The organism is Porphyromonadaceae bacterium W3.11, from assembly GCA_030434245.1.
Classification (GTDB): domain Bacteria; phylum Bacteroidota; class Bacteroidia; order Bacteroidales; family Porphyromonadaceae; genus Porphyromonas_A.
Genome location: JAUISX010000005.1, coordinates 1 through 57,671, shown reverse-complemented (window position 1 = coordinate 57,671; position 57,671 = coordinate 1). Strand labels below are relative to the sequence as shown.

General features: G+C 42.2%; 47 protein-coding genes, 4 tRNA genes, 1 other RNA gene and 1 pseudogene (1 of these 53 running past the window's edge). 13 read left to right on the top strand and 40 right to left on the bottom strand.

Annotated features, from left to right (window positions below; all coding sequences use genetic code 11):
- The 5 genes and pseudogenes from secA to QYZ87_08650 form a co-directional block, all read left to right on the top strand.
- Positions 1–1,783: the 3' portion of a preprotein translocase subunit SecA gene (secA, locus tag QYZ87_08670; GenBank protein MDN4754589.1), read on the top strand. The gene continues 1,547 nt to the left of window position 1, outside the view; only the last 1,783 of its 3,330 coding nucleotides appear in the window; its start codon lies beyond the left edge, outside the window; the stop codon is at positions 1,781–1,783.
- Positions 1,784–1,789: 6 nt separating this feature from the next.
- Positions 1,790–2,674, top strand: a complete 885-nt coding sequence (locus tag QYZ87_08665; GenBank protein ID MDN4754588.1) for a YicC/YloC family endoribonuclease — start codon at positions 1,790–1,792, stop codon at positions 2,672–2,674.
- Positions 2,675–2,701: 27 nt separating this feature from the next.
- Positions 2,702–3,262 (top strand): annotated as a pseudogene (gmk, locus tag QYZ87_08660) (guanylate kinase).
- Positions 3,245–3,874, top strand: coding sequence for a nicotinate (nicotinamide) nucleotide adenylyltransferase (nadD, locus tag QYZ87_08655; GenBank protein ID MDN4754587.1), 630 nt, complete (start codon positions 3,245–3,247; stop codon positions 3,872–3,874). Before gmk ends, nadD begins: the two are co-directional and overlap by 18 nt.
- Before the next feature lie 190 nt (positions 3,875–4,064).
- Entirely contained in the window at positions 4,065–5,207 is a 1,143-nt protein-coding gene (locus tag QYZ87_08650; protein ID MDN4754586.1) for an IS256 family transposase, read from the top strand.
- A 276-nt stretch (positions 5,208–5,483) separates the two neighbouring features.
- Here QYZ87_08650 and rpmF read toward each other — a convergent pair whose 3' ends face one another.
- From rpmF to mscL, 15 genes are all read right to left on the bottom strand, one after another.
- On the bottom strand, positions 5,484–5,663 hold the full coding sequence (rpmF, locus tag QYZ87_08645) for a 50S ribosomal protein L32 (protein ID MDN4754585.1): 180 nt from the start codon (positions 5,661–5,663) through the stop codon (positions 5,484–5,486).
- Positions 5,664–5,684: 21 nt separating this feature from the next.
- A complete protein-coding gene (locus tag QYZ87_08640; protein ID MDN4754584.1) occupies positions 5,685–6,224 on the bottom strand; it encodes a DUF177 domain-containing protein in 540 nt (179 codons plus the stop codon).
- Between the two features lie 102 nt (positions 6,225–6,326).
- Entirely contained in the window at positions 6,327–6,983 is a 657-nt protein-coding gene (locus tag QYZ87_08635; GenBank protein MDN4754583.1) for a DsbA family protein, read from the bottom strand.
- A complete protein-coding gene (locus tag QYZ87_08630) occupies positions 6,983–7,642 on the bottom strand; it encodes a DedA family protein (GenBank protein MDN4754582.1) in 660 nt (219 codons plus the stop codon). The genes QYZ87_08635 and QYZ87_08630 overlap by 1 nt, the downstream gene beginning before the upstream one ends.
- Before the next feature lie 247 nt (positions 7,643–7,889).
- On the bottom strand, positions 7,890–9,761 hold the full coding sequence (locus QYZ87_08625) for a nucleoside-diphosphate sugar epimerase/dehydratase (GenBank protein MDN4754581.1): 1,872 nt from the start codon (positions 9,759–9,761) through the stop codon (positions 7,890–7,892).
- A gap of 452 nt (positions 9,762–10,213) precedes the next feature.
- Positions 10,214–11,002 carry an ABC transporter permease gene (locus QYZ87_08620; GenBank protein MDN4754580.1) on the bottom strand — a complete coding sequence of 263 codons (789 nt, stop codon included), beginning with the start codon at positions 11,000–11,002 and terminating at the stop codon, positions 10,214–10,216.
- Between the two features lie 9 nt (positions 11,003–11,011).
- A complete protein-coding gene (locus QYZ87_08615; GenBank protein MDN4754579.1) occupies positions 11,012–11,650 on the bottom strand; it encodes an ABC transporter ATP-binding protein in 639 nt (212 codons plus the stop codon).
- Positions 11,651–11,664: 14 nt separating this feature from the next.
- Positions 11,665–13,254 (bottom strand): YifB family Mg chelatase-like AAA ATPase, encoded by a 1,590-nt coding sequence (locus tag QYZ87_08610; GenBank protein ID MDN4754578.1) that lies wholly within the window; start codon positions 13,252–13,254, stop codon positions 11,665–11,667.
- 35 nt (positions 13,255–13,289) lie between these two features.
- Positions 13,290–14,333 (bottom strand): hypothetical protein, encoded by a 1,044-nt coding sequence (locus QYZ87_08605; GenBank protein MDN4754577.1) that lies wholly within the window; start codon positions 14,331–14,333, stop codon positions 13,290–13,292.
- Complete coding sequence (locus QYZ87_08600; GenBank protein MDN4754576.1) at positions 14,320–16,482, bottom strand: tetratricopeptide repeat protein; 2,163 nt, start codon at positions 16,480–16,482, stop codon at positions 14,320–14,322. Before QYZ87_08600 ends, QYZ87_08605 begins: the two co-directional genes overlap by 14 nt.
- Before the next feature lie 25 nt (positions 16,483–16,507).
- A complete protein-coding gene (locus QYZ87_08595; GenBank protein ID MDN4754575.1) occupies positions 16,508–16,750 on the bottom strand; it encodes an Imm17 family immunity protein in 243 nt (80 codons plus the stop codon).
- Positions 16,751–16,753: 3 nt separating this feature from the next.
- The gene (gene tsaE / locus QYZ87_08590; protein MDN4754574.1) at positions 16,754–17,212 is read right to left on the bottom strand and encodes a tRNA (adenosine(37)-N6)-threonylcarbamoyltransferase complex ATPase subunit type 1 TsaE; all 459 of its coding nucleotides are present in this window, start codon (positions 17,210–17,212) and stop codon (positions 16,754–16,756) included.
- A gap of 266 nt (positions 17,213–17,478) precedes the next feature.
- Positions 17,479–18,147: an OmpA family protein gene (locus QYZ87_08585; protein MDN4754573.1), complete on the bottom strand. Its 669-nt coding sequence runs from the start codon at positions 18,145–18,147 to the stop codon at positions 17,479–17,481.
- A gap of 37 nt (positions 18,148–18,184) precedes the next feature.
- Positions 18,185–18,511 carry a hypothetical protein gene (locus QYZ87_08580; GenBank protein MDN4754572.1) on the bottom strand — a complete coding sequence of 109 codons (327 nt, stop codon included), beginning with the start codon at positions 18,509–18,511 and terminating at the stop codon, positions 18,185–18,187.
- A gap of 175 nt (positions 18,512–18,686) precedes the next feature.
- The gene (gene mscL / locus QYZ87_08575; protein ID MDN4754571.1) at positions 18,687–19,109 is read right to left on the bottom strand and encodes a large-conductance mechanosensitive channel protein MscL; all 423 of its coding nucleotides are present in this window, start codon (positions 19,107–19,109) and stop codon (positions 18,687–18,689) included.
- A 707-nt stretch (positions 19,110–19,816) separates the two neighbouring features.
- Here mscL and rpsO point away from each other — a divergent pair.
- The 7 genes from rpsO (at position 19,817) to QYZ87_08540 (ending at position 26,243) form a co-directional block, all read left to right on the top strand.
- Entirely contained in the window at positions 19,817–20,086 is a 270-nt protein-coding gene (gene rpsO / locus QYZ87_08570; GenBank protein MDN4754570.1) for a 30S ribosomal protein S15, read from the top strand.
- Positions 20,087–20,187: 101 nt separating this feature from the next.
- A tRNA-Glu gene (locus QYZ87_08565) sits at positions 20,188–20,259 on the top strand.
- 43 nt (positions 20,260–20,302) lie between these two features.
- On the top strand, positions 20,303–20,566 hold the full coding sequence (rpsT, locus tag QYZ87_08560) for a 30S ribosomal protein S20 (GenBank protein ID MDN4754569.1): 264 nt from the start codon (positions 20,303–20,305) through the stop codon (positions 20,564–20,566).
- Between the two features lie 47 nt (positions 20,567–20,613).
- Positions 20,614–20,685: transfer RNA gene (locus QYZ87_08555), tRNA-Glu, on the top strand.
- Positions 20,686–21,744: 1,059 nt separating this feature from the next.
- Positions 21,745–23,982: a RelA/SpoT family protein gene (locus tag QYZ87_08550; protein ID MDN4754568.1), complete on the top strand. Its 2,238-nt coding sequence runs from the start codon at positions 21,745–21,747 to the stop codon at positions 23,980–23,982.
- 37 nt (positions 23,983–24,019) lie between these two features.
- The gene (gene rpe / locus QYZ87_08545; protein ID MDN4754567.1) at positions 24,020–24,673 is read left to right on the top strand and encodes a ribulose-phosphate 3-epimerase; all 654 of its coding nucleotides are present in this window, start codon (positions 24,020–24,022) and stop codon (positions 24,671–24,673) included.
- 16 nt (positions 24,674–24,689) lie between these two features.
- Entirely contained in the window at positions 24,690–26,243 is a 1,554-nt protein-coding gene (locus QYZ87_08540; GenBank protein MDN4754566.1) for a ComEC/Rec2 family competence protein, read from the top strand.
- Here QYZ87_08540 and QYZ87_08535 read toward each other — a convergent pair.
- The 22 genes from QYZ87_08535 to QYZ87_08430 form a co-directional block, all read right to left on the bottom strand.
- Positions 26,240–27,661 carry a YihY/virulence factor BrkB family protein gene (locus QYZ87_08535; GenBank protein ID MDN4754565.1) on the bottom strand — a complete coding sequence of 474 codons (1,422 nt, stop codon included), beginning with the start codon at positions 27,659–27,661 and terminating at the stop codon, positions 26,240–26,242. The genes QYZ87_08540 and QYZ87_08535 overlap by 4 nt on opposite strands.
- Positions 27,662–27,696: 35 nt before the next feature.
- Positions 27,697–28,066: RNase P RNA component class A (gene rnpB, locus QYZ87_08530), an RNA gene on the bottom strand.
- A 332-nt stretch (positions 28,067–28,398) separates the two neighbouring features.
- Positions 28,399–29,481: a tyrosine-protein phosphatase gene (locus QYZ87_08525; GenBank protein MDN4754564.1), complete on the bottom strand. Its 1,083-nt coding sequence runs from the start codon at positions 29,479–29,481 to the stop codon at positions 28,399–28,401.
- A gap of 313 nt (positions 29,482–29,794) precedes the next feature.
- Positions 29,795–30,850: a hypothetical protein gene (locus QYZ87_08520; protein ID MDN4754563.1), complete on the bottom strand. Its 1,056-nt coding sequence runs from the start codon at positions 30,848–30,850 to the stop codon at positions 29,795–29,797.
- 44 nt (positions 30,851–30,894) lie between these two features.
- A complete protein-coding gene (locus QYZ87_08515) occupies positions 30,895–32,475 on the bottom strand; it encodes a peptide chain release factor 3 (GenBank protein ID MDN4754562.1) in 1,581 nt (526 codons plus the stop codon).
- Entirely contained in the window at positions 32,465–33,391 is a 927-nt protein-coding gene (gene rfbD / locus QYZ87_08510; GenBank protein ID MDN4754561.1) for a dTDP-4-dehydrorhamnose reductase, read from the bottom strand. Before rfbD ends, QYZ87_08515 begins: the two co-directional genes overlap by 11 nt.
- Positions 33,378–33,950 (bottom strand): DUF4924 family protein, encoded by a 573-nt coding sequence (locus QYZ87_08505; GenBank protein MDN4754560.1) that lies wholly within the window; start codon positions 33,948–33,950, stop codon positions 33,378–33,380. The genes rfbD and QYZ87_08505 overlap by 14 nt, the downstream gene beginning before the upstream one ends.
- A gap of 9 nt (positions 33,951–33,959) precedes the next feature.
- Entirely contained in the window at positions 33,960–36,401 is a 2,442-nt protein-coding gene (locus QYZ87_08500) for a Smr/MutS family protein (protein MDN4754559.1), read from the bottom strand.
- Positions 36,401–37,717, bottom strand: a complete 1,317-nt coding sequence (gene rseP / locus QYZ87_08495) for an RIP metalloprotease RseP (protein MDN4754558.1) — start codon at positions 37,715–37,717, stop codon at positions 36,401–36,403. Before rseP ends, QYZ87_08500 begins: the two co-directional genes overlap by 1 nt.
- Positions 37,718–37,746: 29 nt before the next feature.
- A complete protein-coding gene (locus tag QYZ87_08490; GenBank protein ID MDN4754557.1) occupies positions 37,747–38,901 on the bottom strand; it encodes a 1-deoxy-D-xylulose-5-phosphate reductoisomerase in 1,155 nt (384 codons plus the stop codon).
- A 31-nt stretch (positions 38,902–38,932) separates the two neighbouring features.
- Entirely contained in the window at positions 38,933–39,610 is a 678-nt protein-coding gene (locus QYZ87_08485; GenBank protein ID MDN4754556.1) for a YggS family pyridoxal phosphate-dependent enzyme, read from the bottom strand.
- A gap of 1 nt (position 39,611) precedes the next feature.
- Entirely contained in the window at positions 39,612–40,049 is a 438-nt protein-coding gene (locus tag QYZ87_08480; protein ID MDN4754555.1) for a DUF4494 domain-containing protein, read from the bottom strand.
- Positions 40,050–40,064: 15 nt separating this feature from the next.
- Entirely contained in the window at positions 40,065–40,613 is a 549-nt protein-coding gene (locus tag QYZ87_08475; protein MDN4754554.1) for an isochorismatase family protein, read from the bottom strand.
- Entirely contained in the window at positions 40,610–41,800 is a 1,191-nt protein-coding gene (locus tag QYZ87_08470) for a 1-acyl-sn-glycerol-3-phosphate acyltransferase (GenBank protein ID MDN4754553.1), read from the bottom strand. Before QYZ87_08470 ends, QYZ87_08475 begins: the two co-directional genes overlap by 4 nt.
- A 25-nt stretch (positions 41,801–41,825) precedes the next feature.
- Positions 41,826–42,812, bottom strand: a complete 987-nt coding sequence (locus QYZ87_08465; GenBank protein MDN4754552.1) for a D-alanine--D-alanine ligase — start codon at positions 42,810–42,812, stop codon at positions 41,826–41,828.
- Positions 42,813–42,822: 10 nt separating this feature from the next.
- Entirely contained in the window at positions 42,823–43,923 is a 1,101-nt protein-coding gene (locus tag QYZ87_08460; protein MDN4754551.1) for an RluA family pseudouridine synthase, read from the bottom strand.
- Between the two features lie 14 nt (positions 43,924–43,937).
- Positions 43,938–44,645, bottom strand: coding sequence for a PASTA domain-containing protein (locus QYZ87_08455; GenBank protein ID MDN4754550.1), 708 nt, complete (start codon positions 44,643–44,645; stop codon positions 43,938–43,940).
- 898 nt (positions 44,646–45,543) lie between these two features.
- On the bottom strand, positions 45,544–48,600 hold the full coding sequence (gene secDF, locus QYZ87_08450) for a protein translocase subunit SecDF (GenBank protein ID MDN4754549.1): 3,057 nt from the start codon (positions 48,598–48,600) through the stop codon (positions 45,544–45,546).
- A 302-nt stretch (positions 48,601–48,902) separates the two neighbouring features.
- Positions 48,903–48,976, bottom strand: a tRNA-Arg gene (locus tag QYZ87_08445).
- 43 nt (positions 48,977–49,019) lie between these two features.
- Positions 49,020–49,095: transfer RNA gene (locus QYZ87_08440), tRNA-Pro, on the bottom strand.
- A 469-nt stretch (positions 49,096–49,564) separates the two neighbouring features.
- Complete coding sequence (locus tag QYZ87_08435) at positions 49,565–49,819, bottom strand: hypothetical protein (GenBank protein ID MDN4754548.1); 255 nt, start codon at positions 49,817–49,819, stop codon at positions 49,565–49,567.
- Positions 49,816–50,421: a KilA-N domain-containing protein gene (locus tag QYZ87_08430; GenBank protein MDN4754547.1), complete on the bottom strand. Its 606-nt coding sequence runs from the start codon at positions 50,419–50,421 to the stop codon at positions 49,816–49,818. The genes QYZ87_08435 and QYZ87_08430 overlap by 4 nt, the downstream gene beginning before the upstream one ends.
- A 339-nt stretch (positions 50,422–50,760) precedes the next feature.
- Here QYZ87_08430 and QYZ87_08425 point away from each other — a divergent pair, with 339 nt between their 5' ends.
- A complete protein-coding gene (locus tag QYZ87_08425) occupies positions 50,761–51,333 on the top strand; it encodes a hypothetical protein (protein ID MDN4754546.1) in 573 nt (190 codons plus the stop codon).
- 66 nt (positions 51,334–51,399) lie between these two features.
- Here the strand turns inward: QYZ87_08425 and QYZ87_08420 are convergent, their stop codons facing one another.
- The 3 genes from QYZ87_08420 to QYZ87_08410 all read right to left on the bottom strand — a co-directional run.
- Positions 51,400–56,445, bottom strand: a complete 5,046-nt coding sequence (locus tag QYZ87_08420; GenBank protein ID MDN4754545.1) for a hypothetical protein — start codon at positions 56,443–56,445, stop codon at positions 51,400–51,402.
- Entirely contained in the window at positions 56,442–57,188 is a 747-nt protein-coding gene (locus QYZ87_08415; protein ID MDN4754544.1) for a hypothetical protein, read from the bottom strand. Before QYZ87_08415 ends, QYZ87_08420 begins: the two co-directional genes overlap by 4 nt.
- A 4-nt stretch (positions 57,189–57,192) precedes the next feature.
- The coding region (locus tag QYZ87_08410) for a hypothetical protein (protein MDN4754543.1) at positions 57,193–57,671 on the bottom strand (479 nt) is incomplete at its 5' end.

The window sequence follows — 57,671 nt, the reverse complement described above, 5'->3', positions numbered from 1 at the left end:
GATCGTAGATGAGCAAACTGGACGTATCATGGATGGCCGTAGATACTCTGATGGTCTGCATCAAGCTATTGAAGCGAAGGAGAGGGTAAAGGTAGAAGCTGCCTCTCAGACTAAAGCTACTATTACGCTTCAGAACTACTTTAGGATGTACCACAAGTTATCAGGGATGACAGGTACAGCCGAAACTGAAGCAAAAGAATTTTGGGACATTTATGAGCTGGATGTGGTCGTTATTCCGACCAACAAACCGATTGCTCGTATTGATGAGAATGACCGTATCTATAAAACAGCAAAAGGGAAATATGCTGCCATCATCAATGAGATTGAGGAGATGGTAAATAAAGGTCGACCTGTGCTAGTGGGTACCACCTCAGTAGAGATCTCGGAACTGCTCAGCAAGATGCTAGACCTACGAAAAATCCCTCACAACGTGCTGAATGCTAAGTTACACCAGAAAGAAGCTGAAATTGTAGCAGAAGCAGGTAAGAAAGGCACCGTAACGATTGCAACCAACATGGCTGGTCGTGGTACCGACATCAAGCTTACTGAGGAGGTTAGAGCCGCAGGTGGACTGGCTATCATTGGTACTGAACGGCATGAGTCTCGAAGAGTGGACAGACAGTTGAGAGGTCGTGCTGGTCGTCAAGGAGACCCAGGATCATCCGTCTTCTTCGTATCATTTGAAGACCGCCTAATGAGGCTATTTGCTTCGGATAGAATCTCCAGATGGCTATCCAATATGGGCTTCGAAGATGATGATATGCTAGAGAATAAAGCTCTAACTAAACAGATAGAGAATGCCCAAAAGAAAGTAGAAGAGAATAACTATGGCGTCCGTAAACACCTTCTGGATTATGATGATGTCAAGAATGCACAACGTAATGTAATTTACACCCGACGCAATCATGCTCTCATGGGTGAACGTGTAGGACTCGACGTCCTCAACACACTAACCCAAACAGCTGAGAACATTTGTCAGGGCGTTCCAAGCATCTCATTTGATGAATTTAAGCAGGATGTATTCACCGCCTTTGCTACAGAGCTTACCATTACAGAAGATGAGTATAAACGCTTGAATCCAGAGAGTGCCATAGATAAGGTAATGGATGCTGTATTGGACACCCTGGAAAGACGATCTGATAGGATTGCTGAAGTAGCTCAACCTGTACTGAAGGCATTTTACGAAGAACATGGTGATAAGGTTCAGAAAATTTACATCCCTATCAGTGATGGAAAGCTTGCTTATAACATAGCTACAGATCTTAAGGAAGCAGTAGAGAGTGGCTCTAAAAGCGTAGTTACGGCTTTTCATAAGACTATCCTACTCTATACCATTGATGATGCTTGGGAACGACATCTTCTGGCTATGGATGAATTACAGAATGCGGTACGAACTGCTTCGTATGAAAATAAGGACCCTCTTGTTATCTTCAAAATGGAAGCGTATGAGTTATTCCGCCAAATGGTCGTTGATATGAACCAAAAGGCTTCTGAAATTATCATGCGTGGTCATATTAACATCGCACCTCAAGAAGATGAGGAGAGAAAGGTTCAGGTCCGTGAACACAGGGAAGACCCTCGTGCTAGAAAACAACGCCGCTATCGTGAGCAAAAAGATGATTACGAAGCAGCCGCACAAGCACGCTACGAGGCTGGTCAGGCTGCGAGCCAAACGAAGGAGAAGCAACAACCTTACATCGCAGAGGAAAAGATTGGACGTAACGACCCATGCCCATGTGGTAGTGGAAAGAAATTCAAGAACTGTCACGGAAAGAATCTATAAGAGCATATGATACATTCAATGACTGGTTTCGGCAAAGCTGAAGCGAAATCAAGAAATAAAAAGATTACTGTAGAGTTGAGATCCGTCAATAGCAAACAGGCGGATATCAACCTACGCTTCCCTAGTGATATCAGACACCTAGAGATGCCCGTGCGCAAACTTATCACAGAGGAATTACAGAGAGGAAAGATAGATGTCTTCATCAATCTAGAGCAGCTTAATGAGGAGCCTAACATCAACCTCAATGCGGACTTAGCCAAGAAGTACTGGGATAAGTTTCAGGAATTCAGCAATGTTAGCGGTGTTCCGCTCCCTAAGGATCCTATGCGCACCATTCTTTCGCTTCCTGGCGTGATGCAGTATGATGTCGAGGAAAACCCTGAACAAGCTAAGGAGTTGGAATCAATCACGCTTAATGCGATAAAGGAAGCCTGCCAGCAGCTCAATGAATTTCGTAACCAAGAGGGTGAATCGCTTTATCAAGGGTTCGTTAAAAATATTACTAGCATCCAAGAGTTGCTGGCAACCGTTGACCCTTACGAAAAAGAACGTATCACCGAAATTCGCGAGCGTCTTGAGGATGGACTCAAGAAATACATAGATATCGACTACGATCACTCTCGCTTAGAACAAGAGATGATCTATTATATTGAGAAACTTGATGTGAACGAGGAGAAGAATAGACTTAGCAATCACCTCGAATACTTCCTCAATACTTTAGAGCAAGACGAGGTCGGACAAGGGCGAAAACTTGGTTTTATAGCTCAGGAGATTGGTAGGGAAATTAATACTCTAGGTTCTAAAAGTAATCACGCTACTCTTCAAAAAATCGTAGTGAAGATGAAAGATGAGCTTGAGCAGATCAAAGAGCAGGTACTTAACGTGCTCTAAATCAGTAACACTCTAACACCAGTTATCGTGAAGGGAAAACTAATAATCTTTTCGGCACCAAGTGGATCAGGCAAAAGCACAATTATAGACAAACTGCTCTCTGAATACGGACTCAAAGGGAAATTTTCTATCTCTGCTACTTCGCGAGCACCTCGTGGGAAGGAGAAAGATGGTATCCATTACTATTTCCTTTCAGAAGATGATTTCCGAAGAAAGATTGAGAAAGGTGAGTTCCTTGAATTTGAGGAGGTCTATAAAGGTCATTTCTACGGCACACTCAAAAGTGAAGTTGACAAGAACTTGGAGCGGGGTGAAAATGTCATTCTAGACATTGATGTCAAGGGGGCTATGAGGATAAAAGAAATCTATGGTGATGATGCCATCACGATTTTCATTCAACCCCCTAGCATTGATGAGCTAAGAAAAAGATTGGAATCAAGAGGGACAGATGCTCCTGAAAAGATTGAGCAGAGACTTCAACGAGCGAAAGAGGAGCTTAGCTATGCTCCATTCTACGACTTTATTGTAGTCAATGATGATCTCGAGGCGGCTTGCCAACAAGGTAGCAACATACTAACAAGATTTATACGGGGCGAAAAAAGAGTACTATTATACCCGGGTTCGTTTAATCCTCTTCATGTGGGGCATATAGGACTGGCTAACTTTATCATAGAAGAAAAGAGTGATCGCTTCGATGAATTATGGTTTATGCTCACACCCCGCAGTCCCTTTAAGCAAGGCGAGCCAATGCTAAGCGATAGCTTTAGAGCTGAATGGATTAGGGAAATCATTAAAGACTACCACAAGGTTAAGCTTTCACTAGAGGAGCTAGATCTTCCTGAGCCTCACTACACTTACAATACCATACGGCATCTTAAGGAGAAGTATCCCAAACACAAATTCACACTGCTCATAGGATCTGATAGCCTTCAAGACTTTGAAAAGTGGCATCGGTCAGCAGAACTTTTAGAGGAGATTGATATACTTGTATATCCAAGACCTCATCATCCACTCGAAGCCATAAAGCTAGCTCAGTCTCAAAAGGTTGAGATACTGGAGGATGCTCCAATGTTTGAGATTTCTAGTACCATCATCCGTAAGTTATTGAAAGAAGGTAAGGCCCTTCCTTTCCTTTTAGGAATTGATACAGATCAACCCATATACAAGAGACTATACCAGGAAGTATTGAAACTGGACTAAACTAAAACTTCATCAAGCCCCTTACCATACTCCATCCTCTCTATCATATCAGGAATGGGTAAAATAGGCTTGCAGTAAGTTGTAACTTAAACCCAAATAGATACTGTCCCCAAAAAGTGTGTAAGTCCCAAGAATGTTATCTTTGAAAAGTTAAAAACAAAAGATAAACAAGAAGATGAGACTTACACAAATGCAATTTAAGGAAATTCTATCAAACTTGATGACAGAGCCAAATGGAGTTGGCCGTTTAATGGAGTTAATCATCGAAATAGCGATGCAAGGGGAGAGGGAACTGTATAAAGAAGATAGTGGCGATGTGAGCAATGGATACCGCTCCCGTCGCATCTTTGCGAGTGGTAATATGCTAGAATTACGAGTACCCCGAACTCGACAGCAGGGCTTCATGCCCTTGATTTTAGGCGTTCTCAAAGATCAAGAGAAAGAGATGGGAGAACTAGCAGGTTATCTATATAGCTGCGGTAATACGATGGAGGATATCTCTGGAGTATTCGAGCGTTTGTATGGTAAACGTTATAGTACGAGTCAAATCAATCGTCTCTCCTTATCGACCCAAGAAGCAGTAGAAGAGTGGCGTCAAAGACGTCTACCGAGGACTTTAGAGGCACTTGTTATCGATGCTACATATCTTCCTGTACGGAGAGGAGAAAGTGTGAGCAAGGAGGCATTTTTTGTAGTGATGAGTTTAGATAGCGAAGGACGTCGAGACATCGTGGGTGTCTATAATAATCCAACAGAGGGAAGCGGCATCTGGGGCGAGTTTTTTGAGGATCTAAAAAGCCGAGGACTCGAAGAGGTAGGACTAATCATTTCAGACGGGTTGAATAACATTGAAGAGGTTGCACGTGAGCACTTTACAGAAGTGGAAGTCCAGCTCTGCACGGTGCATCTACAGCGAGAAATAACTCGAAAGATACGCCCTCGAGATAAGTCAGCCATCGCAAGTGATCTACAGGAGGTCTTTAGTAAAGACGGCTCAAGAAGCTCACCTTTAGATGGCCTAGAGAGCTTTAAAAACTTTGCGTTCAGATGGCGTAAGAGCTATCCTTTTCTCACAAAAATAGCTAACGGTCAGAGGATAGAGTATTACTTCACATACCTAAAATACGACGTCAGTGTTCGCAAGTACATTCATAGTACTAACTGGATAGAACGCTTCAATAGACAGGTAAAGAAAGGGGCTCGATATAAATGTGCATTACCTAGCGTAGAATCCGCTCTACACTTGATAGGTAGTATTGCAATCAATGCAAACTATCTGAAGAAAAGAATAGGAGATCTAACTCTTGGACTTAGGAAGAACAATGAAAAGTAAATAACAACAATGTGCTTTATTTTCCAACACAAAGATATCAACCTAAAAGAATACGGCAAGGCGGTGTCTCCGCGGTGCTACGACAGCCTTGCCTTAATTCTTTATTGGTCTATCTTTAATGTTTATGGAAAACAAAGCGAAAAAATATGTAGGTTTGCTTTTCAGAGACGCATTCTGCCGTACACACTTTTGGGGACACTACCCCCAAATAAAAAAACAAAGGGTAATGTAATCCGATGGTTACATTACCCTTTGCTTATTAGGATTATCAATCAATTAGATATCCATCTCGATAGCGATCTGACCGCGATAGTAGCCACACTCTGAGCATACAGTATGATACACATGCCATGCACCACAATTTGGACAGCGTGTCAGCGTAGGAGCTGTAAGTACATCATGAGTACGACGAGATCTTTTTCTTGTCTTTGACTGACGTTTTTTAGGAGTTGCCATAATCTTCTGTTGTTATATATTTTAGTTATTATTATTCTTATCCATCTTGTCTTTTAGAGATTGCCAAATAGGATCAACATTGTCATCATCCTCAGGCTGTGTCTCCTCTGGTAATTCATTCACTAGATATTTCACAAATTCAGGATCACAATCTTCTATATCATGCGTCCGCTGGATTGGTAAGTGCAGTGCCAGGAGCTCATAAAAAATCCAACTGAAATCATATACAGGATCTTGTGCATCAAGTATAATTTGTTCATCATTCTCATCATCAAGGTGGTCACCTAGGATTAACTCAAGCCCTTCGTCAACATGCATAGGCAATGACAAAGGCTGAAGACACCTATCGCATTCTACCACCACCTCACCATCGTAAACCAAATTTAATTGGTAACGTTGATCAGTAAGCGGCTCAATTGTTAGCTCCAAGGTAACATCAGCATCTAATAAAATGCTATCCTCTATGCCATCTATAAACGCTTTGTCAAGTTCGTAATGAATCGTCTCAGTCGCTACAGGTGGATGAGTAAAGTCTAATGTATATTTATTTTTCAAACCCATAGGGCATAATAAAACTTTGCAAAGTTACACAAAAAAGTTGTAAAGAAGTAGCATTCCTCAGTCATTGTATAAGTAGAAAGGTGATAACTACTTCGTATGTTGTCATTGAATCTCTTTCATCGTTTGATGAAGGGCTTCAGTAATTATTTGTTCTTTAAGCAGGCCTTCATTTATGAAAGAGCCATTAAAATAAATCGTAGGGACATAATTATACGCATATTTCAGAGCATCCTCTTGATCCTTATTGACCTCATCTAAAAATAGATCACTAGAAAGCACTTCATCAACCTCTGATTTACTTAGCCCTACCTCCACGGCTTTTTCTCTTAGGTATCTCAACTGGCTCATATCGATGGCTTCCTCAAAATAACCTTCACCAAAAGCTAATGCTAGATCAAGGGCCTTACTTTTACTATTAGCTAACTTTAGCAGCCTTGCTGCATTAACAGAATTATGAGAAAAAGCATTTGCCAAATTATAATGAAGACTATATCTATTAGCTAATTCTTTTAAGATAGATTCTTTCTTCTCCAATGTACGCTTGACATCAAAATCACTAATAGTGTCTTTGAATTCATTCCACGTCCTACTTTCTCCAACCTTCCAATCTGCATGGAGCAAGCAACTACGCCATCTGAATTCAACTAAATCTTGATACTCAAATGAAGATAGAGCTCTTCGTAAAGCGTGTTCACCAAGATAACAAAACGGGCAAGTTATATCGCCCCAAAAGTCTATGACAATCTTACGTGCAGACATTACTTAATATTATCATCAACAACCTTCACTTTGGGTCTGCGAAGAGCACGAACAGTCATATAAATCAAGACTATAGACACAATACCTAAGATGGCATAGCCAATAGGTTTACTATAATGATATACATAACTCATCAGTTCGTCTCGAGGAACCACACTCTCGGCATACCAACCAATTGCGGCCAAAACAATATTCCATACACCAGCACCTAGTGCAGTAAATATTATAAATGTGCTTAACTTCATCTTAGACAATCCAGCGGGAATGGATATTAACTGACGTATTCCAGGCACCAAACGCCCTATGAGAGTTGAGACCTTACCATGCTCTACAAAATACTGCTCTGCTTTTACCAAGCCGTCCTCGGATAGTAACAAAAACCCCCCTATCCTACTTCTTGCAAAACGATGAACAATGGGGCGACCTAAAGCGTAGGCTAAACCATAATTAATTAAGGCTCCACATATCGCTCCTAGGGTCCCAAAAAGGACTACTAGATAAAAGTTAAGCTCTCCTGTAGATGCGGCCATATATGCTGCAGGAGGAATAACAATCTCTGAGGGGAATGGGATAAAAGAACTCTCAATCATCATCAATAAAGCAATCGTGAGATAATTAAGATTTTCTAAACACCATTCGATAAACGGGACACCTTCCATATTTCTTCCTAACAATAATCTAAAACAAAGTCACGACACAAAAATACCCATTTCTAAGCTCTATCCCAAAGACATCTAATCGTATTTCAAAAATCATCAGCCTCTCCCCTACTATAAGCATCTACCCTCATTAAACACTATAGAAAAGGTGAACTCCGAAGGATAACATTGATCAACATTAAAAACCTCGTGAAAATTAATACAAGATATTACTACCCGATTCAAGCTCCCTTAAAGTACATACATATTACTTATCCAGTTCAGAGTACATAGAATTGGCACTCTTATACTCAGGAACAAGTACTTTAAGGAGTTGAACAGATTCTCTTAGTTTAATCTGACGTGCTAAATTCTCTAGATCATTATAAATGGGAGCTACTTCAGCATAATCAACAGGACGGACATGTGCAATCATCACCTTATCGATCTCTGTTTTATATGTATTTTCACCATTTGCTAAGACCTCTTCATAGAGTTTTTCACCAGGACGAAGCCCCGTAAATTTGATTTGAATATCTTTATCTGGCTCCAACCCAGACAATCGTATCATGTTACGAGCTAAATCAACAATTTTATGCTCTTCACCCATATCGAAGACGTAGATCTGAGCCTCTTTTGCTAGTGAACTCGCCTCCAAAATAAGGCTACACGCCTCGGGAATACTCATGAAAAATCTAACAATATCTGGATGTGTAACCGTAACAGGACCACCCTCTGCTATTTGACTACGGAATAAATGAATTACACTACCCTGGCTACCCAACACATTACCAAATCTAGTTGTGATAAATATTGTCTTACCCTCTCTCTGACCAGTCTCAATAGCCTTATCTAAGCTTTGAACATACATCTCAGCTGCTCTCTTACATGCACCCATAACATTTGTAGGATTAACAGCTTTGTCCGTTGAGACCATCACCATTCTCTCCACTCCGTACTCTAAGCAATAATCTGCTATATTCTTGGTTCCTATGATGTTTACCAAGATACTCTCACATGGATTCTCTTCCATCAATGGAACATGCTTGTATGCTGCTGCATGTAATACAATATTAGGACGATGCTTTTCAAAAAGAAAACGAAGTCTAGATCGTATTCGCACATCTCCAATAATAGGTACCAAGTCTAAATCTGGATAATTCTTCTCAAGATATAATCTGATATTGTGAAGCGGAGTCTCAGCGTTGTCATAAAGAATCAACTTTTTAACGCCCAAGGTTGCAACTTGCTTAACCAACTCAGATCCAATACTTCCTGCAGCTCCAGTAACGAGGACCACTTTGTCCTTATACATCTTTATGACATCCTCCTTTCTATGCTCTATCTCATCACGCATCAAGAGGTCTTCAATCTGTACTTTTTGGACACTTTCAGAAGCAATCTTTGTAGCATTACTTTCACTAACTCCAGGCATCAAGTAGGTACTCAATCCGATAGATTCACAATCAAAAATGAAGCTTTCACGTTCTCTTAGAAAGTCCTGCTTTGCAGGAAAAATTATCCCTTGCAATGCTCTAAGACGAGCAACATGCACCAAGTCACTAAGAGTTCTTACATGATATATTGGTTTACCATCAATCTGATAATCCGTACGTCCCTCTTCTTTTGTACAATACCCTAATACAATATACTCATTGCTATCTTCAAGCAGTTTTGCAGCCGCTACACTGCTATCTCTCACATCAAAAATCAGAACTCTTTTCTTCTGTTTTTCGATAGGTTCACGTCCATTCTTGATCCATCTGGCAACTACAATTAAGAAGGCACGTGCTAAGACAAACAGAAAAAAGAAAATGGTCAAAAATAAAACACCAAAAAGCAACAATGCTTTATAATCTAAAGGAACACCAAGCACATTCGTAAGAATAATCACGGCTAAAATGATGGTCGCCGTATTAGCCAACACAAAGAAAACAATCGCTCTACTAATGTACATTGACGAGAAGCGAAAAATCTGCTTATGTGTATTGAAAAGAGCACTATATAACAACGTACTTAAAACAATGAGTATAATCATACCTACACTCATTGGATAATTTATAGCTCCACTAAGATTCAAAAAATAATTGGTTAATAATTCTGAGACTATAGCACTGAAAATCGCTATAAGTATATCCATTAAAAGAATTATTTTTCTATTCAGATAGCCTCTTTGATATATCACAAAAAGACGATCGAAGACCCTTTCTTTAATTCTTACCATTTTATCATCAAATATTTTAATATCCAACTAAATCAAGCAATTCATAAATAATAAGAAGAAGAATTGCCTGATAATCCTATAAAATCGAATAAAATTATGCATAAAAGAAGAGTGTATGATAATAAATATTCAACCAATAGAAATTTTATTTTTGCTCGACTAAGATACTCATTTTTCTAGAATATCGGTATGCAGGCCCCCAAAAAAGAGTATCCTTAACAAAGATTTGATATAATCAAAGGTATTTTACAAGACAGCTATAAAACACAGCAAAACGTCTTTATATATGTATTTTAATAGTATCAGACTATTCATTAGAATAAAACAAAACCCAAACAGTCTTAAAACTAATATACGTCTTAAAAACCTTACTTAATACGCTTATTAAAGTCAGCTTTCACACATCCATACTCATTCAAAACTGATTTCACAGACCATCTCATACAGAGAAATAACGAAATCAATGAGCTAGATGCAATTATGACCATAATCATTATCTGATAACGAATAGCAACTCCGGGAGGGCTACCTCCCAATATTTGTCCTATAAGTGTCCCTGGTAAAGAAATCAACCCCATCACGGCCATCGACGCGATCGTTGGATTAGATGCTTTAATAAGAGCTTTTTGGAAAAAAGGCTTAAGGGCCTCTTCTATTTTAGCACCATTGCACAATAGATAGTGATAATACTGGGATCCATTGAACAAACCGTCATACAGTGCATTTAATCCAACCACATTGGTTGAAAGGATATTCCCCAATAAAATACCGCATATAGGTATAAAATATCTACTCTCAAATAGATACTCTATCTGAAGGACACCCTTGAGGAAGTACACTGCAATAATAACCAGCGCAAAAAGGATAGATAAGTAAATGGGAATAAATAGTCGCCAGACCGGTAAATCAACCCTCTTTAATAAGGTAAAAGCACAGACAAAAGTCATGATTAATAGCCAAGCAATATTTACCCAAGTGTTATTCCACTCAAAAAGGTATTTCAAATATACCCCAACGAGGAACAACTGTAACACCATCCTTACTACAGAAACCAATAAAGCCCTTACGAGCCCCGTTTGATAATAATAAAGAATAACAGCAGGCACTAAGACTAACAATAAGCCTATAAGCAACTGAACAAACGAGATTTCTACCATACCTAACCACTACTTATCTAACAATATAATACGATCCATCGAAGCGGCAAATTTTTCATCATGAGTCACTGATAAAATCGTTGTATCCCCCAAAGAGCTTAGTAGTCCACTTAATCGCACAATATTACGGCTATCTAAAGCCGATGTAGGCTCATCTAAAAGAAGAATTTTACGCTCTAACATTAATGCAGAAATAATTAGCAATCGCTGCTTTTCCCCTCCTGAAAGTGATGTTATGGACTTCTCTAGAATAGACGCTTCCAAATTCAATTGCTCTAAAAATTGAAGGCACTGACTGCTATCGAATTTTGCACCTCTATTGACGGCTAAGTCATATGGTGCTCTTAACATTTCACGTACTGTCGAATACGGTAACTGAACATTCTGGGGAACCCATGAAACAGTTTCACGAATCAGCTGGATATTCTCTGGTATAACTGCGACCCCATTTACCATAATTTCTCCTGACATCGGAATAGAGAGTCCTATAAGGCTATTCATTAAGGTACTCTTTCCAATACCAGAAGGCCCCATTATACTGACATGTTCTCCTCGACGAATTAGTGCTGAAAAATGTTCTATAACTTTCTTCTCTCCGAATGAAAAGCCAACGTCACAGAAAGATATTTGCCCTTGGTTATCGCTCATAATAGACTTCTAAATTATAATGAACGCTCTCCCCAAGTGCTTCGGTCAAGTTTACGATAGTTTACCGCCTCAGAGATATGTGAAGTGAGTATCTCTTCACTACCAGCAAGGTCAGCAATCGTACGAGAGACTTTTAAGATTCGATCATAAGCACGAGCGGACAGCTTAAAGCGATCCATAGCCAAGCGGATTCGCTTTAATCCTTCAGCACCTACATGTACATATTCCTGCATTAACTTGGGAGTCATCTGCGAATTGCTATGAATACCAGGCAGGTCCTTAAATCTCTGGCGTTGTATCTCTCTGGCTTTCATGACTCGCTCTCTAATAGCAGCACTGGACTCACCTGGAGCCTTATCAGAGAGGGATTCAAATGGGACTGGAGCAATCTCCACCTGTATGTCTATTCGGTCTAGCAATGGTCCAGAGACACGATTCAGATAATTCTGAATAATATGAGAGGGACACTGACACCGAGTATGATCTGGATCATTATAATAGCCACATGGACAGGGATTCATAGAAGCGACCAACATAAATGAGGCTGGGAACTCTACCGTCTGCCTAGCCCTAGATATTGTGATCATCCTATCCTCTAGCGGCTGCCTTAAGACCTCAAGCACATTCCTAGCAAACTCAGGCAGTTCGTCTAAAAATAACACCCCGTTATGAGCCAGAGATATCTCTCCTGGCTTAGGATATGATCCACCCCCGACGAGAGCCACATGTGAAGTACTATGATGTGGTGAACGATAAGGACGATGTCGTATCAATGCTGTATCCACAGGAAGTGTACCAGCTACAGAATGTATCATAGTGGTTTCAAGAGCCTCTTCTTTGGAGAGAGGCGGTAGAATAGTTGGCACCCTCTTAGCCATCATAGACTTGCCGCTACCAGGAGGACCGATCATGATGATATTATGCATACCAGCGGCAGCCACTTCCATAGCTCTCTTGACAGACTCCTGCCCTTTGACTTCCGCAAAATCCACTCTATCCAATAGAGTATCTACAGCGTCCTCTTCTTCCGAATATGAATATTTCTGCAAGGCGGTCTCATTTCCCTTGAGATACTCCACCACGTTAATTAATGTATCCGCTCCCAATACCGATATTCCCTCTACCACCGCGGCCTCTCGAGCATTACTTTTAGGCACAATAATGGTATCAAAGCCTTCCTTGAGAGCTGTCAAGGTCATAGGTAGCACACCATGAATAGGACGAATCTGACCATCTAATGCCAATTCGCCCATAATCATTGTTGACCTAAGCTTTTCACATGGCAGGTCTTCACTTAAGGTCAATAATGCGATAGCAAGTGGTAGGTCATAGGCAGCTCCTTCTTTCTTTAGGTCAGCTGGAGCCATATTAATGATGTATCTCTTTAGTTTGTACTGCATCCCACTTTCTGCCATCGCAGCCTGAATACGCTGATGACTCTCTTTCACAGCAGTATCTGGCAATCCGACCAATAGGAAACGAGTCCCATTACTCATTTGGGCTTCTATAGTTACTTTAATGGCTTGAATACCATTAACCGCGGCTCCATACACTTTCACCAAACGACTACCGCCATCTGATTCATTCAAAAATTCTATCTCCATTACCTTACAACTACCTATAGACAGACTTACCCATCTCACTTATTACTTACACGTGATCTCTCATCGTAAGACTTCATAAAGTTTACTAAGCTATCTGGTGTATTCCAGCGCCTCCATATCTGCATCGTACTATCGACCAACATATATATGGGTGGCATAGAAAAATGATATGCATCTATAAAGTTACTAGCATCACCTATAGAATCAAGCATAAAATACCGCCATGTCCCGTTATCTACTACGCTCCATCCTTTTGGTAAAGAATCAACAAAAGGTAAAACACTTAAACTAGGTAACCCGAGACTATCTAATGTGGAGTAATACTTTTTAGCTCTCGCTAAATGAGTGCTATCCGCAGTACTAATATCCATTAATGCGACAGCCATTAAAGGCTTTTTATCCATTTTCTTTTTTAAATCAATAGAGCTCTCCTTACCACTTATCCTCACATAATTAGGAAATTCATAACGTGGCTGATAACCCATCAGAGATCCCTCAGCCCCTATTATTCGAGCATAATCCATTGATATTCGGAGAGTCATGTCTTCTATTCTACTAAGCTCTGTCACACATGTTGTTTGTGGAAATCTACGGATTAAGTCTCTCACAAATAATAGGGTTACAGGTTCTCTATTCTGCTCCTGTAAGAATGAAAGCATATCCTCAGAGATATCTAACTGACAACTATCTAAGAGGGTATAATAACGATGAATCTGCTCTTGATACTTAATCCCTTTCATATACAGGCTATCCCCATCATATTTCACACTTATATCATCTAGCTGATGAGGGAAAAGCGGAATCAGGAGTTCATCACTACCACTCCTAAGGAGAAATAAATCTATCGTATCTCTATCCACTCTCCGAGAGAACCTCATACGTCCCTTCTTATTAGCCAATAGTGTATCTATCACCATATCATTAGCTCCATAAGTCATGATGTACATTTCTCTAGAGCTGTCAGCAGGCTGAAGCCAATCGATCTCTATCAATTGCCCCTCGGCACTCTTCTGTCTCTTACAGCCCATCATCAATGCTGCTAATAGTAGCAACACGACCAATAAATCAACCCTCTTCATGTATATCAATTAGATTAAGTACCACATCCAGTAATAAAGCTTGCTCCCATGGCTCATATCCATAAGGGGTCAAAAGGTTCAGACGCTCCTCTAAGTCACCACCGATAGCACCGCTACTCATCCATTTTCTTAAGATCTCGATACCTTTAGACTTGTTCCCAACAGCTAACTCAGTAATGCCTCTCATCATCAACTTTTCTCCACTCATAGTGTCATCAGACCCAATGAGAGGAAGAGCTTCTTCGGCCCGATTTAATTTTAGCAATATGATGGTTAGAAAGAGGACCACCTTCTCTGAAGCTCCGTCAGCAAGGAAGTTTGCCTTAAACGCAGCTTGCAACGCATCCTCATATCGCTCCATTTGATATAGTAGCTTAGCCCTTTCATAAGAGAGAACGCCCTCTTCCTCGGGCAGCTCTGATTCACCCTGCTCCAGCCACTTCACAGCATCCTCACGACGACCTAAGCGGGTCAAAAGCTCCGCTATCTTACGAGTCGTGATAGATGTCTTTCCTTCAAGCTCTACTGCCTGCTGCAGCTGCTCTAAGGCTTTCTCATCTTTTCCACGCATCATATTAGCAACTGCCATCCCACGCCAAACCTCAGCCGATGCCGTCATATAATCACAAACCATCCGCTCATACGTCCAGCCAGCCATCTCATACTGCTGATATCTGACCAATAAATTAGCAACGTCATACAAATCATTTTCCCTAATTATCCCCTTTCTTTGTAGGAAGGCACCATCAAGGACATAAGGGGAGTTTTTAAAAGGGTTCTTCATCCCTCTTGCATGGGTTGACAACTGATAAAAACGATAGGCTCCAAATACAAAGTCCTCCACCACGTCCGCTATCCCTCTCTCAGAGGGAGTCACATCTGGCACGGGCATACCCTGCATCTGCATCATAATCGTCTCCTCCACATTGCTCCACGCATTCACAAAAGCATAGGAGTACATATCAGATGAGATAATCTGCCTACCTTGGAATAAAATTGGGGCAAGCCTATCCAGAGCCTCAGCATTATCAGGATCAATCCCGGGAAATCTCGCATCATAGGGCATAAACCAATGACTCACCTTATTGAAGAATGGGAAGGTCTTCAATTCAGTCACCATATGATATACCACATCTTGATTGGGATCTCTCATGATGGAGAACTTATCCCCAGTGCTTTCCATCATCAGCCGTTCTACCTCCTCCATCTTATCGGGGTCCATCTCCTGTAGCTTATCCAAACGATCCTGAAGGTTATTACCCATGACCTGCTGCAACTTATCAGAGATGCTACTTAATTCAGGTAAAATTTTCTCTTTGAAGATCCGATGGTTCTCAGTAGTCTTATATGATGTAAAAATCACCTTTAGGACAGATGGGAGCTCTGTTTGGATGTCATTCTGCTCAAATAGATCTAATACCTCGCTATTAAAATCACTATGGAGTGCAACCAATTCATCCTGATGTCTCCTACCTATTATAATAAGAGCCGCTAAGGCAGTACCTCTCACCTCAACTGAGTGACTTCCTCTAAGGCACTCCTTAATAGCCTTCAGCTTTTCAAGGTCGAAGTACTCCATAGCACCAAGGAATAGAGCCGCTATGATCGTACGAGATGAGAGCTCATCTTCACTCTCCTCAATGTAATTAATAATACACCCGCACTCTTCAGAGCTAAGTTCTAGCTTGGTCCAGATCAAGTCAAATACGAGATCCAGAGTGTCAAAGAAATGACTACTATACATATCACTTGCCTTCAGCTCCCCTATCTTTTCAAGCAAAAGACCATCCATCTGTTCTTCAAACAGCTCCCCTATAGGGCGAATGGTAGAAGCACGCTTCTCATACGGACGTTCTTCCATCTCTATATGCTCTGTATTCCTACGAATCCAGGTCATCAGTTTACGTCCGATATCATTCAAGATCGCTCTTCTCTGAGGATCTTCACTCCCATTCACATAATACTGACACAAATACTGATGAGTATTCCGAAGGGTCTCAATCTCGCTAGGAGAGTTAATAGGCAGCGATCTAAGATCCCTAAGGACAGAACCATACTGCCCGTTCAATACTGAGCGAACATGCCAACGAACGCGCTCGGGATAAAGATCTTCCAACTTATACTCACTATCACTATATGCTCTATTCATCACATCTCTTACAAAAAAAACATTATCATACCTCCTCCATTAACCCTCTGGGATCCATCCATATCATTAAAGCTGCCCCTAAGAGTAAGACCCCTAAAATAAAATACAACACCCTAGCCCATTTCCGCCCCATACTTTGTACTAAGTATCGATTACTTTGACCACCGAAGAACCAATTGCTACCCTTGATGCTAACATAAAGTGATAGCACACCAGGAAAGACGAACATGAGCAACGTGGCTATACGTATAAATAACTGAATGGACATGTATTATCTAATATCATATATAAATGAAGCATCTGCACCTAATAATGTGATCTGACGCTCGTCATCTCCTAGAGGATCTATACGAATACAAAAGGCCTCTTCTGGCAAAAGCCTATCCAAGACACCAGGCCACTCTACAAAACAATAATCTCCGCTATTGAGATACTCTCCCACCCCTATGTTAACTCCATCTCTTTCGGACTCCAAGCGATATGCATCTATATGGTATAGCCGCTCATCTTGCTGATTGTGATACTCATTCACTATCGCAAAGGTAGGGCTACTAGCGACCTCCTCTACTCCAAGCAAATCGCACAATTCCTTGATTAGTGTAGTCTTACCTGCACCCATAGGAGCGTCGAAGAGCCAAACATGCTCTCCATTACTTTTCTCCAAAAGCCATTGAGCTGCCTCATTAAGCTCTTCTATCTTATATTGTATGGAATTATCCTTTATCTTCATAAAATGTATTCGTTTATTTATATCCTCTTTCAAACAAAAATACTCATTATTCGCAGCTTCTACAAGACATAGCGAACTAAAGTACGAACCAACCCCATTGGCAAAAGCACTGTAGTAGTTAAGTATCAAGCAATGCCCTATTTATATCACCCCTCCTCATACGATCAACCTATCTCAATACTACTAACCCTACTCTATATAAAACACAATGACACCCCGACTATGAGTCAGGGTGTCACTGTGTTTAAATATATAATGGTCTAGGATTACTTACCAGCTTTCGCAGCAGCTTCCTTGATCATCTTCTCACTAGGTAGGATAAAGATCTCTACACGACGGTTCTTAGCACGGTTAGTAGGAGTACTATTATCTACGATTGGCTCATCAGGACCAACGCCTAGCGGAATCATTCTACCAGCAGCTACGCTATGTGCTCTAAGAAAATTCATCACACTCTCAGCACGCTTTTCAGATAGTTGCATGTTGTACTCGTATTTACCAGTACTATCGGTATGGCCTACGATTCTGATTTCGGTATCAGGATTAGCGTTCATGTTTTCAGCAAAACGGACTAAAGCCTCTCTTGATTCAGAGCTTAGAGTACTTGAGCTACTTGAGAATAGGATACCACTATCAAAGGTCACCTTGATAGCTTCACCATTATTCACAGTCTCAACCTCTGCTTCTGGAAGTTGCTGCTCCAGTTCTTTCGCTTGCTTATCCATATGATTACCAATTATGCCACCAGTAGCACCACCTATGATACCACCAATAGCAGCACCTGCAGCAGTATTTCCAGCAGTCTTACCAATCACTGAGCCAATAACGGTACCAGCACCAGCACCAATGCCAGCACCCTTTACCATATTATTTGCACCACAACCACCTAATATTAATCCCAGCCCAACAGCTGATATACCTAGTATTTTCTTCATATTTTCCATGTTCTTTTCCAATTTATATTAATAATTATTATTCTTTGTCTTCGTCTTCAAATAGATGATCGACGAAGTCCTCTTCCATTTCTATCAAACTGATTAAAGTCTCAATGTCCACATCCAAAGACTTTTCATCAGAGGCAATCATCTCCGTAACATATCGGTACAATTCATCCGAATCGACATCAAAGTCCTCCTCATCTTCATCAAGATCCAATATATCTAGATACTCATCCCACAATGTCAGCAGATACGAGATATCTTCATCACTTAGCGAGTCAATCTCTGCGTTACGATCCGAGGTGCTGCGAATGTACTTTACCAGCTCCTCATCGTATTTATCTACATCAAATTCTTTCATAATTATATTCTCTTTTTATTATACTTAGTGAGAAAGTCATCACTTACTGAACAAATATACTGAATTCGGCAACCTTACCATACTTATTGTGTACATAAAACCACAATAAAACTTAAAAATGGAATAAAGCCACTCCTCTACTTGGTCTTAAGTGCAAACAATCAATAGAGCCTTATTATTGTTGCTTCCTCAGCAAGTCTCTAATCTCCTCTAATAACACCACATCCTCTGGTTTTGGAGCAGGAGCAGCAGGAGCCTCCTCTTTTTTACGCTTAAGCTTATTCATTCCCTTAATCACCATGAATATAGCAAATGCGATAATGATAAAGTCTATAACGGTCTGGATAAATTGACCATAATAGATAGCAGCTTCAGGCTGAATCACCTCTCCTGAAGACTCTACGATAGCCTCGTTCAAGACCACCTTAAGCTCAGAGAAGTTCATGCCGCCAACCAATTTTCCTATCGGTGGCATGATGATATCATTCACTAATGAAGTGACGATCTTACCAAAGGCACCACCAATTACTACGCCAACTGCCATATCCACGACATTCCCCCTCATGGCGAACTCCTTAAACTCTTTCATCATTCCCATAACATTATTATCTCTTTTAATAGTTATTAATTCATTTTATCTCTATAACACTATCAAATATACACCAAAAATCCATCTTCACACAAATAGGTATTCCTCTCACCAGAGTAAAACGCTACAACAAGAAGTCACATCATATATTTTAGTTATATAAAACAAACACGTTTCCTATAGAGAATAAAAATTTTTCATATGAGAAGAATATCGATGAGACATAGGATAAATTCTCTAACTCATGAGCAACTTTAGAAACATCATCTTTAATTAAAACGTATCTCTTATATATACATTATTAATATATCGAGAGTTCATACAATATGAAAACACGAAGTTTCATGCTTGCATACATCTAGGCAAAGTCTATAACAACCATTAATTATCTAATGTATCGATATACTCCGGACAATCCAAAAAACAGATCGTCCGCTATACTCGGATCCTCTATTTTCTAACATATTCATTGGACAGTTTATCACCCTCAAATATCTACATCATTAGCCCACTCTTAAGACCCCTACATATAATAGGTGTGATTACGAAGCCTAATGACCCGCATGTTCAAAGAGAGTTAAGAGAAAAAATAATTTGTCAAATACAAAAATTGTGGTATCTTTGCGACTACAAATGACCTTGCACGCTCATGTGCTTGAGCTACAAGACCATTTGTTATTTTTATTAGTAAACAATAATTTTTCAAAGAAAGAATCATGTACTTAGATTCAGAAAAGAAGAAAGAGATCTTTGAGAAGTACGGAAAGTCTAACACTGATACTGGTTCTGCAGAGAGTCAGATTGCATTGTTTTCATACCGTATATCTCACTTGACGGAACACCTAAAGAGCAACCGTAAAGATCATAACACCTCACGTGCTCTTAAGATGCTAGTAGGTAAGCGTCGTCGCTTACTGGACTATCTAATGGAAAAAGATATCGAAAGATATCGTGCGATTATTAAGGAACTTGGTATCCGTCGCTAAAAAAAACATCTACATTTCAGGGTAAGCATTTGGAACTACAAAAATTATTTGTATCTTTGCAATCGCTTAATGAGAGGATTTAAAAATCCTTGCCTGAAGTTGGCCCATTCGTCTATCGGCTAGGACATCAGATTTTCATTCTGGAAAGAGGGGTTCGATTCCCCTATGGGCTACAGTTATAATGATTAAATAATAGTATAGAAGTAATTTATTAATATGGCAAATCATAAGTCCGCACTTAAGAGAGCTAGGCAGAATAAGACTCGTCGTCTTAGAAATCGCTACTATGGCAAGACGATGCGTAACGCTGTCCGTGACTTCCGTGCACTTACAGATGCTACTGAAGCTGAGAATAAGCTGCCAGAAATCTATTCTATGTTAGATAGAATGGCAACTAAGGGACGCATCCACAAAAATAAGGCTGCCAATCTTAAGAGCTCATTAGCAAATCATATCAGCTCACTACGTGCTGAAGCATAAGGAAGTAGACCATCCTATCCTGAAATAAGGATAAGAGATCACATATTGGCCCATTCGTCTATCGGCTAGGACATCAGATTTTCATTCTGGAAAGAGGGGTTCGATTCCCCTATGGGCTACTACTTTAGCATAAGAAAGCACCTTGTCAATTCATTGGCAGGGTGCTTTTAGATTAGCTAAACTACAGGAGTTATCTTTATGAAATGAGTCCTGTGGCATGAGTGAATAGAACTTTGACATCACAAGCGATAAGACATTGGGACTCTGAAAGGTTTTCTAAATAGGTTGTCGCACCGTCTAAAACACTTTTTACAAAGAAGAAAAATGAATAGATGGTATAAGTATATAATACTATTTTTATGTGGAATTGTTATTTGCACAGCCATTAGCTTAGGCATATTCTACATTATAGCAGAGTTGGGACACCCAAATGACTTTGCATTTAAGGACAAGCTCTACCAATCAATTTTTATAGGAATAGTAGTGTCCTTATTTAATGTATTGAGGAAGGTACTTCTCCACAAGAAAAAATAGTGTTTATAAGTAGTTTGCTTATCCTTGCCTATTTGGGAAAATAAAGGTCTTCGCCCTACTGCCATACCTAAATTGATCAGTCCTCATTATTAACATCTTAATATGTGGTGGGAGTACAGGTATAACCTATAAGGCAAACCTTCTTAGAATCTAAGAAATCGGTAGAGGATTAATATAAATGCACATTTGGAATAACTTAAGAGGGAGAGGAAAATAAATCCACTCCTTCTTTTTCGTATTCATTTTAGTGGAGACACAAAGCCATCACTTTTATCAATCCTAAAACATCTCATTTGCATCAAGAGCATCGGCAGGTGATTCACTAGAAATGACAAACTGTATCGCCTACTTTATTTAGGTAAACTTGGCCTTAAGAAAGTGTGTTCACGATGAAAAATCACTGTCTTGCCTATGACAGAAAGGCTTTATCTTCTACATTTGTACGTTTTTTGCTCCCTCAGCCTTAGCGGCTTATATCTAGTGGACCTTCCAAAGTCTGGCCACATCCGATTATATAGCTGCGAGATTGCCACTTCTTAAAACATGCTTAGCCTTTAGAATAATCAAATAAGAATTAGCGATTTGAAGTTTTTTAGGTAGATTTGTTTTAGTTTAATTCAAGAAGTTTTCGAATCTCGATATATATGGCATCACTAAACGATGGGGAAACGGTGGATTATGATAAGATGGTGCAGAAAGCTTATGACAAGCTTCTGTACGACTATCTTAACTCTAATCACCGTAAGCGAACTGAAGTTATTAATAAGGCGTTTAATCTAGCTCGCTCTGCTCATGAGGGGGCAAAGCGTAAAAGTGGAGAGCCTTACATCCTCCACCCTATAGCCGTTGCTGACATTTGCTGTAATGAAATAGGGTTAGGATCGACATCTATCGCTTCGGCTCTCTTGCATGACGTGGTGGAGGACACCGACTATACCGTTCAGGACATTGAGGATATGTTCGGCGAGTCGATCGCTCGTATCGTCAATGGACTGACTAAGCTTTCTGGCGAAATCTTAGTGGAGGTGGTGGAAAAGAAGGTCAATGCCTCTGCCCAATTGGAGAATATTCGTAGACTATTGCTCACCGCAAATGATGACATTCGGATCATCATTATTAAGATTGCGGATAGGCTTCACAATATGCGTACTCTGGAGAGTATGCCAGAGACGAAACAGGCTAAGATAGCCGCCGAGACGAGACTCTTCTACTCCCCACTGGCAGAGCGTCTGGGGATGTACAAGATTAAAAGCGAGCTTCAAGACTTGTCCCTTAAGTATGATTACCCTCAACAGTATGAGGATATAGTACAAAAGATCCAAGAGAGTAGTATTAAGCGGAGTACGCTTTTCTCTCAATTCTATGATGCCATTAGGGATAATCTCAAGAAGACTGGATTACACTACGAGATACAGCATAGGGTCAAAGGGGTCTATTCTATATGGAATAAGATGCAACAAAAGCAATTATCCTTCAATGAGATATACGACATCTACGCCATTAGAATCATCTTCAAGCCCTCAACTCCTGAAAGTGAGTATAGCGACTGCTTCAAGATCTACAGAGCCATATCATCAAAATTTAGGGTGAAGGATGACCGCACGAGGGATTGGCTCACAACTCCTAAGGAAAATGGCTATCAAGCTCTGCACATCACGGTCATGGGACCTATGGGTGAGTGGGTAGAAGTACAGATCCGCTCGAATAGAATGCACGCTATGGCCGAAAGAGGGCTTGCCGCACACTGGATATATAAGCAAAAGCCTGGTATCGTAGATGATCTGGAGCAAACCATCCTCAATAATGTCAGAGCTTTGATTAGCAACCCTGGTCCTAAGTCCTCGGATGACTATGAGACCATCATGTATAAGTTTGCCAATCAGGATATAATCATCTTTACACAGGAGGGAAAGCAACAACGTATCCCTCAGGACTTTACCGTACTGGATTATGCCTATACGGTGGATAGAAAGATAGGCGATCATTGCTTGGGAGCTAAAGTTAATCACGTCATGGTGGACATTGATCATAATCTTCAGAATGGGGATCAGGTAGAGATACTGACAGCGAGTAAGACTCATCCCAAAGAGGAGTGGCTGAATTATGTGACTAGCCCCCTAGCGAAGAGAGCGATAAAGGATTACTTATCATCCACGAAGTCACAGGACACCCAAAAAGGAAAATTTGAGCTAGAGGCTTTCCTCCATGATCAGGGATATGCTCTTCAGGACCTCATCCCTAGTAAGGGAATGGTGCTTAACTATAGAAGTAGTGACGATTTCTTCCTCGCCATCAACAAACGTGAGGTAATACTGAATAAAAAGTTAATAGAGACTTTACTGAAAGAGAAAGAGCGGGGAGAGGTCAGAGAAGAACGTCAGCTATGGGACTCGGACGAAACAAAAGTGCCAAGCCTGCCTGAAGAGAGAAGAAAGGAGCTATACCTCCTAACCTCAAGGGACGGGAGAAGGAATTATATACGAGCTACATGCTGCAAACCTATATTTGGAGAGGAGGTGGACGGCATCATTAATGAAAAGGCTCAGGTCGTAGTCCACAAGAAGTCATGCCCCACTGCGATGCGTCTTAAGGCCACGCATGGAGACCGATTGGTGCCAATCTCCTGGGGCCCTCATGTGCACTCTAACTTTGGGGTAACGCTGGAGATCGAGGGAGTTAATATGGATGGCTTTGTCTTTAACATCATCACCACCATCAAGGATGCTCGTATCCCTCTGACTGAAATCAGCTTTTCGACAGCTAAGGATAGGGCCATAGGGCGAGTGAAGATAAGGATCCCGAATCTCTCTGAACTTGACTACATCATTAGAAAATTAAGAGATAAAAATGACTTGATCAAGATTCATCAAGTTGTAGAGTAAGCAACCACACAACCTATACACAATAATTATCAGCATAATGGAAAGAAAAAGAATCATATCGCCCTCGGTCCTCTCTGCAGACTTTCTCAATCTAGGGAGAGACATAGAGATGCTCAATCATAGTGACGCAGAGTGGATACACTTAGATATAATGGATGGGAGATTTGTCCCTAATATCTCATTTGGATTACCTATCGTATCTGCGGTGAATAAGGTTACAGATAAGGTCCTTGATGTTCATTTAATGATCGAAGAGCCAGAGAAGTACATCAATGCCTTTCGTGATGCAGGGGCGGATGTGCTCACACTGCACTATGAAGCAACACGCCACTTACACCGTGCGATGCAGCAGGTAAGAGATGCGGGGATGAAGGCTGGAGTGGTCCTCAATCCTCATACCCCTGTAGAGCTCCTTCGTGATATCCTCCCGTATCTGGATATGGTACTGCTCATGTCGGTCAATCCGGGCTTTGGAGGACAGAAGTTTATCCCACAAATCATCAGCAAGACCGAACGACTTCGGAAGATGATTGACGATGGTGGATATGATGTACTTATAGAGGTGGATGGTGGTGTCAACGACGAAACAGCACCTAAGTTATTCGCAGCTGGAGCTGACGTTTTAGTTGCTGGGAGCTATGTCTTCGGTGCCTCTGATCCTAAAGTGGCTATTCAGAACCTATTAAAGTAAAGCGTCCCTTGCTATTATGGTAAAGACTATTGAGTTTTTGCCAAAAGTCCGATATATAGATCGCCCCGCCTTCAGGCTATTAGTAAGCTGTGTTGGTGGGGTGATTCTTTTTGCCACAAGGAAGGTGGTCTGGGGGTCTATCGTCCTTGGTGTGTTTTTCATAGGATTATTGATAGCAGCCGCTATTTTGAAAAGAAATATGAGCACCCAAGTGAGGCTGCTGAATATTTCATTCATGATACTTCTGGCAGTGATCTTTGCTTGGTACTCGGAACTCAAAACGGCCCCCTCTCGTTCTTTGACCGAGGGTCATACGCTTTATGATACAAGTGTTGAGAGCATCCAACCCATCGCCAGCAGCCTAGAGAGCGAATATCAATTTGCCGCTAAAGTGGAAAATAATGGGTACTGGTACAAGGTGCGACTTAAAGTACCGAGAGAGGAGATGCTTCCTGAAGATTGTCACTTTGGTGCCACACTTAGAGGGACGCTTGACCTTGCTGGACTTACCAGTATTAGGAATGAGAACTATCGTCATTATTTGCTCAGCGAGGGATTCGAAGCCATCGGAAATATTCAAGAGATCACTTCAATTGAGAGTTCAAGCCACCCGTCACTGAAGAGCAAGATGTCTTCAATAAGATATAGGCTGATCCAAAATCTAGAGAATGTGGCTTCCGAAAATAACATCCTGAACCTTGAAGAACGTGGACTGATATATGCCCTTACGCTTGGGGACCGAAGCCATTTGCCTAAAAAGGTCAAGGAGTCCTTTAGCTCCTCAGGAGTGGCTCATATACTAGCCGTCAGTGGCTACCATCTGGGAGTCATATTTATGCTACTATCTCTCATACTAGGGCGTGTCCTCTCTCATTATAGTCAAAGGAAGATAAGATACGTATTATTAATCATCGGGCTTTTGCTATACACCTTTATCAGTGGAGCTTCTACAGCTACCATGAGGGCACTAGTAATGAGCGTCATCGCTATCTCTGCTAAACTCCTGGATAGGGAAAGTGATCCCATTCAGCTCTTATCCCTGACACTTCTATTCTTCTTTATTAGCAATCCCTACTCCTACCTAAGCATAGGGCTGTCATTAAGTATTGGTGCCGTTTGGGGTATTTACCTCTTCCTTCCTATATTCCAAGAGTATCTAAAAACCAAAATTAAGGGTCTTCAATATCTCACTAATATCATATTAGTAAGTATTTCAGCACAGCTTGGAATTTTTCCACTACTATTATTCTATTTTGAAAAGACCACCCTCAGTTTCATCTGGAGCAATATCCCGTTAGTGATATTGAGCAGCATTCTCATTCCGCTGGCATTAGTAGTACTCCTAATACTCCCGCTTACTGGAACTCTCCCCGACTTTATATTTGAGATATTGCATTTCCTTACAGCTGGGATGATTAAGACGACAGAGTTTTTTGCCTCTATTTCTTCTGAAGGATTAGAGAGTAATATAGATATCCCTATCTTGATACTCTACTACATCTTCTTAATATTACTATATCCCCTACTCCACCGTAGAGCAAATCAGCATCATATTAATAGGCTTGGCTAGAGATCAACGACTGGAATCTCAAGCTCTTCGTGTGGAAAATGTCGAGAAAGTCGGATCAACTCCCACTCGTGGGCGTACTCATCGTAGAGATCAACCCTAAAGTTTTCACTCCCAAGACGATCTAAAGCCGTCAACACACGCTTAACAGTAATGGCAGTTATCTCTGTCGCTGGTAAGTACATAACATTCTCTGAGTGCTTAACCGACTCCACTTCCGTAATCACATTACAAAGCGTAAGCTTGTAGAGTGTCTCACGGACAATGACTATAGGTAATCCACATTCATCTGCTAGCTGCTCCGCATAACATGGTGCGCTTTGATGTCTAAAGGCTTTGCAAATCTTCTTCGTTAGGAGAATGGCAACAAAATCTCTGAAACGACGGCTTACATTCTCACTCTCACTCTTAAAGGCATAATTCTTGACATTCTGCATCGCAAAACTAACTTGAGAAGAAAAGAGAATAATCACCCACGAGAGCTGTACAAAAAGCATCAACAGTGGTATCGCTGCAAAACTACCATAGATGGAGTTATACTTCGCTACCCACAATACTCCCGAGATATAGATCATCTGAAAGATCTGAAAGCCGACACCACCAATGACACCAGCAATCAGAGCTGGATAAAACTTCACCTTAGTATTTGGAATGGTGATATAAGCAACTGTCAACATCGCTATAAGTACAATCACCGGCATAACCTTCAAGACGAAAGAGACGAGCGGTGTCAGACTCACATTACCTATCAACTGTATATCTGCCAAAGAACCTATGAAGATATTACTAAGAGATATAAAGATCAAAGCTAGTGGAACAATAAAGAAGGCGGCTAAATAACCAATGATTCGCTTACTAACACTTCTTCCTTCCTTAACCTGCCAAATATCATTGAAGACGCTTTCAACGGTCATCAGTGTAGAAAAGACGGTATAAATCAACACTGCCAAACCGATTCCAATCAATACGCCTCCATGAATCTGCTCCATATAGGACTCAACGAAATCAAAAATCTTAGTCAACTCCTGCTGGTGAGCTTGAAAGGTATCATAGAGAAGGCGTTGAACGGAAGCCTGCATACCAAACCCTCCGGCTACACTTAGGATAATTACCATCACGGGAACTAATGCCAAGAGCGTCGTATAGGTAAGAGCGGAGGCTTTCTGAGAAACCTTACCACTGATAAATTCATGAACTGAAATATATAAGACTCTTAAAATCCTTACGAACCAGCCTTTGACGCCCTTCATCTCGGTATCATAAAGACGCCACATATCACTAGTTACGAACTTATATGCCGCCCCTCCAAAGATGACCATTCGCTTGAAAAATGGGTTCTTCTTATTCTCAGCCCTTTTCTCACGTACTTGCTTAATTCGTTCCTTATACTCGTTCAGTTTTTGATCTGATTCTTCCTGCATTAATAATATCCTATAAAAAAAACACCACTGCAATAGAAGTTGGTAAGCAATAAGCCGGATTCTGTTCAAACGGAGCAAGCTCCGTCAGCTTGTCATTTATCTAGGATGCAAATTACTCTGCACCTCCATCGATCTACCCCTCGACATCGGACGAGCAGTCCTACATACGTCGGTATACATGATCTTTCCACCCATAATGCGTACGGCAGCAATGTATCACTACTTGCTCGGTAGGCTCTTACCCCACCTTTTCACCCTTACCAACCCGAAGGCTGGCGGTTATTTTCTGTCACGCTAATCATGCTTCACAACAGCTTCCCGTTAGGAAGTATGGTGCTCTATGTGGTCCAGACTTTCCTCTCATGATTCCATTACGAAACCACCAGCGACAAGTTCGCTTACCATTTCTTCTATTCACAGAGGTATAATGCTATTTTACGCTATATCACCGCTACAAAGTTAAAGAAAAAACCGCACTATATAGCATATCCCCTATTTATTAATATATGCAACGCATCATAAAGCATATAACAACTCTTAGGAGTCTATCTTTACAAATAAAAAACACCTCGAAAATATTCTATAGGATCTTTGAAGAAATTGCAATCCTATCTTCTAAACATTGCACAAGCTTGAACAATTTTGAAATCACTTAAAATAGAAAGATCAAAATATGCACTTTTCTCAAATGAAAATAAAGTCTTCATGAAGCAAAACACAAAAAGTGTACAATCACTTTAATATAGAAGCACTTGTCTTAGATAGGCCTGATCTTTGGCATCAAAGTGAAGGTGCTGATCGAGATAATTATTAATATTTCCATAACGGTTCTCAATCTCACTAATAATGGAATTAATCTGATTCGCTTCACAGCGGAAAAACTCAGTCAAAGCCTCTTGAATAGCAACGGGTTCTTTATGTCCCTTCGGCTCTAATATTTCGACAGGTAATAACTGATTACTAAGAACGTATTCATTAATAATGTCCGCACGACAAACACCCATGATATGCTGCACGAGCATGATGATGAAGGCCACCCTATCCTTACCTAAGTCATCTGAAAGTAAGACAGGGTAATTATTAGGATCAATCAGGGAATGAAGAATCATGCTGATTTGGTGTGGGTTTTCAAATGCAATGCTATTAAAAATATCTTTTTTGAAGTAAGTAATACTATTCTTAGAAAGTTTACCTGAATAGATATCATCTAATGTTTGCTGAAAATCTATTTCGACATCTGGAGCAATATACCAGGAGTTCAATGTAGATATACCAAGGCTGGGGATAGGATCATTCGGAGAGAGACGAGATGGAGATAATATATAATGACTCTGAATACCTAATGAAGCTATGGTATAACGATCCATATCCTTAATCCTGTGCAGATCACCTGAGCGATAAAGTCGTCCCCATCGCATCTGTTCACCGCCACCTGTCATGTAACCTCCAACATCTCTTAGATTGACTATCCCTTGAGTCGGAATAATACGAGACGAAGCCACACGACTCTCTAAATTATTAAAGACAAGTAAGAAGTAGGTCTGAGAAAAGCCCTGATCGGAACTATCATAAATCGTTGTTTCCTTACTGATATCCTCAACAATAAATGGCTCTTGAGGATATAAGACAGCGTCTTTTGAAGCGTATATCGCCACTTCCCCTACCATACCAGGACGGACATCCCATTGGATCAGATACTCTCCACTACTTTTATGCTCTGACTTAGCATCGATATAATATGCCTGTTTGGCACAGGACCCCATCATAACAATGGCAAGCACTAGCAAAAGCCTAGAAGCAAGGTATGTCTTTCTAATCAACAACTTATAAGTATAATATATAATCCATTAATCTCCTAGAGGGAAAAACTCGCTCTTATGAAGCAACACAAATATAAGGAAAGGATAGCTAGCAAGCACACTCTTGATGGTTAACGTGTCTAAAATATTAGACACAGATATTCTTTTATTATAATTTATCAACCACTATACTAAAAATACCATCTTAAAAGAAGATTGCTACCCTCTCAATGTCATTTTCAAAAGTGTAGATGTAAACTCAAATACTTTCTATCGAAAATTAATCAGCGTTATCAATAATAAGATTTGTCCTCTTATACAATTTCTGAAGACACTACTTTCGATTACGAGGGGAGGACCACAACTCTATAATTTGGAGCACATGCATAGGTATAAAACAAATCATCGTCATCTCACAGAGGTCCACTAAATGTTGCTGAAAGTGCAGCGGCTCAATCCAGACATACAAGGAGATACCATAACTCACGACGGAAGCTATCATCATACAGCTGAAAAGTAACCACCCAGGATATAACTTACTATAGAGTGCCCACAATAGGATACCACTGAGCGGAAGCACTATGGTAAATGGACTATTCAAACCACTCATCAGGCCTATAAAGGTCAGTACGCTACCCACAAAAAGCGGTGCCATACGAGATGGCTGACGACTCCTCCCTATCCTGAGTGTTGGCAACAACAAGAGATGAAATAAATTAACCAGAATGAGCCAAATCCATCTTTCGTGAAGGGTCGTGAGGTGTCTGAGCAGTCCAATAGCAGAATAATCACTCATCACACCATCAGCCAACGGAGTCATTTTTGCTCGAAAGCTCATATACCATGCTCCCATACTACGGAGATATAGCATCGGGTCATACACGAATAATGGGGCAAGCAAACCAATAACACCTCCTACAATAGCACCCATACCGAATGCTCGCCTCTTCTTAGTAAAAAATATCAGAAAGAGGGATAAAAGAGGGTGAAGTCCTAAAAGGGTACCTATTGCGGCAAGGACACCTGATACTTTTGGTTGTTTCTCCAGTAATGCGAGACACAAAAGATAGTGTGGTAAGACCCATATCAATCGCAAGCTATAAATAGCATCGAAGATAAAAATGGGTAATACCATTGCTATATACCATCGTTTCTCCTTAGGGAGACGCCAGACAAAGTAAGCAAACGCAAACGCTCCTATGATTAATAAAAAGATCAGAGGTAGTGTCCACTTGGTTGACAAAAATAGGCTTACTCCTTTATCCAACACTCCTGCTAAAGGTCCTAACCCATGCCACTCATAATAGTCGTATGGCTCTATTGGTGCTAACATATTGGCACTAATAATGATTTCATCCCAATGCATCAAGCCTACTTCCTCTGAATCCAAAGGATCTTAGTGGCTCTATGAAGAGAATATAATCATCTAGATAATTAAAACTCTGACTTGAAATGAAATGATATATCTGGGAACTCCTGACGAGCCATATTAAGCAGATAACCACTATCAGCCATATAGACATCCCTCCCATGAATATCCACAGCCATATACTGAGCCTTACGACGCTTAAAGTCCTCAAGCACCTCTGGTTTATCGCACTCTATCCAACACGCTTTGTAGAGGCTGATAGGCTCCCATCTACACTTTGCTTGGTACTCATGAAGAAGACGATACTCTATGACTTCAAACTGAAGTTGCCCTACTGTCCCAACTATCTTGCGGCCATTAAATGTACTGGTGAAGAGCTGTGCCACACCTTCATCCATCAATTGGCCAATACCCTTCTGTAGTTGTTTAGTTCGCTGTGGGTCAGCATTCTCAATGTACTTGAACATCTCTGGAGAGAAGCTAGGCAATCCCTTAAAGTTAAGTTGCTCTCCAGAAGTTAAAGTATCACCAATCTTAAAGTTCCCTGTATCAGGCAAACCGACAATATCTCCAGCAAAGGCCTCGTCAACAACCTCCTTCTTCTGTGCCATGAATGCAGTGGGACTACTAAATCTCATCTGTTTGCCATGACGGACATGGAGGTAGTTATTATTACGTTCAAACTTACCAGAACATATTTTGACAAAAGCTATACTGCTTCGGTGGTTTGGGTCCATATTAGCATGAATCTTAAAGACAAAGCCAGTAAATGGTTCCTCATAAGGATCCACCGTTCTCTCGATAGCGACTGTAGGAAGGGGTGATGGAGCCACCTTGACAAACGTATCTAATAATTCTTTGACCCCAAAGTTATTTAATGCAGATCCAAAAAAGACTGGTGCTAAATCAGCTGCTAGATATCGCTCTACATCTAGTTCGGGATATACGCCCTCTATAAGATCTAGATCCTCCTTAAGCTTCTCAGCTTGTTCCTCCGACATATGATTAAGTAGATCTGGAGAATCAAGGGCGACAGCTACTCGGTCTGAGACATAACTTTTGTTCTGAGCATTGAATAGCTCTAAGCTATGATCATATATATTATAAACACCTCTAAAACGATCCCCCGAATCAATTGGCCATGTAAGAGGAGTTGTTGAAATCTGTAACTCAGACTCTACCTCATCGAGAAGATCAAAGGGGTCTTGTGCATCTCTATCCATTTTATTAACAAAGACAATCACAGGTGTCTTACGCATACGGCAGACCTCCATCAATCTCTTAGTCTGAAGCTCTACCCCTCTAGCACCGTCTATAACGATGATGACAGAATCTACAGCTGTAAGTGTCCTATATGTATCCTCTGCAAAATCCTGGTGACCTGGGGTATCTAGAATGTTAATCTTATAACCCTCGTATTCAAAACCCATAACAGAGGTGGCGACAGAGATACCTCTCTGCTTCTCAATCTCCATCCAGTCAGAGGTAGCACTTTTGCGAATCTTATTACTCTTGACAGCACCAGCCACATGGATAGCACCACCAAAGAGTAGCAACTTCTCTGTCAGGGTAGTTTTACCAGCGTCAGGGTGTGCAATCACTGCAAACGTACGACGTCTAGATATTTCCTTATCGTTATACTTCATCTTTATGCTCTTTCTTATCTAATATATATACTGCCTTGAGCCCTTCTTGCCATGGACGAACAAGGTCGGGATCAAATTGCTCTAGTTTATTACACTCTAATGTGGAATTTTTAGGCCTGAGGGCTGCTCTCGGAGGTAGCTCTGCACTGGTAATAGGCGTGATCGGGGTCCGACGTGCTATGGGGTCTAGTGATAGAATAGCTTTAGCGAATTCGTATCGGCTAACACTCCCTTTATCTGCACAATGATAGATACCACTAGGCAAACCAAAGCCATTAATATCCCCATAAATAATTGAGACTATAGTCCTTGCCAATGAGAGGGTACTAGTAGGTGAACCTATCTCATCATCTACTACTCTGAGTGGGTCGCCACTCATCCCCTTGTCTAATATACTTTTATAAAAGCTTTTCCCCCAAGCTCTTGGCCCATACAGCCATGATGTCCTAAGGATATGGAGATGGAGTGGATCCTGCGAAAGCAATAGCTCTTCGCCCTTACTTTTACTAGCACCATAGGCATTCAGAGGTGCATGATGATTAGTCTCAATGTATGGAGCCATTTCTCGGGCATTGCCTCCAAATACATAATCGGTACTAATGTGAATGAGGTGACAGCGGCTCTCCATACAATAATCCAGAAGGATCTTTGGTAGAAAAGCATTAATAGCGAAGCACTCATTTATATGGTCCTCAGCTCCATCCACATTAGTGTACGCAGCTGCATTAACAATATAATCTGGCTTCTCACGTCTCAAAAACTGACTTACGGCTGAAAAATCAGATAACTCCAAGTCCTTTCGAGTTATCGGAATCCACACGAAGTCATAGAGTGACGGATTAGGATACAGCTTTTGAAGTGCCGTACCCAGCTGTCCTCCAGCACCTGTAAGCAATACCTTCTTAAGCTTCTTCATCCTCCTTCTGAACCGTATCCAATGTCAGTGTTCCCTCCTCTACGGATCTAAATCGATCCGCAAGCATAGCAAGGAAGGTACTAAACTGCTGAATAGATGCCGTCGTCTCTTCGCTCACCTCTTCACCTCTTGCCTTAAGAGTAAGAAAACCATAAATCCCAACAAAGCAGGTCTCTATAATACCCATCTTTCGTCCCCCACTAAGGTCTCTTAATTGAATAATACTGGGTAGTGTCTGAAAATAGACAGACGAGTAAAGGGTTTGTGATGGTTCTTTTAATAAATTATCCGAAAGCTCCTCAAGATCCTGCATCAGTTCGTCTAGCTTCTTCATGTGTCCAGACTCGCGTACGCCATCTTCCTCCATAGTATTGGCAAGCATGACATACCATACAAAGACACGTTCCATCATCTCTGGCTCTAGTCTATATCCACTATCGACGTACTGCTTAATCTTTATTTCATCGAACTCCAATGCTCGGATAATATCTTCTATCTGCCACATATAGAGGATGTACTCTGCGATGTTCTCCTCTCTTTTTTGTTTTGCTACAATCATATCTACAATCTACTTATCTGATAATTCTACTACAGTAATCCCAGCCCCACCGAGATCCACTAATTCATCATGAAAGCTATGGACCTGAGGTGTAACGGATAAAAGCTGACAAATAGCCTCCTTAAGTGCACCTGTACCCGTCCCGTGTAGGATTCGGACAGGACTATATCCAAAGTGTGCAGCATCATCTATAAAGTGGACCACCTCATCCAAGGCCTCATTGACTCGCTTACCTCTAAGATCTATTTGCGGCTTGAAGTTCAATCGGCGTTCACTAGACTGCTGCTGAATGACTCTGGGCTGAAGCTTGACAGGACTACGCTGTTCTTTATTAGTAGGCTGCAATTTATTGAGAGCAACCGTCATCGTCAGCAGTCCTAGCTGTACTCGTGCTTTCTTACCGTCAATCTCCATAATCTCCCCTACCTCATTACTTCCCTCTAAGGTTACTTTGCTCCCTACTTCCAATTTCCCCTTGGGCTTTGGACGATCTGACTTAGCCTGTTTCTTGACCTGTATTTTCTCTAAATGTTCGCGTTTCTGCTCAAGCTTCCTACGAGCTTGCTTGGTCTCCTCCTTATCGGCATTGGCCTGCTTAATCTCACGGATAGTTCGCTCTACAGTAACGTTCGCATTAGTGACTATCTCCAGAGCTTCACGTTCTGCCTTATCCAGGATGCCTTTTCTCCTCTCGGCAAGAGCTTCTAGTCGCTCATCTAGCTTAGCCTGCTTCTCTTCCATCGCTTTCTCTTGACGACGGATACGCTCACGCTTTCGTTTCCAATATGCTTTATCCCGAATTATATCTTGCAGGTACTTATCTTGCTGCATGTATTCAGACCCTACCAATGCTTCGGCATAATCTAAAATCTCAATTGGCAAACCAATCTTACGAGCGATCTCAATCGCAAAAGAGCTACCAGGCTGACCCATATAGAGTTCATATAGCGGCTCAATCCTCCCACGATCAAATAGCATGGCTCCATTTATCACCCCCTCGTGCTTCTCCGTATAATCTTTAATATTACCATAGTGAGTAGTGATAAAGCCATACGCTCCTCTCTGTCTAAATTGCTCTAAGAGACCCTCCGCTATAGCTCCACCAATAGCAGGCTCTGTACCAGAACCGAATTCATCAATAAGAATCAAACTCTCATCAGTCGCTTCGTTCATCATCACCTTCATACTTTGCAAGTGACTTGAGTAGGTACTGAGATCATTTTCAAGTGACTGAGAGTCTCCTATATCTAAGAAAATCTTATCAAACAGCATGCACTTACTATGCTCCATCATAGGCACCGCCATGCCACACTGTAACATATATTGAAGAAGGCCAACCGTTTTCAGAGCCACTGACTTACCACCAGCATTTGGCCCTGATATGACGATAATACGTGACTCTGGAGAAAGCTTAACTGTAAGAGGCACTAACTGTCGTCCCTGATCCTGAAGGTGTCGCTCTAGGATTGGATGTCTTGCCACCTGCCAATCCATCTCTCGATGTTCTGAAAGAGGTGGAACGATAGCGGTCATTTGCTTTGCCATTCTAGACTTAGCCCACACAAAATCAAAAACACCTATGATGTTACAATTGGTCTGAATTGCTTTGATATTCCCCCTAACATAGTTGGTAAATTCTTTAAGCAGACGGATGATCTCACGATTCTCCTCATTCTGCTTCTCCCGAATACGATTATTCATCGCCACCAATTGCTCTGGCTCGATATAGAGTGTACGTCCAGTAGCACTCTCTTCATGAACGATCCCCCCTATCTCACGTTTGGCAGAGGGTATGATGGGTAGTAGCAGACGACCATCACGCATCGCGGGTGCTGCATCCTTCTCCACCCAGCCTGCAGCCTGTGCTTGTTTAAGGATACTCTGCATCGTATTCCCAAGAGAGCCAGTTAGGGAGCGGATCTCCTGACGGATTTCTCTTAATAGTCGAGAGGCGGTATCCTTGATCTGCCCTTCGTCATCTAAAAGGTTATTTAACTGTCTTCGAACTTCGGGAAGATCGTCTAATCTCTCGACCAAAAGTTTCAGTTCAGGATAATCATTTCCATCATCTTCATCGTCATCATCGCGTCCAAACATCTGCACTGTAGCGACAACACTTCGCAACAATTGCTGAAGTGAAGTTAGAGACTCCAAGGGCAAGTAACTCCCTTCGGGACGAATGGATAATAATGATGCTCTGATTTCTGAGAAAAAGAAACTCGGGATCTCAACTCCTGTATCAGAAAGACGAAGCATCTCATCAAGCTGCTTAAGCGATCGATGCAACTCCAATGAATCAGGCATATAGCTCATTCGCTCAGCAAGATAACGTCCTACCTCATTCTGACAGGACTTGATAAGAGCTGATCGAATTACCCCGAAATTCAACTTCTCTTCGAAGTTTTTTGGATAAATCATTGCTGGATTATGATGTCGCTGACGCTCCTGCATTACATGAAGAACCTAAATATATCGTTAATATTAGCGTACAATACTAGGAAAATCAAGAACAGCATACCAATAAGTTGGAAGCGTGTCTGCCACTTCAGAGATGGGGCCTTTCCCACAATGACCTCATAAATGATAAACATGATATGTCCACCATCAAGTCCCGGAATAGGTAGAATATTCATAACCGCCAAAATAACAGAAAGGAAAGCGGTCATATTCCAAAACCTATTCCAATCAAATCGTGCAGAGAAAAGACTACCCATAGTACCTAATCCACCAAGGCTTGAAGCTCCCTCTGGGGTAGCGACATACTTTAGCTGATCCGTGTAACTTGCGATTTGCTTGGCTGCTTCATGCACTCCAGCTGGAATTGACTCTAAGGCTCCATATTTAGTATGCTCCTGTTCAAAAACCTTCACTGGAGGAGTAAAACCAATGCCGAGCCCGGTCTCCTTATCTGGCATAGTTCGTAATTCATAATAAGCCTCACCTCTCTTGACCTTCAGGGTGATACTATCTCCCTTGAGCTCCTGTATAGCTGGCAAGATTTTAGACAGCTTATTCATAGGCTTTGCATTAACAGCGACAAGGGTATCACCCACCTTTAGTCCATCTCTCAAGGCAGCACTATTAGGGGCTACAGAGTCAATCCTCGCTGGTAGATCCAGCATAAAGAAAGCTTCTTGGCTAGCAATAACGGCTCGCATGAAATCCGCTGGTATCACGATATCAACCGGCTGATTATCTCTCAGAACAGTAAGGTTATCACCATTTGCAATTTCTTGTATGAGAAATCCCTCAAAGTACTTAATCTCCTTACCATCTATAGCTATGGGTAGGTCGCCATCCTTAAGGCCCATATCGTGACCGACAGATGAATAGGTTAGATTATCACCTACATTCTCGATAGGCAACTGATTCGTTCCCCAAGCGTAAGCCATCCCTCCATATATCAAGATGGCCAAAATAACATTGAAAAGAACACCGCCCAGCATCACTAATAGTCGCTGCCAAGTAGGATGAGCACGAAACTCCCAGGGCTTTGGCTCACTCTCCAACCCCTCAAGTGCTAGCGACTCATCTACCATGCCATCTATCTGACAATAGCCTCCAAGCGGCAACCACCCTATTCCATACTCAGTCTCACTGTTTTTTGGTTTGTATCGCAATAGAGCCCCTTTTATATCAAAAAAGAGATAAAACTTATTGACTCTAATCTTGAAAAGCTTTGCAAAAAGGAAGTGCCCAAGCTCATGGATAAAGACTAATAGTGCTAACGAAAGGATTAATTGGATTATTTTAATCAGTATGCCCATCTATATATATTGTAAATAATTATTCAATATCACTTGTGCCATGCTTGTGCTATTTGCCTAGCATGATCATTATAACCAATCAGTTGCTCCAACGAATTAACATTTCGGATATCTGACTTATCCATAGTGTACTCGATTACTTTTGGAATATCAGTAAAACTAATTTGCCCAGCTAAAAATCGTTGGACCGCTACTTCATTAGCAGCGTTCATCACACATGGACCTGTTCCTCCAATTTCTAAGGCATCATAAGCCAGTCGGAGACATGGGAAATCATCTATCCTAGCTGGCTCAAAAGTTAGCTGGCTCATCTCTGATAGTGATGGTAGAGGTGTATTACCCGATAACCGCTTTGGATAAAGCAATGCATATGCGATAGGCAACCGCATATCTGGAGATGATAACTGAGCTTTTATAGCCCCATCTTTGTACCCTACCATAGAGTGTATTATACTTTGGCGATGAACCAATATCTCTATATTCTTAGGGTCAATATTAAATAGGTGGTGGGCTTCTATCATCTCAAGTCCCTTATTCATAAGAGTGGCAGAGTCGATAGTGACCTTAGGACCCATAGTCCAGTTGGGATGCTTTAGAGCTTGCTCTGGAGTTACGTGCTCCAACTCTTCTCTAGGAACATCTAAGAATGGACCCCCAGACGCAGTCAAATAAATCTTTTCGACAGCACTTAACTGCTCTCCCACTAAACATTGAAAAATTGCAGAGTGCTCACTATCTACTGGTAAGAGGATGGACTTATGCTTATGGCACAGAGCCTTTATCATATCACCAGCTACTACCAGCGTCTCCTTATTAGCCAAAGCTATAATCTTTCCACTCTCAATAGCCTTAATAGTAGGTGCCAATCCAGAAAAGCCCACCATCGCAGTCAAGACTATATCTGATTGATATGATCCTGCCACATCACAAATAGCCTCTGGTCCAGAGTGAACCTCTATTTGATGCTCTTTGAGGGCTTTTTTGAGCATCTTCTCATGCTTAGGGTTACCAGTTACTACAACCTTCGGCTTAAACTGAAGTGCCTGCTCTATTAGCTTCTCGACACTATTATTACACACCAGAGCATGTACTCCTAATTCTTCAGGATGACATGCTATGACCTGCAACGCCTGAGTACCAATAGACCCAGTCGATCCCAATATCGTTACAAATTTCTTACTCATCTTTTCGATATATTCCGTAAGTTGTGGTCATTTATTGTCGTCTATTTGGTTGACCAAAGATAGCCGTACCCAGACGTACATATGTAGTGCCATAAGAGAGGGCGATCTGGTAATCCTGACTCATCCCCATAGACAACTCTTTGAAGCTCTCCTGTCCAGAAAAAGGGCCCTCTTTTAACTCCTTAAATATCTCTTGCATACGTGCAAATTCACCCTCAACAATTGATTGATCATTTGTCAAGGACCCCATCCCCATGATCCCTACAACCTCCACGTGCTGAAGTGACTTAAGCGTATCGCCATCTAAGAGTGCCTGAAGTTCTTCACGAGAAAAACCGTGCTTGGTCTCTTCTCCACTAATATGTAGCTGCAGCAAGGCTCTTACCTTTTCTCTGCCTCGTCTAGCACACTGCTTCTCAATCTCATTAAGGAGCTTTTCAGAATCCACACTATGGATTGTATGGACATAAGGAATGATGTACTTTACCTTATTTCGTTGGAGCGTACCGATGAGATGCCATTCAATATCATCTGGTAGTTGGGGTTGCTTCTCCTCCATTTCTTGCACACGGTTCTCTCCGAATATGCGCTGACCAGCATCATACGCCTCCATCACCTCCTCCACTGTATGGTACTTTGATACCGCTATTAATTGAACATCTTTTGGTAGCTCTTCTCTAAGTTGCTCCAGATTTTCCTTAATACTCATATCACCCTTCCTTAACTTCTATTTCGTACGGGAAAACATCCATATAAGTTGTCTCTACAATACTTGCGATCTCATAATCAGACATCGTGTCTGCCATTCCTTTCTTTATGCCCTCAAGAGCCTCCTCAATATCATCGGCCTGTACTAACATCTGGACATACTTCTTCTTCTCCACACCTGCCTTTTCATCAAGTGAGATAAAGCCAACTTTTGATTTATAGAAGCGCTGGCTCTTATGATCTAAGAAAATCTCATACATCCGAACCTTCTTGACACTATCCATGATGAAGGCACCACGGCTACTCATCAGCTCGACCATTCTGGCCTCTGCATCTGTGAACGTCTCAGCATCCACTAAGTACGACTCACTGACTTTGCGCATCTTACCAGACTGATTTACTTCTTTTTCGTATGTTATTTTACAATCAAACCAACTCATATTATTCCCTTTCTATTAAATATTTCCAATTTTTGTGACCCTCACCCCAGTTTTTCCAATCATTTCTAATAATGCACTGCCGTCATCAAGACTAGGTGTCACATCCTCCAAAACTATAATCTTATCACCTAGCCCATGTTTTGCTAAATCACGTAAGCTATTCAACACGCATACATCACCTGCTAGACCACACAAGTAAACCTCCTCAGCCTCTCTTAACTCTGCCGGAAAGGTCATCTCAAACGCACTGTATTCTTCCTTATTGGAGTCAGTACCTTTTTCAATAAAATGAACTTCCGCCGGATGTGCGGCTAGTGCAGTAAATAGAGATGGCCATATAGCGGCACCCTCACTGTACTTCATACAATGGGGTGGCCATGGTCCACCTTGGGCTGAAAAACTCATATGGTCAGTGGGATGGCAATCCATCGTCACAAATATCTTATCCACAGATATAGCTGATAGCTCTGCTGCAAGCTTATCCATAGATTGATCTGCACCACCTACAGGCAGTGTACCATTGATAAAATCATTCTGAGGGTCTATAATAACTAATGCTTTCATCTCAATTCTTTCTTTGCTAACAAATGATTTTTCAGTGGCGTAGAGTACATTTCTAAAAGTTTCTTCAACAAGAACGCACTATCTTTCTTACCATCTACCCTTACCTTATCTATCTGATTTTCAAGATAGAGTTCGAAGTTCGCCCTCTCTTTAGTAGAATACATATCCTTAAATGTGGTACCACCATAGAGAAGGTCATACGCAGCATAATTAGATGGATAAAATCTATAATTGAGAAAGATCTGACGGTCAATCTCATCTGCAATCATCTGTATCTCCTGCTTTTTATCTTCAGCACGTGCAGTGATAGATGATAGGTCAGTAAGTGGAGGTGTTATAGCAAAGTGTACTCGCCCTTTCTGACCTTGCAGACCGGTCTGCATATTGATCATATCATCCATTGGAGACTTTTGCCACTCTGGATTAATCTCTTTCTGAAGCATCTCCTGAGCCTTAAGATAATCACAGGGATCAAACTCGTATGTGATCGAAACCGGTGTAATATTCAGTGGTGCCAACGCCTTGGCTATATCCTTGTCTTCGCTACTCAAGGTCAGCATCCTTAAGACCCCGAACTGAGTACGATCATCTGAATTCTTTCGACGTCCTTCACTCTGTGACAACCATACTGACTCCTCCTTGTACATGATAGAGCTCCTGATATACATTGAGAGTCGCCTTGACTCCACAATTTTCTCTCGTATCGAAGGTTTCCTCTTTACGATGAAGGCACTACCCATACGTACCAATGACTTTATCCACGGCTTGATTAATAAATTATCCCCTATAGCTACACGTGGGAGGCTAAGCCCCCTCTCCATCAGAATCACGTTAAGAAAAGCTGAGTCCAATATAATATCACGGTGATTGGAAATAAATAAATACTTTTCCTCTCCACTCTTATCCAAATTACTCCTACCCGAAGAGGTTAGGGAAAAGGTACTCCGCTTCTGTATCTCTCTAGCGACAGGAGCTAAAAAAAGCTTCTTGAAATCATTAACCGAATCAATCGAATCCACTTGCTTAGCTAGCTCTTGCTCACTGATGTTATTCAGAATCAATCCATTTACAATCGCCTTTATTTCATCAACCTCCAAAAGCTCCTTAAGGTTTTCACGTACCTCTTCATCAAGATATGGACGGATGCCCTCAAAGTATTCGTCGCTCGTCCTTGGTATATTATTCATTTCTGTCATTATTCGTCTAGTTTTCTTAATCTCTTCCGAGATGATAGTTAATAATTCCAACGAGTACGTCTCGCATATTACGTCCATCAGCCCTCACTTGCTGGGGGATAAAGCTCGTTGCTGTCATGCCAGGTGTGGTATTAACCTCTAGTAATACCGGCACATCATTCTGAATGATAAAGTCCACTCGAATAATCCCCCTAGCTCCTAAATAACCGTATATCTCATGTGTCAGTTGCTGAATCTCAGCAGTCATCTTTTCACTAATACGGGCTGGAGTAATCTCCTCTACAGCACCATTATACTTGGCATCGTAGTCAAAAAACTCATTCTTCGGGACCACTTCTGTCACTGGAAGGATGTGCAACCCATCACCATCTTCAAAGGCTCCACAGGTTACTTCTGTTCCGGTAATCAATGCTTCCATCATCACCTCATCGGCTTCTGCAAAAGCAGCTTCAAATGCAGGTAATATATCATTAACCTCCATTACTTTATTAGTAGCTACACTACTCCCCCCTACATTTGGCTTAATAAATGCAGGTAATCCAGGCTCAACAGCTAATATGATGGGTCGAATGTGCTCTCCCTTATGCAAACAAATACTAGGTGCAATATTTATGCCTAAGCTATGCAGATAATGTTTGCATAGATGCTTATTGAACGTCATCGCACCTATAGCCGTCGGACAGCATGAGTATGGGATACCAAGCATATCTAGATACCCCGTCATTAAGCCATCTTCTCCTGGGGTACCATGAATGGTCATATAGACGTAGTCAAAGGTCAATCTCTGACCATTAGGAAGGCTCACACTAAAGTCATTACGATCAATAGGATACTCCACTCCATCTAGGAGCAAGACCCACTTATCTTTAGTGATCAGCAAATCATAGACCTCTAGTTCGCTGCCCTCCAAAAAGCTACGAATACCAGCCTGACTCTTAAGTGAGACTTCGTACTCTTTGCTATATCCCCCTGCCATTAAGGCTATTTTTGGTGCTTTCTTCATAATTATCTTATCAAATACCGACTTCATCTGACGCTGTCACATCACCAGCGGCCACATAGGCTCGCCACTTATTCAATAACTGACTCATATCATCTGGCAGTGGACTGTCAAAGTCCATTTCTCTCTTCATCACTGGATGATAAAAGCCTAAGGACTTAGCATGTAGTGCCTGCCTTGGGCAGAGCTTAAAGCAGTTTTGAATATACTTTTTGTACGTTGCAAAGCGATTTCCTCGTCGTATCTCATCACCTCCATACCGATTGTCATTAAAAATCGGTGAGCCTAAAGACATCATGTGAGCCCTGATTTGATGAGTACGTCCTGTCTCTAAGTTACATTTCACAAAACTCACGTATGCCAATTCCTCAATCACCTCATAATGGGTCACTGCTGGCTTACCTTCCTCTCCAAGGTATGGAAAGTTATACATCAGCATCCTATTCTTAGGGTCACGTCCTAGGTTACTCCGAATGGTACCAGCGGTCTCTGGTAGTCGTCCCCAGACCAACGCTTGATACTCACGACGCGTCGTCTTATGAAAGAATTGTCTGGATAAGGCTGTTCTCACCTCTGGATCTTTGGCAACGAGTAGTAACCCGCTGGTGTCTTTATCTATTCGGTGAACTAGTCCAAGCCTAGGATCATTAGCATCGTACGCTTTATTATCCCTCAAGTGGTATGCCAACGCATTCACCAGAGTACCCGTATAATTACCATGCCCAGGATGAACTACCAAACCAGGCTGCTTATTCACCACAAGTAAGTACTCATCTTCATAGACAATATTCAGGGGAATATCCTCAGGAATAATCTCCAATTCGTACGGTGGTCTCTCTAGCTTCAGAGCTACTTCATCACCAGGCTTAACCTTATAATTAGACTTAACAGGCTTATCGTTAACAAACAAAGCTCCCGCTTCTGCCGCTAATTGAATTCTATTCCGGCTAACCTTAGGCATCTTATCCACTAAGAAGCGATCTATTCGCAACGGACTCTGCCCCTTATCCACGATAGTTGAATAGTGTTCGAAAAGCTCCCTCTGCTCCTCTACATCACCATCCTCAAGATCCAAGTCTATATCACCTTCTGTATGAATCGCCCTATCGGACATCAGTTCAATATCACTCAAAACCAATCTTCTCCAGAATTGTCAGGGTTATCGTTACTTTGATTTGGGGTATCCTTTGGTCCATTATGAATTAATGACTCCTCTACACCCTCACTAATCAAGCTATCACGTATCGCTTCCTCCATCATATCAGAGCTAGTCACCTCTAGTGTGAGTGCCATATTATAGGGAACCTTTTCTCCTACAGTCAATATCCTACCATTAGGATTCTTAAGATATAGAGCTAAATCATGAAAAGTACCAGGAATGTACTTGACCGTAACATTAATGAACCCACTACCCCTTAGCAAGGCTTCTGCCTGTCGTCTAGAAATCTCGTGAACGTCTGGTACGGACAACTGCTTAACCTGCGAGTTATTTACAATAACATAAATAGTACGTTTCTTCTTAATCATAGAGCCTGGCTTGGGTGTAGTTTCTAAAACCACTCCTGCTGGCATCAGCTCACTATATATGGAGTCGGTAACCTCCATCATCAAACTCTCCTTACTCAATGTTCTCTGAGCTTCTTCTTGAGTCATACCAGTCACATCAGGCATTCTGAAGGCCTGATTATGTCGGGTATAGGACTTTAGCAACAGCATTGATATCCATATTAATACCAAGCCAATAACGACCATAGCTGCAATATTAAAAAGTATTACTTTCCAAGCTTTAGTCTGCTTTTTCGGGGTTAGATTATCTTTATCTTCTCCTAATTCCATAACATTCTGTACGTATCCTTACACACTTATTCAGCCTCAAAATTACCCAAAATATTACGAAATAGAGAACGGAGAAGGAAATAGAGATAAGAAAAACTGTACCTAACTACGCTTTTCAGTATTCATCACACTTAATACCATAATATAGGTCGCGAGCATGGGCACAATCTTTTCATCCTACCGCTACTCTCAAACAATTCTACCGGCACCTTCAAAATATTTTACCGGTACCTTCAATTCATTACACTGGGACTTTCTCTTTTCATTCTAGCAGACAAGACACCTAAGGCAAAATCAGTCTAAATGGTCAAAAATAGGACTCTAAAATAGTACGGTAAATTAACTCAGTAAATCCTCAAACTCATGAGTCAAGTAAATCAGCAATAGAAACCTCAACTATGTCAACTTTTTTCAGAAGAAGACAAGACTAAGAAGAGTGAAAAAAATCTTCATATATATAGGGAATCTTCTTCCTATAGGAAAAAATCGTTCTCCCTATAGGAAGCATTTCTCTTTCATATAACTAAAATGTCGTCAGAATTCAGCTTAAAAAAAAGCGTCTTGTGGTTACAATTCAAAACCTCTCTTTTTATACATAAATGGCAGTTAATTATGGTGCTATCTATTCTAATTCGAATCAAGATACTAAGTCACACCCCTAAAATAGCTTACAATGGGGAAAAAACTTAATATCAGACAACCAATTTAGCTCCGCTCTCACAATAAAATCAATGACCTAGAAAGTATCAGTAACGACATCGTGTTGTTATATCAAAAAATCTTAGACATCAAAAACAACCGTCTCTTTGCTAAGAAGCTGTGATAAACAAAACAAGCGAGGATGCATCACACTGGATACATCCTCGCTAAAGAATTATATTATAAAGAATAGGAGGTCTTAGTTTTTATTCTCTTTTGCTAGTTTTTCACCATCTTCGCCACCTGCCTTAATATGCTTCTTATTATTAATATAATAAGCAATAGGAGTAGCTACAAAGAGTGTAGCATAAGTACCGAATATCACACCTAACATCATCGCAAATGTAAAGCTACGGATGCTAGCTCCTCCAAAGATAAAGATAATCAAGATTACCAAAATAGTACTGATAGAGGTATTGAATGTACGTGTCAGTGTAGTATTAAGAGAATAATTGAAAATGGAGAATCGATCTCTATTAGGATACATACGTAGGGTTTCTCTAATCCTATCAAAGACCACAATAGTATCGTTAATAGCGTAACCAATAATAGCCAGCACGGCTGCAATAAATGTCTGATCCACCTCCATTGAGAATGGCATAATCTTCCAAAGTAGAGCGTAGAAAGCTATAATTGCAAGTGCAGTAAAGGTTACTGAAGCAAAAGCACCTACGGAGAAGGCAACATCGCGGAAACGAATCAAGATATATAACGCCATCACAATCAGTGAAAGGATCACTGCAATAACAGCTCCTGTCTTAATATCTTCCGCCATACTTGCACCTACTTTTTGTGAGCTTTGTATGTAGTGATGGACAAATTGATCCATAGTTACTTGATCACCAAGCATTGGCTTCAAACCTTCATAAATAAGGGACTCAATCTCATGATCCACTTCTGGGGTATTAATGTCAATCTTATGATTGGTAGAGATACGCACTTGATCTGATGTAGAGATAGTAATAACGTTCACAGCACCATCAAGTGGCTCAGACAATAGATCTGCGACTTCAGCTGTAGAGACTGGATGATCAAACTTCACAACGTAGTTACGACCTCCAGTAAAGTCAATACCTGAATTAAGACCCATAGTACCAAGAGATACACCACCTATCAAGAGAATCAGGAGTGCAATGCCTAGTCCCATCTTGCGCTTGCCAACGAAGTTCACGTTAGTATTTGCCAAGAAGTTCCTGGACAATGATGTAGTAAAGGTTACCTTATCCATCTTGCCACTCTTGGCTTTCTTCTCAAAGAAGATACGAGTAAGGAATACGGCTGTTAGGAATGAACAGATCAAACCAACAATCAGAGTGGTGGCAAATCCTCGAATAGGACCAGTACCGAAATAGTATAGGATAATACCTGTAAGGATAGAGGTAATATTAGCGTCGATGATCGCAGAGAATGCATTTTTGTATCCATCCTCAATAGCTCGAATCATAGACTTACCAACAGCCAACTCTTCCTTGACACGCTCAAAGATAATAACGTTAGCATCTACCGCCATAGCGAGAGTCAATACCAAACCAGCAATACCTGGTAGTGTTAATACCGCATGCAATGAAGCTAATATTCCAAGAGTAAAGAAGAAGTTAAGTAACAACGCGACGTCCACAACAAGACCTGGCATTATTCCGTACATAGCACACATGTAGATCATCAACAGAACTAGTGCTATGGCAAAAGAGATCACACCTGCACGAATCGCTTCTTTACCAAGTGATGGTCCAACAACGTCCTCTTGTACAATACGTACAGATGCCGCCATTTTTCCTGACTTAAGAGTATTTGCTAAGTCATTAGCCTCGTCAATAGTAAAATTACCTGTGATGGAAGATTCTCCATTAGGAATTTCATTGATAACATTAGGAGCGGAGTAAACCACATCATCAAGGACGATAGCGATAGGTCGTCCCACATTCTCCTTAGTCAACCTAGCCCACTCACGAGTTCCTTCGCTATTCATCCTCATCGAAACACCTGGATCTTGACGACCATGTGAGTTCTGAATAACACTCTCTGCTGTAGTAACAACGTCACCAGACAAGGCAGCTCTGCCATCTCTACGAGTAGATTTGATAGCAAACAGCTGATATACCTTAGCCCCTTCTTCGATTTCCTTGACACTCCATTTCAATTGAAGGTTACGTGGTAAAATCTCTTTCACTCGTGGAAGATTAAGCATAGAGTCAATAGCAGCCATATCTGTAGCTCTCGCCATACCAACAATAGCCGAAGAAATAACTTGTCCCTGTGCTATATTTGGCATCAGCTTAGAGAACAATGGATGTGATTGAGTATCAACAGTTGTAGCCTTAGCTACATCATCAGCAGTGGTAGCCTCTTCAGTCATTTTTTCCTTAAGAGCATCTAAATCACTTTGCTCAGTAGTGGTCTCATTAGCATTTTCTACTGCTGACTCATCCTTCATCCCATCTTCAACACCTTCTACAGGCTGTGTTTGCTCTGTAACATTGGCATCTCTATGTGACTGGAGCTCTGCTAATAACTCATCAGCCTTTTCAAGCTCAGCCCAAATCTCAGGAAGCAAATAGCACTCCCAGAATTCAAGATTAGCACTTCCTTGGAGCAACTTACGAACACGCTCAGGCTCAGTAATACCTGGAAGCTCTACCAAGATACGGTTACTGCCCTCTAGTCTTTGGATATTAGGAGCAACTACACCAAAACGGTCTATACGAGTACGGAGAACTTTATGTGAACTATCAATAGCTTCTTTTAGCTCAGAACGAAGAACAGCTTCAACTTCAGCATCAGTACTGCTGGAATTGATCCTATCCTTAAGTTCTAATGTTCCAAAAACGGCTGAAAGTCTTGCTCCAGGATCCTTCTCGTGGAATTCGTCAATAAACAGACTAATGAAATCCTTCTGAGAACGCTCTTGCTTGGCATCCGCAGACTCAAGTGCAGCTCTAAATACAGGATCTTGACTATTTCCTGATAAAGTCTCAAGGACATCTGCTGCATTGAGTTCAAGAATTACAGTCATACCACCTTTGAGGTCGAGACCTAGGCCTATCTCATTCTCTCTCACTTCCTTTAGTGAATAATTCATCCACACTTTCTTGGCAGAAAGAGAGTCAAGATAACGAATCTCCTTATTCACATCTCCATTAGCATACTCCTTAGCTTTTCGTGTGTAATGTCCCGATACAAATGTAAACGAGAGATAAAACGCACAAATAATCGTAAGGGCTATAGCAATTCCTTTTACTAAACCTTTGTTTTGCATCTGTTAGTGTTATTAATATATTTCTATTTATTTTTTATTCTAAATATGACCGTAAAGACACAATACATTATTAATATAAATAATATATGTGCTTTAGTTCGCAAATATAGCCAATAATTATGAATTTATCTTCATATAAGTTGGGCATTGTTTCTACTCATCATAATATGGTGAGTTTATATTTCTATATGTATCGTACATACAATTGGATACTCATAACTACATACAAAAAAAGCAGAGTCAGGAATAACCCCAACTCTGCTCCTTACAAAAAAAACCATATTATGATCAACTTGTATTAGTGATCGAGCTGGGATTCGAACCCAGGACCCACAGCTTAGAAGGCTGTTGCTCTATCCAGCTGAGCTACCCGACCATTATTTATCTTTCGCAACGCTCAAAGTCTCATTTAATGAACGTCGGGATGACTGGATTCGAACCAGCGACCTCACGCCCCCCAGACGCGCACTCTAAACCGGACTGAGCTACATCCCGAATTGTGTCTGCAAAGGTAATAAAATTCTTCAATACCGCCAATAGCAAACAATAATTTATTTAGAATTAAGAATAGAGTATGGAAGAGAGTCTTAAAATCACCTGTAGTTAGTAAAAATAATTCATCTTTAGAATTTCGAAAAAGATTTAGCTTTAGAAAAGCGACACTCTTATCGATTATTGAAATAATACTACTTGAAAAATAAAAAAAACGTGTAATGTAGCTGTGTTTATTCTTGAATTTATAATCGCCGAAACGAAACGGCTCTCAAAGACAAAACGAAATGGCTCTCTATGTTGTATAGAAAATGGAGAGGATGAAAAACGAAACGGCTCATTTGATTGTGACGCACACGTACATTTATAATATTATTCGGGTGCCTCTCTGGTGGTGGTCGAGCGGCGAACGAACGAAAAAGCCCGGGCTACCGAAATAGCCCGGGCTTCCTCATTTGTCACTTAATAGCGACTACTTCAACTCCTCCCCTTCGGCTTCAGCCACATTGCCGAGCCAATCTACCAAGTCGTACAGTAGTCTGAGTTCGTCAATATCCTTCGTAGTCGGTATTACCCCTGTACTCTCATTATAATAGAGATAGTTAATCGTCAGTCGCAGACATGCATTGGATAAGCTCCGATACATATTAGTAGCCGAATCCCACGAGAATAAGTCATCCAAGAACCTCATTCGAGCATCCTGTACTGCTTTTCCAGCACGCATCATAAGCACACCTCCTCTCCACTTGGGAGTGACTGCATCATCTCGGCTTCGAGCTGTCGAATCTCAGCCCTCTTCCCTATGAGCTGTGCGATGCGAGGGCTACAATAGTTACGACCTGCGAGTTGAAAGAAGTCATTGGGGTACCGCTTCTTATAGTCGTTTGCGGTGCCACTCATACGAGAATACCCCACAGCGCTCAGCACATCACGGAAGTAGTACCCTTGCTTACCCTCTGAAGTGATCACCATCGGCACGTCCTTAAAGGCCTTCGGCTCGAGATAGGTTACACCATCAAGGAGAAGTTGCTTGATACGGTCATTACACCAAATAGCAAACAGTGGGGACAACCATCTTGCAAATTCAAGTGCTACATCTTCGTGCATCCATGTACCAACACCATTAACTGTTTCGATTAACCTATCCGATTTTCGGATAGCTGAGAGCTGAGAAATGAATTCTTGAGTAGATGGAAGTTCAAGCCATTTGGCTGGTCTTTTTCCAAAAGGTCGTGCCATTTGGGTTGCGTTGATCATAAGGTCGTCGCCCTTAGCAAAGGTGATGTTGTTGCCTTCGTAGGCAAAGATGTTGGTCGATTTCTGTACCATAATTGTAAGTAATAAAAAGCGGTCGCCTTTCCTGCTGCTAACAATCCAAGAGATTTGTTTGTGGGGCATTAACCTACCACGCAGGGGTACGACCGCAGTTTTATTTTTCCAAGTGAGCGGATATAAAAATAGCCCTCGTTTATGTGTCGAGAGCTTCCGCCCTCTTAGATTGTTAGCACGACAAATATACAGAAATTATTGGAACTGCAAAAGATTATATCAGGAGATACAACACAATGATGGGGGCGAATCCGCAACTATTGACGGATTTATCTAACTATATACGCGGATTAGTGTATATTTGTAAAAGAATCAATTAATTATAAAAACTAAAATAATATGAAAAAGGTATTAGTGATGATGCTGGCAGTAGTGGCATTGCTTACAGCGTGTAACGGGGACAAAAAGCCGAAGGTGCTCAAGGATGGTGCTTTCGTTTATGTTAACATTAAAAATGAGGGTATGAGGGTAATTGAGGATAATACAATCCCCACCGTGGAGGGGGATCAGTTCAAGCGTTTGACACCAAAGGAGGTCGTGGAGAAGGCCTTGGCATTTTACTTTTACGATCCAATCTATAAACGTGAAACAAACATTGGAGTCGGCGATGAACAAAGAGATATCGCTAACGCCAGGATAAAGATGTGGGGAGAAATGATCATCTCAGAGGATGGCTCTCTGAACGAGGGATTCCTCGACTGGCGAGATGTGCGTATCCTTATCCCAATCGTAGAAGGAGAGGTAGGTGCGTACATCCCTAATGCCGTGATGAAGGAGGCGAGCGAGGGGATTCGCAAGGCTTACAAGGCGGGGGATTACGATGAAGTGTATAGGCTCTTCAAGGAGGCCTTTACTGCCATACCGGTCACCAAAGCGGAGTGGGAGGCATTAAAAGCGGAGGGAAAGCAATAAGATAACTTTCCAACAGAGAAAAGGAGAGGGAGGAGTGACTATACTGGTCGCTCCTCCCTCTTTCTCTTAATCAGCTTGGTAGGCTACGTAGGATAGCCCATTTCGTGTTTTATTGTCTCCATTGGTGATTATGCCCACCGTAAAGCTATATGCCGAGACACTATAGACTCGTGGCGTAAGAGACCATCCGCCATTGTTTCCTGTCTCTCCTGAGACCTGCACGACCGGCACGTATCGGCTGTGTGGGATGGAGTGGTAGACAGTGTAGAGCTTACTATTATAAGAATAGACTGTACTGCCAGATGACATTCCTGCTCTATTCTTATACTTCCCGAAGCCCTTCAGCTCTTTGCCATTCTCATCAAACATGGCACCAGCGAGGACGGCACCGCTGCCTTTCCACTCGTCAGCTTCGAGGATGTCGGCTTTGAGTGTTCCCTGGACGAGGACATCCCCAACTATTTTCACCACCCAGTTGCTTAAGTAGTTGAATAGTATCTGCCTTTGTCGCCCAAAGAAAAACGCTACACGGTCTTTCGCTAGTGCCACAAAGGGTTTTGAGAGGTCGTAAGGGACGAACTCTTTACCCGCATTTGTATATGCTCGATAAGAACTTCCTCTGTCGCTTGCAGAGCCATTCACCACAAGATAAACCCTCCATTTGTACCCTTTTACCATTACATTTGCTGGAATGCGCATATATACTTTCTTCGTCTGGGTCTGCACATCTTGGATATCCTCGAGGGGTAAGATTTCCGTGTATGAGACAGAGCATCCCTTGGCGTGTGCACTTGCTGTCACTTTCGTGCTTGTGTCGCTCCAGACGACGACTCCAGATTTATTGTACACTTTGACTTCCACATGAGCAGTGCTATTCGCCCAGGCAGGCAGATAGTTAATTATTCTGTCTCCTCGGTCACTTCCTAGCTCATAAGCAGAACGGGCTGACATAATCGATAGTCCTCCGGAGTTAAGATCTTCCCGAGTTGCGACTGCCTCAGCTGTCGCTGTCAATTCAATCTCATGCCTTATCTCTCTGTTGCTTTCGATACTCTCATCTTCTTTCACAATAAGGAACTCGCCACTCTTGTTTTCAGCTCGTACAGACGGCATCGGGAACTCTTTAATCACTGTACTCTGATCGTTCATGTAGCTTTCGCTGGGGGCAGTTCCACCAAACTTCAGATACTCGTGATTTTCACCCGATGACTGGTCGACAAACTTCACCACATCCTCTTTGTCAGCGTTCAGGTACATGTCTCCGAATCGAGCTGAGCCGTCGTGGTTGATTACCACGCGGGAGGTGTGGTTCTCTTGCTTATAGTTCTTAATCCCAGCTTCGAACGCTACACCGCCGCCATGGGAGTAGCCAGAGATGGCGGTAGTGATCTCGTCATCTTTGTTGCTCATGAGGATGGATTTCGTGAGCAGAAGACCGCCAGCTATGGTGGTCTCGCCGTGCTGGAGGGCGTCGGTGAGGTAGCGGATGTCATCGAACTTGCTCGCATCAAGTTTGCCCTCCTTCAGTTGCTTAGTGATGGTCTCGATCGATGAGATGAGGGTGTTGGCATTGGAAAGTCCAGCGTTGATCTCTTGTACCTCCGCTTTGAGATTGCTCCATTCGCCCCACGCACTATCATCAGCACTACCGACACGATACAACTCCTGACCGCTGTTAAGAGTCGCTTTCTGCGTCACTCGACCGCCACTTTTATCACCCCAATTGACTGTCGTCTCAAGCGTGCAATACGAGCCATCCCTCCAGACCTTCGGAATTTCAATAACACCTTGAAACTTAAACTCCTTGACGGTGGTATAGCGGTAATTCTTACGATACCAGTTTGGCAGTTGGTTATCATTTCTAGTGTCCTTGACGTCTAGACCGTCGCCTTTCGGACCAGTCGGACCTCGGTCCCCTTTTTTACCCTTAATGAGCGTCCACTTGTAATCTGATGGAGTAGTGCTGTCCGCCTTCACAAAGTCGGTGTAAGTGCCGATATAGGTCTTGCCTGCTGACACAGTTGTACTAAAACCCTTCTTTCCGTCTGCTGATGTGGCGTAGGCGATATGCAGGTAAGGGGTGCGACCATCTGCACCCGCCTTGCCTGGGGTACCGTTGCGCCCATCTGCACCCTTAATCAGTGACCACTTATACTTCTTGTGGTCGCTGCTATCCTCTTGCACAAAGTCCACATACATACCAATATAAGCCTTTCCAGTAGGAGACTGAGAGAAGCCACCACCCGATGCGTTATTGGCATAAGCGATGTGGGTATATTGAGTTTTCCCATCCTTACCGTCACGACCAGGGAGTCCGTCCTTGCCGTCTTTCCCTTGTAATCCTTGTAAGCCGTCTTTTCCATCCTTACCGTCACGACCATCGCGGCCTTTAATGAGCGTCCATTTGTATTGAGTTGGATCTGTGCTATCCGCCTTCACAAAGTCGGTGTAAGTGCCGATATAGGTCTTGCCTTGGCTATCGCTCACGCTAAACCCTTGCCGACCATCCGAACTATTAGCATAAGCGATGTGCAGGTAAGGGGTTCGGCCGTCTTTTCCTGCCTTACCAGCGATGCCGTCACGCCCATCTGCCCCCTTGATGAGCGACCACTTATACTTCTTTGGGTCACTCGAGTCTGTGGCGACGAAGTCCACATACATACCAATATAAGCCTTTCCAGTAGGAGACTGAGAGAAGCCACCACCCGATGCGTTATTGGCATAAGCGATGTGGGTATATTGAGTTTTCCCATCCTTACCGTCACGACCAGGGAGTCCGTCCTTGCCGTCTTTCCCTTGTAATCCTTGTAAGCCGTCTTTTCCATCCTTACCGTCTGCACCTTGCGCTGGTTCTCCCGTGTCCACATATTGCGTGCCATCCCAGCGCCACCAGGTGCCATTCTTGATGATAGGGTGATGCGTGTCCACCTCATCGATGTAGTCGATGAGGTTCGTCTCCTCTTGAGTATCGGGGCGACGGAAGTGGATCGCATCGGAGTAGATCTCGCCTGTCTCGAGGTTGATGGTCATAGCACCGTTTGTGCTCGAGATGGTATTTAGGACCATTTGACCTGGAGTGAAAAGGCTGTAACCGTATAGCTTATTGTACGCTCTATCGCCATCCACAATGCTGGATAAAGTACCAATAAGGAGATGATAGCTTAGAGAATCACTCTCCATTTCTATAGGTTTTTCGGATAATAAATAATTACCAGTTTGCCCATTTCTATCTACCTTCGCATAAATGTAGTAGCTGGCGAAATCATCAGTAAGTGCTGGTGAGATGTACTCAGGGATTGACCAGTAGCGGTAATCGGTAGCTGGTCGATTAGCAGTCATATCGGTAATGCCGATGGTCTGATGTCTAATGATGCCCTTACTGATGATTACTCGCTTGGTGCTGGGGTCATAATTCACAGAAAAAGGGGCAGCCTCAAGCGAATTAATCGCTTGGACAAATCCAAACTGTGTCGCCTGGCTACCTATAAGAATTGCCATGGTCTCCACGACGCTCGGTTTTATCCTCGCCGTAAAGCCCTCCAGCCCTTCAATAGCCTTTTCGACCATCCCGATGAACTCCAGCGCCTGCTGGTAGTCCTGTCGCTGCGAGCGTTGCTGTGCCCTCCGCTCTCGCTCGGCTATCACCTTGTCTGCTTCGAGCTTGGAGAGGGCGTTACTCACACTGAGTGCAGCTGGTGCATTGGAGAGGGTGAGCTGTGGAGCGTAGGGCTTGTCGAGGAGTGTGCGGACACCCGTCACTCGGATGACAGATCCCTCGGGGTGATACTGCGGGTCGCTAAAAAGTAAATGCCCACCTGGCTGCATATACCCACCGATGCGTAGCCACTCCTTCTTCGCCCAGATGGGATCTACCTCCCCAGAAAAGATATAGGGAGGATTAATGACCGTATCGAAGTATCGTACTGCCTCCTCGAAGAGCCTTTGAGAAGCGTTCGAGAGGTATTCGGCAGGGAGGGTGATATTGAAGATGGCGTACTTATCACCTTCCTTGGGGACAAAGTTGCCCCCAGGCATCATAAATCCATCCTGCTCCTCGCTCACGAGCTTAAACTTTCGCTCGGAGTGGATATAGCCACTGAGTTTGCCTTTCGTTTGCACAAGAGCAAACTCCCGCCCTGTGAGTGCTCCCGTCTGAAAGACCACCACCGCTTTTTCGCCTTTGATACGGTAGTCGTTAAAATTCAAGCTCTCAGGGATAGAGGTGTCGGTAAAATCGTATCCATCTGCCTCCTCAATGACCTCAGACACTGTACCCTCCCGCATCGGATATACGGCGGATCCATCGTAGCTATCCTCCGCAGTGCCGATTGCCTGATCACAGGTGATGTACATGCCATGCGCATCCGTATGATATGTACGACCATTGTACTGTAGCGTTGCAGATTTAGGTAGGAGGAGTGTTTGAGCTCCGTAGGTTGAGTAGTCGATATTACGTGTGCCACCCTCGACATAGAGTTTGCCGATCGCCGACTTTTTACCGTCATTGTGTCGCCCAGTGCCAGGGCGGAACCCCTTACCATTGCCATAGCTCATCGGTAGAGGGTTATCCTCCATGATGCTTACCTTGCCGAGCGATACCGTCTTATTGTCGACGCTAAACTCAGTATTAAACACCTCCGCCACTCTAGAGATGGCCCCGAGGCAGTACTCATGACTAAAGGCGAGTGTCTGTTCGGTCGCCTCGATCACATTGCCAACACTCCACCCACCGCCGTAGTGCTCATTGAGCGAGTCCACGATACAGCGGACGAAGTCAATCGGTTTAGCTGTGATGGCAAACTTCACTCGGTAAGGTATGCCACCCGAGATATCCTTGATGAGACAGGAGGAGAGGAGCTCCTCCTCACCGTGAAAAAGCAGGGTGTAATCAAACTCCTTGCTGTGTTGCTTTTTGATGCTCGCTGGGTAGAGCAATGTATAGCGACGTGCCTCATACTCCACATAAGAGTTAAGAGGGATATCAATAGGTTTATCAGATTTAACCACCAACTGGAGGGTGCTGCCACCCATGATCGAGCGATCGCAGTAGCTCCCCTCGAGGTTGGCCACATCAATAATCTTAGTTCCTTGTGCGTTGTATATAGTTATCATATCAATTGTAGATTAAGCGTAAATGAGATAACTGGTTGCTGGCTCACCTGCTTAGGTGTCGAGCATGAGAGGTAGCGAGCCTTAAGAGTTGTGCCCATGTCCGTAGATAGAGATAACTCCCCTTGCAGAGCATCCCAGAGAGCTGCACGATTAGCCCACAGCACCGACCAAGATGATGCGAACATCGTACACATTAGTTGTGCCTCTCTCATATCTCGCACGAGCGTCAATGCCTTAAAATCATCAGGTGTATAGAGCGCATGTGTCTCGTTGATGACCATTCCAAATTGAGATAGTGAGACACCTCCAATTTTGTATCTTGATCTAAAAACTACAGGCTCCACATCTGACGTTATCTGAGTCTTAGGCAAGTCGTCCAGCTCATAGCGATAGGCTATTTCCATGATATGATCACCCTTGGCCAGCACCTTGCAGTTGTCCGCATTAGCCTTGCGGAGGGTAAAGGTACGCCCCCAGCCGTGGGGCGTTAGCTTAATGCTCTCTGCCTTGTGGTATTGCTCGAGAGCCGACCGAGCGGCGAGCGAAGTAACCACGTAACGCACCACCACCTCGGGGTGCTGGAGCTGGACGGTGGTAAAGTCCACCTGTAAGCCCTCCACCTCCTGCCAGTCATTGACCTCCGCATCGGAGAGATTAGGGAGCGTAAAGAGTTCCTCCGCGCCATGACGTGCGAGGTAGATGCCTTGTGCATTAATGTCTATATTGTTGATCAGTGTCGCCATCACATTATTTCTTTAGGTAAATACCGTCTTGTGCCACTCTATACATGTCAGTAGCGATGTTATCAAGCTTGCGGAGATAGTCGCTATTCGCTGCGATGCGGTCAATCTGTCGGATCATGGTAGCAAAGTACACCCTTGCATCACGCTGGTAATCGTCCGTCTGCTTGGCGTAAGTTACGAGGGTCGATAGTCGGTCCACCTGCACCGTCATCAGTCCCTCGAGTCGCTCTGCAGAGTCTTGCGTCATCCTACCAATACCTCGAGCCTCCGCCTTGCGCCCTGCATCCATATCAGGGAGCTGCAGACCTTGTTTCTCCAGCTCAGACCGAAAAGCATCCATGGCATCTTTATAGCCATCGATATTGCCCCGAGCCGAATCGACCAGCCAACGGATATCGTCTCTGATGTCACCGTCTCCTCCTGCCCCAAAGCTATCCTCCATCCGCTTCTGGAGCTCATCGAAAGACTCTTGGAAAAACTGAG

What these genes read in the sequence shown, in the direction of transcription:
- QYZ87_08665 (MDN4754588.1), top strand. Translation starts at nt 1,790, where the DNA reads ATGATACATTCAATGACTGGTTTCGGCAAAGCTGAAGCGAAATCAAGA.
- QYZ87_08650 (MDN4754586.1), top strand. Translation starts at nt 4,065, where the DNA reads ATGCAATTTAAGGAAATTCTATCAAACTTGATGACAGAGCCAAATGGA.
- rpmF (MDN4754585.1), bottom strand. Translation starts at nt 5,663, where the DNA reads ATGGCAACTCCTAAAAAACGTCAGTCAAAGACAAGAAAAAGATCTCGT.
- QYZ87_08640 (MDN4754584.1), bottom strand. Translation starts at nt 6,224, where the DNA reads ATGGGTTTGAAAAATAAATATACATTAGACTTTACTCATCCACCTGTA.
- QYZ87_08635 (MDN4754583.1), bottom strand. Translation starts at nt 6,983, where the DNA reads ATGTCTGCACGTAAGATTGTCATAGACTTTTGGGGCGATATAACTTGC.
- QYZ87_08630 (MDN4754582.1), bottom strand. Translation starts at nt 7,642, where the DNA reads ATGGAAGGTGTCCCGTTTATCGAATGGTGTTTAGAAAATCTTAATTAT.
- QYZ87_08625 (MDN4754581.1), bottom strand. Translation starts at nt 9,761, where the DNA reads ATGGATATACTTATAGCGATTTTCAGTGCTATAGTCTCAGAATTATTA.
- QYZ87_08620 (MDN4754580.1), bottom strand. Translation starts at nt 11,002, where the DNA reads ATGGTAGAAATCTCGTTTGTTCAGTTGCTTATAGGCTTATTGTTAGTC.
- QYZ87_08615 (MDN4754579.1), bottom strand. Translation starts at nt 11,650, where the DNA reads ATGAGCGATAACCAAGGGCAAATATCTTTCTGTGACGTTGGCTTTTCA.
- QYZ87_08610 (MDN4754578.1), bottom strand. Translation starts at nt 13,254, where the DNA reads ATGGAGATAGAATTTTTGAATGAATCAGATGGCGGTAGTCGTTTGGTG.
- QYZ87_08605 (MDN4754577.1), bottom strand. Translation starts at nt 14,333, where the DNA reads ATGAAGAGGGTTGATTTATTGGTCGTGTTGCTACTATTAGCAGCATTG.
- QYZ87_08600 (MDN4754576.1), bottom strand. Translation starts at nt 16,482, where the DNA reads ATGAATAGAGCATATAGTGATAGTGAGTATAAGTTGGAAGATCTTTAT.
- QYZ87_08595 (MDN4754575.1), bottom strand. Translation starts at nt 16,750, where the DNA reads ATGTCCATTCAGTTATTTATACGTATAGCCACGTTGCTCATGTTCGTC.
- tsaE (MDN4754574.1), bottom strand. Translation starts at nt 17,212, where the DNA reads ATGAAGATAAAGGATAATTCCATACAATATAAGATAGAAGAGCTTAAT.
- QYZ87_08585 (MDN4754573.1), bottom strand. Translation starts at nt 18,147, where the DNA reads ATGAAGAAAATACTAGGTATATCAGCTGTTGGGCTGGGATTAATATTA.
- QYZ87_08580 (MDN4754572.1), bottom strand. Translation starts at nt 18,511, where the DNA reads ATGAAAGAATTTGATGTAGATAAATACGATGAGGAGCTGGTAAAGTAC.
- mscL (MDN4754571.1), bottom strand. Translation starts at nt 19,109, where the DNA reads ATGGGAATGATGAAAGAGTTTAAGGAGTTCGCCATGAGGGGGAATGTC.
- rpsO (MDN4754570.1), top strand. Translation starts at nt 19,817, where the DNA reads ATGTACTTAGATTCAGAAAAGAAGAAAGAGATCTTTGAGAAGTACGGA.
- rpsT (MDN4754569.1), top strand. Translation starts at nt 20,303, where the DNA reads ATGGCAAATCATAAGTCCGCACTTAAGAGAGCTAGGCAGAATAAGACT.
- QYZ87_08550 (MDN4754568.1), top strand. Translation starts at nt 21,745, where the DNA reads ATGGCATCACTAAACGATGGGGAAACGGTGGATTATGATAAGATGGTG.
- rpe (MDN4754567.1), top strand. Translation starts at nt 24,020, where the DNA reads ATGGAAAGAAAAAGAATCATATCGCCCTCGGTCCTCTCTGCAGACTTT.
- QYZ87_08540 (MDN4754566.1), top strand. Translation starts at nt 24,690, where the DNA reads ATGGTAAAGACTATTGAGTTTTTGCCAAAAGTCCGATATATAGATCGC.
- QYZ87_08535 (MDN4754565.1), bottom strand. Translation starts at nt 27,661, where the DNA reads ATGCAGGAAGAATCAGATCAAAAACTGAACGAGTATAAGGAACGAATT.
- QYZ87_08515 (MDN4754562.1), bottom strand. Translation starts at nt 32,475, where the DNA reads ATGAAGTATAACGATAAGGAAATATCTAGACGTCGTACGTTTGCAGTG.
- rfbD (MDN4754561.1), bottom strand. Translation starts at nt 33,391, where the DNA reads ATGAAGAAGCTTAAGAAGGTATTGCTTACAGGTGCTGGAGGACAGCTG.
- QYZ87_08505 (MDN4754560.1), bottom strand. Translation starts at nt 33,950, where the DNA reads ATGATTGTAGCAAAACAAAAAAGAGAGGAGAACATCGCAGAGTACATC.
- QYZ87_08500 (MDN4754559.1), bottom strand. Translation starts at nt 36,401, where the DNA reads ATGCAGGAGCGTCAGCGACATCATAATCCAGCAATGATTTATCCAAAA.
- rseP (MDN4754558.1), bottom strand. Translation starts at nt 37,717, where the DNA reads ATGGGCATACTGATTAAAATAATCCAATTAATCCTTTCGTTAGCACTA.
- QYZ87_08490 (MDN4754557.1), bottom strand. Translation starts at nt 38,901, where the DNA reads ATGAGTAAGAAATTTGTAACGATATTGGGATCGACTGGGTCTATTGGT.
- QYZ87_08485 (MDN4754556.1), bottom strand. Translation starts at nt 39,610, where the DNA reads ATGAGTATTAAGGAAAATCTGGAGCAACTTAGAGAAGAGCTACCAAAA.
- QYZ87_08480 (MDN4754555.1), bottom strand. Translation starts at nt 40,049, where the DNA reads ATGAGTTGGTTTGATTGTAAAATAACATACGAAAAAGAAGTAAATCAG.
- QYZ87_08475 (MDN4754554.1), bottom strand. Translation starts at nt 40,613, where the DNA reads ATGAAAGCATTAGTTATTATAGACCCTCAGAATGATTTTATCAATGGT.
- QYZ87_08470 (MDN4754553.1), bottom strand. Translation starts at nt 41,800, where the DNA reads ATGAATAATATACCAAGGACGAGCGACGAATACTTTGAGGGCATCCGT.
- QYZ87_08465 (MDN4754552.1), bottom strand. Translation starts at nt 42,812, where the DNA reads ATGAAGAAAGCACCAAAAATAGCCTTAATGGCAGGGGGATATAGCAAA.
- QYZ87_08460 (MDN4754551.1), bottom strand. Translation starts at nt 43,923, where the DNA reads ATGTCCGATAGGGCGATTCATACAGAAGGTGATATAGACTTGGATCTT.
- QYZ87_08455 (MDN4754550.1), bottom strand. Translation starts at nt 44,645, where the DNA reads ATGGAATTAGGAGAAGATAAAGATAATCTAACCCCGAAAAAGCAGACT.
- secDF (MDN4754549.1), bottom strand. Translation starts at nt 48,600, where the DNA reads ATGCAAAACAAAGGTTTAGTAAAAGGAATTGCTATAGCCCTTACGATT.
- QYZ87_08435 (MDN4754548.1), bottom strand. Translation starts at nt 49,819, where the DNA reads ATGATGCGTGCTGGAAAAGCAGTACAGGATGCTCGAATGAGGTTCTTG.
- QYZ87_08430 (MDN4754547.1), bottom strand. Translation starts at nt 50,421, where the DNA reads ATGGTACAGAAATCGACCAACATCTTTGCCTACGAAGGCAACAACATC.
- QYZ87_08425 (MDN4754546.1), top strand. Translation starts at nt 50,761, where the DNA reads ATGAAAAAGGTATTAGTGATGATGCTGGCAGTAGTGGCATTGCTTACA.
- QYZ87_08420 (MDN4754545.1), bottom strand. Translation starts at nt 56,445, where the DNA reads ATGATAACTATATACAACGCACAAGGAACTAAGATTATTGATGTGGCC.
- QYZ87_08415 (MDN4754544.1), bottom strand. Translation starts at nt 57,188, where the DNA reads ATGGCGACACTGATCAACAATATAGACATTAATGCACAAGGCATCTAC.